This is a genomic window from Allobosea sp. TWI1241 (assembly GCF_039673065.1).
In the GTDB taxonomy this organism is placed as follows: domain Bacteria; phylum Pseudomonadota; class Alphaproteobacteria; order Rhizobiales; family Beijerinckiaceae; genus Allobosea.
On record NZ_JBDJKW010000001.1, the window covers coordinates 166,597 to 222,821 of the forward strand.

The following is a 56,225-nucleotide window of genomic DNA, read 5'->3' on the forward strand; positions in this document are numbered from 1 at the left end:
GGCCGCGGCCTCGGCGTCCAGCCCGACGCGCCGGAGCGGCTGGTGGCCGCGGTCGAGGCCGTCCTCTACGGCCGCCTCGTCGAACAGGACACCGTGACGCCGCGGCCGCGGCTGGTAGCGGCTGTCGAAGACCTCCTGGGCATCCCTGTCGGCGAGCGCGCGATCGCGCTCGCGGTCGAGGAAGGTGCCGCCTTCGAGGTGCCGGACGGCTACCAGCCCGCCGGCGCCCACATGATGGAAACCTACGTCGCCGACCGGATCGGAGACCTCCTGGCGGATCGGGGCGTCCGCGACCTCCTCACTTCACGCACCACGGACGAGCAGATCCGGACCTGGCTCGACGCGCGCGAGCGCGCTGGCGGGACCGTCCTCGATCCCGAGCAGCGCGACGCCGTCGTCATGGGCGTCCGGGCGCCGGTCGGAATCCTTGTGGGCGGGGCCGGCGTCGGAAAGACCACCGTGCTGAGGACGATCTGCGACGCCTGCGCGGCCTTCGGTCGCTCCGTCCATCTGGTCGCCCTGGCGGGGCGGGCCGCCGTCCGGATGAGCGAGGCCACCGGCAGGCCCGCCCACACGATCGCGGCGTTCCTCGCCGCGGAGCACACGGCGGCGAGCCTGGGCGCGAACGCGCTCGTCGTCGTCGACGAGAGCTCCATGGTCGACCTGCCGAACCTCTACCGCCTCATGATGCGGATGGGCGAAGGATGCCGGCTGCTGCTGGTCGGCGACAACGCCCAATTGCCGCCGATCGGGTTCGGGCTGGTCCTGCACCAATTGGTGGACGTGCCGGGCATCCCCCTCGTTCGGCTCGTCCGCATTCACCGACAGGCCGCCGAGACGGGCATCCCCGTCGTCGCCGGCGAGATCCGAGCCGGCAGGTTTCCGAAGATGGGCGAGGCGCTGGACGGCAAGGGCTCGGGCGTGGTCTTCCTGCCGGGCTCGGGGCCGAACCGCTCGCCGACGTTACAGGACGTCGTCGACGCCGTCTCCACCTGTGGGGGATGGTCCGAGGACATCCGCATCCTCTGCCCGACCAAGCGGAGCGAGGCCGGGACCGAGTCGGTGAACGCGCACTTCCATTCCTTGCTCCGGCACGGCCGCATGAGGATGAGCGATCCCGACTACGCGGTCGGCGAGCCGGTCATGTTCCTGCGCAACGACTACCGGATGGGACTCAGGAACGGCTCCCTGGGCACGGTGACCGACATCCTGGAGGACGGGCTGGAGGCCGAGTTCGACGGCGTCAGGCACGAACTCACCGGAGCCAAGCTCGAAGACCTGACGCTCGCCTACGGCATCACCGTCCACAAGGCGCAGGGGTCCGCGTTCTCGCGAGTCGTCATCCCCATCGCTCCAAGCCGACTTCTCGATCGGTCGCTGATCTACACCGCGGTGACGCGGGCTCGGGACCAAGTCGTGCTGATCGGGGACATCGAGGCCTTCGAGCGAGCGGTGACCTCGTCGGCGAACGCCCATCGCCGAATCGTCGGATTGAGAGCGGCGTTCGAGGCCTCTGCGTCGAGGCGCATGAGGCTAGCCTGAGCTTGACAGCTCGTGCGAACTGGATGCCCAGATCGGGCAGGCCCGATCAAAGGCTTCACACATCCGGGCAAACGCTCCGGGGGCACTTTCAATTAGCAGATCGCTTAATCACCCCCATAGGACTAATGGGCTCGAAACCACCGTCGCCGGACGTCGAAGTAGGACGTGATCGAGGCGCGCGTTTCAGGGGCGATCGTGTTGTCTCCCGCCTTCTGAGTCTAGCAGATAGATGGATGCAATGGGCGCCGGCATGCAGCTATAACGGGTGCCGTGGCCGCGACCGTTCCAGGTCGCGCGAGCGGGCGGGGGCGAAGTGTCGGAGAACAAGATTACGCACGTGGCCGTGCATGACCTGAATAAGACGCGCGAGGGTTTCAACGTTAAACTCGGCAAGGAGGGGCTGGCGGTCTCGAAGACGACCCAGCGCGTGATCGACGACCTCTACCAACTGTATCGCCGGCGAACCTCAAAATCCCACGGCAAGTTCTCCCTGGACGACGATTACTCGCCTACGCGCAAGCACATGCGAGCCTACCTCGACGGCGATTGCACCGAGTTCTACGCGATGACATCCAAGATGATGGAGACGCTCCGGCGACAGGCCAGCAACAAGGGCGCCGCGCAAGGCGGCCACGTCTTCTTTGCGCATTTCGCAAGGGATGGAGCCCAGTACCTGCTCGTCGCGATCATCAACGACAAGCTCGGCGCCAGACTGACGGGAGAGCTTGACGTGAGGGACGTAGAACATCTCGACATCGATGGCTTTCGCTTCGCTGGCCGCATCAACCTGACGGCATGGTCCGAGGACCAGGACCGCTACATCGGCTTCCTAAAGGGCAAGGGCAACGTCTCTGACTACTTCAAGCAGTTCCTGGGCTGCGATACCGCCGTCCAGGATCGCGAGGACACAGTCGGGCTCGTCAGGGCGCTGAAGTCGTTCGCCGACGCGCAAGAGATGGACCAGTCCGCCAAGAACCAGTTCCTGGCCCGTGCGAAGGACATCTGCGAGCGCGCCTCCAAGGCCCGCCTCGAACTCAGCTTTGACGCCTTCGCGAATGAGTTGATGCCTGCGGCGCCCGACGTTCTGCTCGAAGCGCTGACCGATCCGGAGTTGAAGCTGAACGATGGCTTCGTGCCCGATAGGGGGGGTCTCAGGATGCTCGTCCGCTTCAAGGCGCAGACCCAGGACTGGACCGTCGAGTTTGAGCGCGAGGCCATCACCGGCGGCAAGGTGGTGTTCAACGAGGCCGAGAATACCCTGACCTTGAAGGAGCTGCCCGCCGATCTCACCGCCAGGCTCCGCGAAGAATTCGCGCGCGATGGCTGAGACGACCTTCGATCGGCTGCTCGGCATCTACCGGAACACGACCTTCGCGGCGGGCGCACGCGAAGGCGAGGTAACCATCGTGTCCGAGGACGCCATCGCCCTGCTGCGCGAGGCCGACGAAAGCCAGGAAGTCGCGAACGACACGGGCCTCTTTCCGGACGTCGATCTCGCCGGCCTGAAGGTCGGAGATCGCGTCAAGGTGGAGTTCAGGCCACCGCGGACTGGCATCGGTCTTCTTGTCGAGAACTTCGACGCCCTCTTGATGACGCCCGAGGCACGGTCGAAAGAGCCGTCCGCCTATTTCGTCATCGCCGGCAAGCTTGAGCCGTCGACCGAGCCTGCCAGCGATTTTCAGACGCGCTACCGAAAGGCGATCGCCGTCGTGGGGCTCCTATCGGAGGCGGCCTCGTATCTCGACCGAACGAGACAGGAGCTCGTCTTCTTCCGCGAGGGCAAGTTCGTCGTTCCAATCCGCTATGACGCGGCAGATCTGCGGCGGTTCGAGGTAGCGGATGCCGAGCGGCTGCTCGCGCTCTTCGAGGACGTCGTCCATCACGACCAGAAGCTGTCGATCCTCACGGAGGCGGTCGCACACCTCACCGAGTCCCAGCCTGCCGCGGCGCGCTTCGCCTATCTGCTTACCAACGTAGGGACGGTGGCCGACGAGGTGCGCGATGGATATCGCCTGTTCGCTTCGAGCTTCTCCTACAATCGCATCCGCAGCGAGGTCGAAGCGGCGAAGCTCGAATTCGTGGCCAAGATCCACAAGACGTTCGTGGACATCCAGGGCCAGCTGCTCGGCATTCCCGTGGCTACGGTCATCGTCGCGTCCCAGCTCAAGGTCGCGAATGCATGTGGCTTGGACCTCTGGACCAACGTCGCCGTCCTAGCCGGCGCCTGGATCTTCGTTCTCCTGCTGCTCCTGGCCATCGTGAACCAGTGGCTGACGCTTACCGCGCTCAAGGACGAGATCGATAGGCAGAAGCGAAAGCTCGTTTCCGACTACGCCGCCATCAGCGACAAGTTCACACCCATCTTCTCGGGCCTTGCAGGCCGCATCGTCTGGCACAGGATCGGTCTGTTCGTCGTGGCGATCGTGGCGACGTTAGGCGTCGCCTTCGCCACGTTCGCCTATCTGCGACTGACGGGTGTCGATCCGCTGAAATGCCTTTCGTGATGGCGAGACTGACCCAAATGCTGCGCCTCACTGACTAAGATCCCCGAACGTTCGTCCGAGCCTCTCGCCAGCCCACCGCCGACGCCGCTTCCCTCAAGGGTCTCCCATGACCGAGAACGATAAGCAGGAACCCGAGAAGCCATCCGACTCGCCTAAGCCAGGTGAGCAAGGCAAGGACAAGAGGAAGCCCGCAGCGAAGCCGGCGCCTGGCGAGATCGATCACTTCCTCCTGAGCCGGCTCTACCCGGAACCCCATAACGTCTTCAACCCCACCGCCGCGGTGGATACGTCCTCCCCGGAAGTCGTTGTGGCACTCGATACCAACGCGCTGCTGCTGCCCTACCAGCTTGGCAAGAGCGATCTCGCAGGCATCGCCAAGGTCTACGCCAAGCTCGCCGGCGAGAGCCGCCTCTTCCTACCGGAGCAGGTCGCACGGGAGTTTATCAAGAACCGCGACGGCAAGCTCGCCGACATGGTCTACGCGTTCGACGAACGCATCTCCAAGCTAGCCGGCTGGGACGCACCTGTGAGCCCCCTGCTGATGGAGGGCTTCCCGGACAAGGAGGCGCTCGACAAGGCGGCAACGGCACATGGTGAGGCCGCGAAGGCCTATATCGCTCAGCTGAAGCTTCTCGCGCGCCAGATGAAATCCTGGCGGGGAGACGACCCCGTGACCGCTATCTATGCCGAGACCTTCCGGAAGGATCAGATGATCGGCCCCGGCGTGCCCGACGAGAAGGTCTTGGAGGAGCTCCAGTATGGCCTCACCCACAAGGTGCCCCCGGGCTACAAGGACGCATCGAAGGACGACCAAGGCATCGGCGACGTGATCGTCTGGCTATCCCTGCTTGATCTGGGCGCCCGCCTGAAGAAGGACCTGGTCTTCGTCACCGGCGAGCAGAAGGCGGATTGGTTTGTGAGGGCGAACAAGCAGCCGATCTACCCACGCCCCGAACTGGTCGACGCTTATCGCCGCGCATCCGATGGGCGATCCCTCCGGCTGTCGAGCCTGCATGACCTGCTTCGAGAGATGAAGGCGCCCGAAGACCTCGTCGCCGACGTGCAGATCGCGGAGGCGACCGCCAACAGCGCCATTCAGGCTATCTCAAGCGCGAACATGCCGTTTGCCGATACGATCCGGACATCGAGGCGATCGAGCGAGATGCGCTTCCACGGTGGCGGGCCCGCGGTGCCGGCGGGCGAGAAGGTCTTCGACTATTCGACCCACAACGGAATGATCCGTGTCGATCACGGAAGGTTCGGGTTCGACGTCGCCTTCTCGAAGGCCAGCGACACCTCCATACACCTGATGAAGCGTGGATCGACCCGGAGGATCGGAAGGGTCAAGAACGCTGACCTCGGACAGGTCGTGTCCATCGACACGATCGATACGACGTCCAGCCACTACACCATCCAGTTGAACGAAGCCTTCCTGGTCGAGAACGAGGAGGGTGCTGTCATGGGTGGGCGTATCGCTGGTATTCGTGACGACACCAGGGGCTCGGATCGAGATGAGGTGCGCTTCTACTATACGATCAACGCGCCGGGATCTCTGGTCGTCCTGCCTTAGGAGACGAGGAAACTCATTATCTTGAAAAAGCAGTCGCCCGGGCATCGGCGGGCAATCGCCTCGGTTGCCTCACCTGGGATTGAGTCGTGTTGATAGGAGATGATTTTGAGCAGCCGGTATCTCCGGCGACAAACTGCACATCGCCGAATCGCAGGGTGTAGGGGAAACTTCACTAGTTTGATAGCGAGACGCAGAAGAGAGACCCGAGTTTGACGACTGATGGCGGATCGACAAGAGGATTATCAAGGCCGATCAATGGCTTCACACACACAGTTGGCGAACCTTTCGGGGATAAATTCTACTGAGGCGCGCTGGCGCGGCTTCGCCGTGAGCTTCCTGCTGGCCGCGCTCGGGCTGGCGGGGGGGCTGATCGCGCTCGCGCTGCTGATCGACCCCTACGACACCGGCCGCAGCCCGCTGCCGCTGAAGGAGGGCATCAGCCCGCAGGGCCCGCGCACGGCGGCCGCCAGCCGCGGCCGCGATCCGCATTTCCGCGGCGCGATCTTCGGCAACTCGCATATCCAGCTGGTCTCGCCCGACGAGCTCAAGGCGAAGACCGGCATTCCCTTCGTCTCGCTGATCGCGCCGGCGACGGGGCCGCGCGAGACGCTGGTCCTGCTCGACTGGTTCCTGCGCCACAGGCGCGAGCCGGCCGAGGCGCTGGTGATCGGCGTCGATACGCGCTGGTGCACGCCCGATCCCGCCATGCCGGGCGACAAGCCCTTCCCCGACTGGCTATTTTCGGCCTCGCCGCTGGCCTATCTCGGCGGGCTGATGCGCTTCGACGTGCTGGAGGAGATGCCGCGCCGGCTCGGCTATCTCTTCGCCCGTCGGCCCGAGCGCGCCCGTCCGGACGGCTACTGGGATTACGAGGCCAATTACGAGCTGCAGGGCTTCCATGCCGACCCGGTGCGCCGCGCCAGATTGCAGGAGCCGATCGATATCTCCGGCGGCAACGCTTCGGGCCCCTTCCCCGCCGCCGAGAAGCTCTCGGCCCTGCTCGCCAGGCTCGCCCCCGAGGTCCCGGTGATCCTGCTGCGCCCGCCGAACTTCATCAGCGCCCAGCCGGTCCCGGGCAGCCCCGGTGCGCAGGCCGACGCCGCCTGCCGCGACGCCTTCGCCCGCCTCGCCGCCAGCCGTCCGCGCACCGCGCTGGTCGACTGGCGCGTCGACCGGCCGGAGAATCGCGAGCCGGACAACTATTTCGACCATACGCACTACCGGCAGGCGATCGCGCGGCGTGTCGAAAGCGACATTGCGGCAGAGATCGTCAAAATCAGACGCTGAATCAATACTTTGGTCGACCATCCTCGACTGGATGAAAGCGATTGTTCCGGCCGGGGCCAGCCGGTATAAGGGCGCCAAATCGGCGGCCTCCAGACGGCAAAGCCGGTTGGGGGTCATCGAGCAGACGTTCATTCAGAAAGCCTGCCCATGTCGAAGCAGACCACCCTCGACCCCGATTACCGCCCCTCCGACACCGAGCCCTTCATGAACGACCGGCAGCGCGAGTATTTCCGCGCCAAGCTGCTCGCCTGGAAGGAGGAGATCCTGAAGGAGGCCAAGGAAACCCTGGTCACGCTGCAGAGCGAGAGCGAGAACCATCCGGACATCGCCGACCGCGCCTCCTCCGAGACCGACCGCGCGATCGAGCTGCGCGCCCGCGACCGGCAGCGCAAGCTGATCTCCAAGATCGAGGCCGCCATGGCCCGGATCGACGACGGCACCTACGGCTATTGCGAGGAGACCGGCGAGCCGATCTCCCTGAAGCGGCTCGAGGCCCGTCCGATCGCCACCCTTTCGCTCGAGGCGCAGGAGCGTCACGAGCGCAACGAGCGGGTCTTCCGGGACGACTGATCCCGGCCGGCCGTTCAGGACTGCCTTCGACCTCCCGCAGCGATGCGGGAGGTTTTTTCATGCCGTGACAGATCGGCGAAGGAGGAAAGCCCCGCGCGGGAGGCGCGGGGCTTCGTGGCCGCCAGCCGTGGAAGCTTGGGGAGCGTGGCGGGCGGCCGGGAGGAGCGGCGGCCTCGGGAGAAGCCGCCTGCCGGCACGGACAGGCGCAAGACGTGGGGAGCGTCGCCATCTCCGTGCCGGATCTCGGGAACCGGGCTCAGAAGGGCAGGATAATGTCCATCACCTGCTGGCCGTAGCGCGGCTGCTGCACGTCGGTGATCTGGCCGCGGCCGCCATAGGCGATGCGGGCCTGGGCGATCTTGCTCGACTCGATCGTGTTGTCCGATTCGATGTCCTCGGGACGGATCACGCCGGCGACGATCAGCTCGCGCACCTCGAAGTTGACGCGGATCTCCTGCTTGCCCTCGATCACCAGATTGCCGTTCGGCAGGGTCTGGGTGACCACGGCGGCGACGTTGGTGGTCAGTTGCTCGGCGCGGCGGACCGAGCCGCTGCCCTCGCTGGAACCGTTCGAGTCGAGCTTCAGCAGCGAGCCGGGCTTGGCGCCGTCCGGCAGGAAGTTGTCGACCTTGTTCTCGAAGCCGAAGGCGTTGGTTGCCCCCAGCCCCTCGCCGTTCTTGCGGCTGCGCTTGGTGCTGTTGTCGAGCTGGGCGCGGTCGGTGACCTTGACCTTGACGGTGACGAGATCGCCGACGAGCCGGGCGCGCTGGTCCTTGAAGAAGGCGCGCGAGCCGGTGCGCCACAGCGAGTTCGGCGCGTAGGAGGCGTGCTCCATCGCCGGCATCGGCATCTGGACCGGCTTGTAGCCCTTCTGGGCCGTCGGGTCCTCGATCGGCGAGAGCGCAGGCGCCTTGCCGACATTGGCGAGGCGCTCGCCGGCGCCGCAGGCACCGAGCAGGAGGGAGAGCCCAAGGGCCGCCGGCAGGGAGAGGGTGGAGATGCGGGTCATGGGATTTCGTCCGGATCGATGACGGGGCCGGCGCTCAGCGCACGACGGCGACGTGGCCGCCGCCCGGAGGGCTGACGTTGACGCGGCCGGGGCCGGAGACGGTGGCGTGGAGGACACGCTTCGACTCGGGGTTGGTGACGGCGATGACGTCGCCCATGGCGCCCGCCTCATTGGCCCGGCCGCGCATGCTGATCAGCAGGCCGCGATGCTCGTAGACCAGGGTGACGATCTGGCCGCGGCCGACGATCTCCTCGCGCTGCACGTCGGCGCCGCGCAGCGGCACTCCGGCGAGCAGCGAGCGCTTGGCGACCTTGCCGACGGCGCCGCGCGCCTCGCCGATCAGGTCCTTGGCACCGGGCTCGCGCGGGCGGCGCTCGACGCCGAGATCGCCGGCAACCAGCGTCTCGCCGCGGGCGATGGTCCGCAGCGGCACCAGCACGTCGACGGTCTCGACGAGCTGGCCGCTGACGCGCACCGGCTTCAGCCGGGTCGCGGCGCTGCCGGGGACGCCGAAACGGCCGAGCACGCGGCCGGTGCGGATGTCGTGGGTGAGGTCGATGGCGACCGGCTCGGCGGTGAGCTCGGGCTCCACCGCGACGACGGGCGCGCCGCCGTCGAAGACGAAGGCGTAGCCGCGCGCATCGAAGCCGAAACGCTCCTGCAGCGCGGTCTTCACCGCGGCCTCGATGTCCTGGCCGGTGACCCGGCGGGCGGCGCGCGTCACCACAACCTGGGCGATGCCGCGCATGTCGAGGCGCTGCTCGTCGCGCAGCAGCCCGTTGCGCTGCGCGGCCTCGCGCACCCGCTCGGCCTGGATCGTGCCGGTCTCGCCGAGCGCGGGCGCCCGGAAGGCCGGCAGCGAGGCCTCGTGCGGGGACAGGCCGGCGATCAGCTCGCCGAAGGAGACGATATCGCGGTTGACCGTGAGATCGGGCTTCAGGCGCAGCGCCGTATCGGCCGGCACGGCCTGGGCCGGGACGTCCTGCCGGGCGGCTTCCTGCGCGGCGAGCGGCACCATGGCGGCGCCGAAGGCGGCGATGGCGAGGAGGGAGCGGATCATGGCCATGGCTCTCCTCAGCGCATGATCTGGGTGGTGGACTGCATCATCTGGTCCGCCGCCGAGATCACCTTGGAGTTCATTTCGTAGGCGCGCTGCGCCGCGATCAGCGAGGAGAGCTCGGTCACCGCCTGCACATTGCCTTCCTCGAGGTAGTACTGCTGCACCGTGCCGAAGCCTTCGCCGCCGGCGACGCCGTCGATCGCAGGGCCCGAGGCCGCGGTCTCCATGAACAGGTTGTCGCCCATCGATTCGAGGCCGACCTTGTTGACGAAGCGAGCGAGCTGGAGCTGGCCGAGCTGCTGCGGCGCGGTCTGGCCCGGCAGCGTGACCTCGACCGTGCCCTGCGAGCCGATGGTGACGCTCAGCGCGTTATTGGGGATCGTGATGCCCGGCTCGACCTGATAGCCGTCGCGGGTCACGAGCTGGCCCTGCGCGTCGAGGTCGAAGGAGCCGTCGCGGGTATAGGCGGTGCGACCGTCGGGCAGGCGGATGCGGAACAGCCCCTCGCCCCGGATGCCGACATCGTACTGCTTCTCGGTCGGCGTCATGTTGCCCTGGGTCATGACGCGGCCGGTCGAGACCGTCTTGACGCCGGAGCCGATCGAGATGCCGGCCGGGAGCATGGTGTTCTGGTCGGAGGTGGCCGAGCCGGCGCGCCGGTAGTGCTCGTAGAGCAGGTCCTGGAAATGCACGCGCTGGCGCTTGTAGCCGGTGGTGCGGACGTTCGCGATGTTGTTCGAGATGACCTGGACGTTGAGTTCCTGGGCCATCATGCCGGTGGCGGCGGTCTGAAGGGCGCGCATGTCGCTGGGCTCCTGTCCGCGTCAGCTCTGCTGGTCGGCCAGGCGGGTGATCGCCTTGGCCCGGAGCTCGTCGGTCCGCGCGAGCAGCGACGAGACGTTCTGATAGGCGCGCTGCACCTCGACCAGGCGGGTCATCTCGACCACCGCCTTGACGTTGGAGCGCTCGAAGGCGCCGGTCTCGAGCCGGGCCTGCGGGCCGGCCGGCTGGCCGGGGGCGGCCGCGCTGAAGACGTTCTCGCCCTCGCTGCGCAGCGAGGCCGGATCGGCGAAGCGCACCTGGCGGATGCGGCCGCGCTGGCCCTGGTCGGAGGAGACGGTGCCGTCGGGAGCGATGCGGGGGTTGCTCTCGGATTCGCCGAAGACGATCGGGCCGCCCTCGCCCAGCACCGGATGGCCGGACTGCGTCACCAGCTGGCCGCGGGCATTGATGCCGAGCGCGCCGGCGCGGGTATAGCGCTCGCCCTGCGGGGTCTGCACGGCGAGGTAGTTGCCGGCGTCGAGCGCGATGTCGAGCGGGTTGCCGGTGCGCTCCAGCGTACCCATGGAGAGATCGATCGGGGTGCCCTTGTCGATGACATAGGACAGCCGGCGGTCGCCGGTCGGGAAGGTATCGGCGCGGGCGCTCGGCGAGATGTACTCGGCGAAACGCGACGAACGGGCCTTGAAGCCGTTCGTGCCGACATTCGCGATGTTGTTGGCGATGACGTCGAGTTCCCGCACCAGAGCCATCTGGCGCGACAATCCGACGAGAAGCGCGTTTTCCACGGCCTCTGCTCCCGATCTGTCCCGCGACGGCCTCGACGCTCCCCAGCGCGGCCATCGCACCGAACAGGTTGGCAAGCGCCGTGCCAGCATGGTTAATTTAAATCAAGATACTGATATCGTTACGATTAATGACCGATAGTACGTAGCTTGAGCCCGGCACGGACCGCACCGACCGGCAGGAACGGCCCGGCAGAAATTGCCGACCTTAACGAGGCGTTAACCCTAATCCCCCAGGGTCTTCCTCAGGGAACCGGTGGCACGAACGGCCACCGATGCGGGTTGGGCGGGCATGGCCAAGAAGCCGAAGACGAGCAGCGAGACCGACCAGGCCGGCGCCGAGGCGCCGAAGGCCGGCAAGAAGAGGCTGATCGTCATCGGCGGCGCCGTGCTGTCCCTCGCCCTCGCCGGCGGCGGCGGTGCCTGGTTCTTCCTGAAGAAGCCGAGCCCCGAGCAGGTCGCCGCGAGCGAGGCCGCCGCCAAGAAGCCGATCTCCTTCGTCGAGATGAAGGACATGATGGTCGGCATCTCCGGCGGCCAGCAGGACCGCCAGCCCCTGGTCAAGATCAAGGTCGTGCTCGAGATCGCCGATCCGAAGACGGCCGAGCAGGTCAAGCCGCTGCTGCCGCGCGTCGAGGACGCCTTCCAGGTGTTCATGCGCGAGCTGCGCCCGGCCGACCTCGAAGGGTCTGCCGGTCTCTACCGGTTGAAGGAAGAGCTGCTGCGGCGGGTCAACGTGACCGTCCACCCGGCCAGGGTCGACGCCGTGCTCTTCAAGGAACTCCTGATCCAGTAACGCAGAAGCGACAAGACGCGCCCCGCCATGGCCAACGACGAACTCGCCCAGGACGCCGAAATCCCGGCCACGCCGCTCACGCCCGAGGGCATGGCGGCGGAATGGGCCACCATGCCCGAGGCGCCCGAGGACGAGCAGAGCGCCGAAGCCAATATCGATCGCCTGATGACCCAGGACGAGATCGATACCATGCTGGGCTTCTCGGCCGGGGACGACGGCAAGGGCGGCCGCAACGGCCTGCAGGCCATCGTCGACTCGGGCTCGGTGACCTATGAACGCCTGCCGATGCTCGAGATCATCTTCGAGCGTCTGGTCCGGCTGCTCTCGACCAGCCTGCGCAACCTGTTCAGCGACAATGTCGAGGTCACGCTCGAGAGCATCCGCTCGGTGCGCTTCGGCGACTACATCAACTCGATCTCGCTGCCGGCGATGCTCGCCGTGTTCAAGGCCGAGGAATGGGACAATTTCGGCCTCGTCACCATCGAGTCCGCCCTGACCTACTCGGTGCTCGACACCATGCTGGGCGGCAAGCGCGGCCAGGCCGCCGCCCGCGTCGACGGGCGCCCCTTCACCTCGATCGAGATGAGCCTGCTCCGCCGGGTGATCGGCGTGGTGCTCGGCGATGCCGAGGCTGCCTTCCGCCCGCTCTCGCCGGTCAACTTCAAGGTCGACCGCATCGAATCGAACCCGCGCTTCGTCTCGATCTCGCGGCCAGCCAACGCCGCCATCCGCATCGAGCTGCGCTTCGACATGGAGGGCCGCGGCGGCGCCCTCCATCTGCTGCTGCCCTACGCCACCATCGAGCCGATCCGCGAGCTGCTGCTCGAGAGCTTCATGGGCGAGAAGCTCGGCCGCGACCCGATCTGGGAGAACCATCTCGCCACCGAGGTCTGGCAGGCGGACGTCGCGGTGAAATGCGTGCTCCACGAATGCACCATGCCGCTGAAGCGCGTGATGAAGCTCGAGATCGGCGACACGCTGATGTTCGACGCGCGGCCCGAATCGGTCGCCTCCCTGCGCTGCGGCGACTTCATCGTCAGCGAGGGCCGCATCGGCCGGGTCGACGACAAGATCGCCGTGCAGGTGGTCAGCCCGCTGCGCCGCTCCAAGACCACGATGGCGGCTTTCGACACCAGCCATCTGCACCCCACCACCTGAGGCGCGAGGACCCGTCATGACCGTCACCCTGATCGCGGATGTCCTGGTCGGCTGCCTGCTGGTCGCGACGATCGTCACCTGCTACGTGCTGTCGAAGCGCATCGAGCGCCTGAAGACCGACGAGGCCGCGATGCGCCAGACGATCGGCGCGCTGGTCGCCGCCACCGACACTGCCGAGCGCGCCATCACCGGGCTGAAGAACACGCTGGGCGACTGCGACCGCACCCTGGCCGAGCGCCTGCTCACCGCCGAGCGCTATGCCGCCGACCTCGCCGCCCAGATCGAGGCTGGCCAGGGCGTGATGGAGCGCATCGGCCAGATCGTCGGCGCCGCGCAGCTCGTGGCGCCCAAGGCCGCGCCGGCCGCAGTCGCCGAAGCCGTGCCCGAGCCGACCGTCGCCACCCGCATGGCCACCGCCGCCGGCGCCGCGGCCGCGATCCGTGCCCGTGCCGCCCGCCGCCTGGGGAGCCAGGCCGCGTGATCCAGTCGCCACGGCTCATCCCCGCGGTCATCCTCGGCGCCATGAGTCTCCTGGCGCTGAAGCTGCTCGCGTGGACGAGCGAGCCTTATCCGGGGCGGGTGCCGGCGAGCGCCGGATTTCTGACGTCTTCAGCCCCGGCGAAGGCGGCCGGCAAGCCGGCCGACCGCGAGGGCGGCGGCCGCGCCCATGGCCCCGGCGTTCTGTTCGACCCCGAGACGACGGGTGCCATCGACGCGCCGAAGGGCAAGGCTTCGTCCGAGAGCAAGGTCTCGCCCGAGGAGCAGGCGAAGCGCGATGCCACGATGGCCGCCAACCCGGCCAACAAGGCCGAGCTGATGAACCGGCGTACCCAGCCCCCCTCGCCCTCCGAGCGCGCCCTGCTCGAGCGCCTCGGCGAGCGCCGCGACGAGATCGAGGCGCGCATGCGCGAGCTCGACATGCGCGAGAAGCTGCTCGACAACGCCGAGAAGCGGCTCGACGGCCGCGTCGACGACCTCAAGGCGCTGGAGCAGAAGGCCGACGGCCCGCAGCAGAAGAACGAGGAAGCCGCCAAGGCGCTCAAGAACCTCGTGATCATGTACGAGACCATGAAACCCAAGGACGCCGCCCGCGTCTTCGACCGGCTCTCGCTCGACGTGCTGGTGCCGGTGGTGCGACAGATGAACCCGCGCAAGATGTCCGACGTGCTCGCCGCCATGTCGTCCGAGGCGGCGGAGAAACTGACCGTGGCGCTGAGCCAGCCCGGACGCGCCAACCTCGTGGTCGAGCGGGTCGCGCCGGCCGGCCTCGGCGGCAACGAGCTGCCGGCGATCGAGCCCGCGGCGCGGCGCTGAGGCGCCAGAAGGCCGCTTGAAGCCCGCTTGCCGCTTTAACGCAGCGTTATCCTTGACGCCCTAGCCTTGCGCTCGCGCTCCGCCTGTCCGGAGCATCCGTATCGTGGCGTGAGTATCCGGCGTCTTGCGTAACCTGCGCTCCCTGAGCTTCGGCATCGGCCTGGCGGCACTGAGCCTCGCTGCCGGGCTCGACGCGTCGGCGCTGGCCGCGAGCGCGCAGCTGACCGGGCAGGCCATGCCCGGCGGCTTCGGACGCATCGCCTTCACCTTCGACGAACCGGTCGTCACGCGTGCGCGCGTCGCCAACGGCGTGCTGGTCGTCGGCTTCAGCCAGCCGGTCAAGATCGATCCCGCGCGCATCGCCCGCGAGCTGCCGGCCTATATCACCCTGGCCCGCGTCGATCCGGATGGCCGCGGCCTGCGCTTTGCGCTTGCCCGCAGCTACCGCGCCAACCTGCTGGAAGCCGGCGACCGGGCCTTCGTCGACCTGCTGCCGCCGAACTGGAGCGGCCAGTTGCCGGGCCTGCCGCCCGAGGTGGTGGCCGAGCTGACCGAGCGCCTGCGCCTCGCCGAGGCGCGCGCCCGCGAGATCGACCGCGCGCCGAAGCCGGAGGCGCCTGCGCTCGACCTGCGCGTCGCCAGCCTGCCGACGCTCGACCGGCTGATCTTCAAGACGGCGGACGGCATCGCGGCGACGCCGAAGCTCGAGGGCGACAAGCTCACCGTCGCCTTCGACCGCGAGATGACGCTGATGGCCGGGCGGATGCGCGCCCTGCTGCCCGAGGGCTTCACGCTCGACAGCGCCCGCAACGAGGCCGGCGGCGCCCGGCTGGTTTTCACCGTGCCGACGGGCCGCGAATTGCGCAGCTTCCGCGACGAGGGCGGCTGGACGGTCGATCTCGCCTCGCCGGCCGAGACCATCGCCGCGACGCTCGCCGGACTTGAGGCCGCCGAGGCCAAGAAGGCGGAGCCGGCGCCGAAGGCCGAGCCCGCCGCCGCACAGCCGCCCGCGACAGAGACCGCCGCCAGGCCGGCCAAGGCCGCGACGCCGACGCCCGCGCCGGCACAGGCGGTTTCCGCCGCTCCGCTCCCGCCGCAGGAGGTCTCGATCAGCGCCGAGACGGTGGCCGAGGGCGGGCGCATCGCCTTCCGCTTCCCGCGCCCGACCGGCGCCGCGGCCATCGCCGAGCCCGGCCTCGTCACCCTCGTCTTCCATACGATCGACACCATCGATCCGGGCCGGCTGAACGGCCTCCTGCCCGGCCTGCTGCGCGGCGTCACCGTGACGCGCGAGGCCAAGGTCACCGTGCTGCGGCTCGAAACCGCGCGGCGCCAGGTGACGCGGCTCTCCGACGACGGCAATGGCTGGACGCTGAGCTTCGGCGAAGGCCTCGGCAAGCCGGCACAGGCGATCGCGCCGGCGCGCGGCACCGACGAGCGCGGCCAGACCGTCGTCGACCTGCCGGTGCCGGGCATGACGGGCGTGCACTGGCTCGAAGGGCACGACGGCAACCTGCCGCTCGCCGTCGTGACCGCGCTCGGCCCGACCCGCGCCGTCACCAAGCCCTATCGCTTCGTCGAATTCGGCCTGCTGCAGACCGCCCATGGCGCCGCGATCCGCGCGCTGGCCGACGATCTCGTGGTGCGCGCCGCGACCGAGGAAGCCGTCATCGGCCGCAATGGCGGCCTCACCGTCAGCCTCGACCCGGCGACGAGCGAGCCGGCACGGCAGGCGAGCGACACCGGCGCCTCCGCGCCGCTGCTCGAGAGCGCGCTCTGGCGGGATCTGCACACCGACCAGGTGCGCGAGCGCGCCCGCTCGTTGCTGGAGGCCGCCGCCGGCGCCTCGCGCAGCCACAAGTCGCAGGCGCGGCTGGCGCTCGTCCGCTTCCTCCTCGCCAACCATCTGGCCTCCGAGGCCGCCGGCCCGCTCAAGGCGCTGCTCGCCGACGATGCCGGCATGCGCAGCAACCGCGAAGCGCTCTTCCTCAAGGGCGTGGTGGCGACGCTGATGCACCGCGACGAGGAGGCGCTGCGCGCCTTCGACGCCGCCCCCGTGCAGGAGGAAGCCGAGACCGGGCTGTGGCGGGCCCTGTCGCAGCAGCGCCTCGGCCGCAACGCCCCGGCACTGGCCGGCTTCCGCCGCGCCGAGGCCATTCTCGACGGCTATCCGGCCGATCTCCAGGCGCCGTTCCGCGCGGCCATGGTGCGCGCCTCGCTGGCGCAGAACGACACCACCGTCGCCGAGAAGCAGATCGCCCGGCTGGCCGACATGCCCGAGACGCTGGTGGCGCCCGAGGAGCTCGCATTGCTGCGCGCCATGCTCGACGACGCCTCGGGCCGGGCCGACGCGGCGCTGGAGGCCTATCGCGCGCTGTTCGAGGCGACGAGCCGGCCGGTCGCGGCGGAGGCGCAGCTGCGCGCCGTCCAGCTCGCCCGCGCCGAGAAGCGCGCCGATCTCTCGCTCGACGAGGCGGCGGCGCGGCTGGAGACCGTCTCGGCGATCTGGCGCGGCGGCGAGATCGAGATCCAGGCGCTGGTCGAACTCGGGCGCATCTATGCCGCGCAGCAGCGCTGGCGCGACGCCTTCATGACCGCGCGGCGCGCCAACGAGGTCTTCCCCGAGCATCCGGCCGTGCGCCTGCTGCACGACGAGACCGCCCAGCGCTTCGAGGCGCTATTCAGCGACCCCAAGCTCGACAAGCTGTCGCGCGTCGAGGCGCTCGCCCTCTTCTACGATTTCCGCGAGTTCCTGCCGATCGGCCGCCGCGGCGACGAGATCACCCGCCTGCTCGCCGACCGACTTGTCCAACTCGATCTGCTCGACCAGGCCGGCGACATCCTCAACTACCAGATGGACCGCCGGCTGAGCGGCGCGGCGAAGTCCACCGTCGCGGCCAAGCTCGCCATGATCCGCCTGATGGGCGGCAAGCCGGCCGAGGCGCTGCAGGCGCTGGCGGCGACCCGGCTCGCCGAGCTGCCCGGCGAGGTCAAGCGCGCCCGCCTGCTCCTGGAGGCCAAGGCGCTCTCCGACCTGTCGCGCACCGACCAGGCGCTCGACATGCTCGAAGGCGAGACCGGCGCCGAGGTCGACCGGCTCGTCGCCGACATCCTGTGGACCGGCAAGCGCTGGCGCGAGGCCGGCGAGGCTGCGGAACGCATCCTCGGCGAAAGCTGGCGCGGCGACGCCGCCCTCGGCGATGCGGAGCGCGGCGACGTCATGCGCGCGGCAATCGCCTATGCCATGTCGGGCGAGACCCTGTCGCTCGACCGGCTGCGCAGCAAGTTCGCCGCCAAAATGGCCCAGAGCGCCGATGCGCGCGTCTTCGCCTTCCTGACCGGCGCCAGCCGCGCCAGCGCCGCCGACATCCGCGAGGCCGCCCGCGCGGCGGCCGGCGCCGACAGCATGTCGGACTTCCTCAACGCCTATCGCAAGCGCTATCCGGCGCTGTCGGGCGCCGAGCGGGAGCGGCCCCAGCCGGAGCCGAAGCGGCAAGACGCGGCGACGCAGGGCGGCGGACAGGGCTGAGAAGCTACGGGCCAGCCTCGCCCGCTAGCTGCCGTAACTCTTGACCAGCGAGCCGGCGACCAGCCCCCAGCCATCGACCAGCACGAAGAAGATCAGCTTGAACGGCAGCGCCACCGTCACCGGCGGCAGCATCATCATGCCGACCGACATCAGCACCGAGGCGACGACGAGGTCGATGATCAGGAAGGGCACGAAGAGCAGGAAGCCGATCTCGAAGGCCCGCCGCAATTCGGAGATCATGAAGGCCGGGATCAGCACCTGCAGCTGGACCTGCTCCGGCGTCTCGGGCCGCGGCCCGGTCGCCATGTCCATGAAAAGCGCGAGGTCCTTCTCGCGGACATGGCGCAGCATGAAGGCCCGGAACGGCACCACGCCGCGCTCGAAGGCCTGCTGCGGCTGGATCTCGCCGGCGATCAGCGGCGCGCCCGCGACCCGGTAGGCCTCCTGGAAGGTCGGCGTCATCACGAAGGCGGTCAGGAACAGCGACAGCCCGATGATGACCGCATTCGGCGGGGCCGTCTGCGTGCCGAGCGCCGAGCGCAGCAGCGACAGGACCACGACGATCCGGGTGAACGAGGTCACCATGATCAGGATCGACGGCGCCAGCGACAGCACCGTGATCACCGCGATCAGCTGCAGCGCCCGCTCGCTGACGCCGCCGCCCTGCCCGAGATCGAGCGACAGCGTCTGCGCCAGAGCGGGCTGACCGAAGGCGGCCGCCAGCAGCACGAGGCCGAGCGGCAGCATGGCCAGGCAGGCCAGCCGGCAGGCTCTCCGAAAATGATGCGTCGCGTGCTGCATGCGCTGTCCCGCCCGAATCAAGGCGCGGGCCCCTGGACGCTATCGCAACGCTCCGGGCAGGGAAATTCGACCACAAGCGCCATCCAACGCCGAAATCGCGGCGCGAGACGGTTCGGAAAGCAGCTGCGACGCATCTGCGACGGACCGCTCGAAGAGGCGGCGGCAGCCTGCCCCAAACGAAAATCGCCCCGCTGGGGGCGATCTCCTGACGGCGTAGGCTCCGGGCGTCTCCCGCGCCGGTTCGGGGCTCAGCCCTTCGGCTTGAGATCACGGCCCAGCAGGCGGGCGAACTCCGCCTCGATGGCGTCGACGGAGAAGGGATCGACCTCGTCGGGCTTGGCGGGCGCGGCATCGGTCGGCTTGTCGGCGAGCTTGGCCGGCGCCTCGCCCTTCGGCTCGGCCGCAGCCTGAGCGTCGACGGGCTTGGCCTCCGCGGGCTTCGACTCGGAGGGCTTCGTGTCGAGAGGCTTGGCATCCGCCGGCTTCGGCTCGGGGGCCTTCTGCTCGGCCGGCTTGGAGTCGGCGGGCTTGGGCTCGGCAATCTTGGGCTCGACGATCTTCGGCGCGGTCTCGGCAGGCTTCGGCGCGGCTGCGGGCGCGGCCGGCTTGGCGGCGAAGCCATCGGTCTCGGGCTTGCGGGGCTCGCCCGGGCGCAGACCGTCGCGACGCAGGCCGGCGGCGAGTTCGGCTTCGAAGCCGGCAAGCGGATCGAAGGCTTGCGAGGCGGGCTCCGGCGCCTTGGCGGGCTCCGGCTTGGCCGTTTCAGGCTTGGCCGACTCCTGATTCACAGTGTCCGGCTTGGCCGGCTCGGGCTTGGCCGGGGGCTGGGGCTCAACGGCAGGTGGAACGGGGCGACGCTCGGGCGCGGCCACGACCGGCGGCACGAACACCGGCGCACCGGCGGGACGCGCCGGTGCCGGCTTCAGGCCGAGCGCCATTTCGAGCTCGGCTTCCATATCGAGCGGCTTGTCGGCGCCCGGCTGCGGCCGAACCGGCTTGGCCTGCACCGGCGCAGGTGCCACGGGCGCGGCGGGCGGCGCCTGCACCGGGGGAGCGACCGGGGCCGGCGGCACCGGCGCGTCGAACGAAGGCTCGCCGCGCGAGGCCGGGCGCACGGCAGAGAACGGGCGCTTCAGCGCTTCCTCCAACTGGCGGGCCATGTCGCCGAGTTCGCCGGTTTCGGACGCAGGCGGGGCCGAGGCGCGACCGCCGGCGATGGTCGCGGCCATGCCGGCCGCGGCGGCGACACCAGCGGTCTGCATCGGGCGAGCGGGCGAAGACGAAGGCGCGGGCTGCCGCGGCGGCGGCTGCACCGGCTCGGGGCGGCCCTGCATCGGGACCGGCGCCGGCGGGACGGGCGCCGCCGTCTGGGGTGGCAGCGGCACGGGCTGCGGCGGAACCGGCATCGTATCGGGAACCGGCGGCATCCGGCGCTGCTCGTCGAACGGCTCGGCGAGGCCGGCCGGATCGAAGGCGGCCGGGCGCTCGGCGTCGGTCGGTGCCGGCGCGGCGACGCGGGCGCCTCCGGCGCGCATGATATTGGTCTCGATCACGACGTCCGACGCCCCGCCGATCATGACGAGGTGTTCGACATTGTCGCGCCGCACCAGCACGAGCTGGCGCGTGCGGTCGAGGTCATGGATATCGACGACGCCGAGGCGCGGCTGGCGGGTGCGCCCGCCGCCCTGCCCCTTGAAGTTCAGCCCCCGGCCGGACATCCGGCGCAGGACGAAGAAGAACAGAGCGACGAGGGCGAGTACGATCGCGAGGGCGATGATCCAGCGCATGCCGGTCGAAAGTTCGAAGCCAAACAGGGTCTGCAAGGTTTGCCTCATGAAGCGTCGCGACAGCCACGACCACCTTCCTTGACGGAAGCCACCCGAGGTTGAACCCCATGGCTATATCATAACGCCCGCGCATTCGGGAAACATGGTTACCGGATGGTTAACTGCGTTTGTGCAACAGCCCGGTCTTAACCGGGCGTTAACCATGAGGCCGGCAAGATTTGCCCAGTCGGCGGGCTCTCGCAGCGCGCCGGCACGGCCCGCGAGGCGGCCTGTCCCGGGAGAATCGCAACGCCATGGCGTCGAACAGCGGCATGAACCTGATGAGCGCCCTGAAGACGCGGATGCACTGGCATCAGACGCGCCAGAAGCTGCTCGCGGAGAACGTCTCCAACGCCGACACCCCGCGCTTCAAGCCGCACGACCTGCGCGCGCCCGACCCTGCGGGCGGCGGCGGCCTCAGCCTCGCCCAGACCTCGCCGCTGCATCTCGGCCCGTCGGGCCAGCGCGGCGGCTTCGACCCGCGCGATCCCAAGCGCTTCGAGACCACACCGAGCGGCAACAGCGTCAATCTCGAGGACGAGATGCTGAAGGTCGCCCAGAACCAGGCCGATTTCCAGCTCGCCGCCTCGCTCTACAGCAAGGGGCTCGGCCTGATGAAGATCGCCATCGGCAAGGGCCGCTGAGCCCGCTTTGCGCTGAGGACATCGCATGGACCTGCTCAAGAGCATCGCCGTCGCCGCCTCGGGCCTGAAGGGCCAGGCCGGCCGCATGCGCGTCATCGCCGAGAACCTGGCCAACGCCGATTCGACGCCCGACCGCGCTGGCGTGGCACCCTATCGCCGCAAGATCGTGACCTTCCAGAACCGGCTCGATCGCGAGCTCGACGCCAAGGTGGTCGATCTCGGCCGCGTCGGCCGCGACGCCAGCCCGTTCCGCACCAAGTTCGACCCCGGCCATCCCGCCGCCGACGCCACCGGCCAGGTGCAGATGCCCAACGTCAATTCGCTGGTCGAATCGATGGACATGCGCGAGGCACAGCGCAGCTACGAGGCCAATCTGAACGTGATCTCCTCCACCCGCCGGATGATCCAGCGCACCATCGACATCCTCCGCGCCTGAGCGTCGCGAGCGGCCGCCACGGAGCCCATGCCATGACCACCTCCAGTTTCGCAGCAGGCGCCTACGCCTCGATGCAGGGCCTCGCCCGCGGCGGCCTGCCGACCAAGCCGGCGAGCACCGGCGGCGCGGCCGGCATGCCCGATTTCGGCTCGCTGCTCGGCAAGGCGCTGGAGACCACGGCGCAGTCGGCCCGCGCCGCCGACACCCAGGCCGCCAGCGTCGCCGCCGGCCGCGCCGACGTGGTCGACGTCGTCACCGCGGTCGCCGAGAGCGAGGCTGCGATCGAGACGCTCGTCGCGGTGCGCGACCGGGTGATCGCCGCCTATGAAGAGATCATGCGCATGCCGGTCTGACCGGCCGCCCGCGACGGACACAGCCCGATGACCTCAGCCGCCATCCTCGACATCGCCCGCGACGGCATCGTGGTCTTCCTCAAGGCCGGCGGGCCGCTGATGCTGATCGCGCTCGGCGTCGGCCTCACCGTCTCGCTGTTCCAGGCGCTGACCCAGATCCAGGAGCAGACGCTGGTCTTCGTGCCGAAGATCCTCGCCGTCTTCGGCGCCTTGCTGCTGTTTTTGCCGTTCATGGGCGATGCGCTGGCGGGGTATATGGGACGTGTCGCCGTCCGAATCGCCACGGGCGAATGACGTTCGCGCCGGCCTGCCCCGCCTGTCCGGCGCAGCGGGGGCTCGCCGAACCGCTCTGGCGCCGGAGTCGGCTCCGCCCGATGCAGATCGCCATCCTGCCCGAGCTCAGCGCCCTGTTCGTGCTGGTCTTCGCGCGCGTGGGCACGCTGGTGATGCTGATGCCGGGCATCGGCGAGCGCACCATCCTCTCGCGCGGCCGGCTGGCACTCGCCTTTTTCCTCGCCCTGCTGCTGCTGCCCATGGTGCGCGGCGTCATGATCATGCCCTCCGAGCCCGCGGGCATCGGCCTGCTGCTGGTCGGCGAGATCCTGACCGGGCTGGCGCTCGGCGGCTGCGTGCGCCTGCTGATGGGTGCGCTGCAGACCGCCGGCCTCATCGTCGCGCAGACCATGGGGCTCGGCTTCGCCATGACGGTCGATCCCTCGGGCGGGCTGCAGAACCCGTCGATCGGGAACTTCCTGACCATGCTCGGCATCACGCTGATCCTGGCCACCGACCTGCACCACCTCGCCATCGGCGCGATCCATGAGAGCTATCGCGTGCTGCCGCCCGGCGGCAGCGTCGAGACCGGCGACGTGCTGGCGCTCGCGGTCAAGGCGATGGGCCAGGGCTTCGCGCTCGCGGTGCAGATCTCGGCGCCCTTCATCGTCTTCGGCCTGCTGTTCAATCTCGGGCTCGGCGTGCTGGCCCGGCTGATGCCGCAGCTCCAGGTCTTCTTCCTGGCCATGCCGGCCTCGATCCTCGGCGGCATGCTGGTGCTGCTCGCGGCGGTCGGGGTGATGATGGCGGTGTTCCTCGAGGATCTCGGCGCGTTCCTGCGCCAGATCTCCGGCCTGTAGGGGGCGCGGCATGGCGGAGGAATCCGACAAGGAAGACCGCACAGAAGAACCGACACAGCGCAAGCTGGAAGAGGCGGTCAAGAAGGGCGACGTCGCCCGCTCGCAGGAGATCGGCACCTTCTTCGTGCTCTGCGGCTTCACGCTCGCCCTGCTGGTCGCGGGCGGCTCGGCCGCGAGCAATGCCGCGCTGTCGCTGCGCTCCTTCCTGATGAACGCCCACCAGGTGCCGGCGGAAGGCGCCGCCCTCTTCCACGTCACCGGCCAGGGCATTCTCACCGGCTTCGCCGCGCTGGGCCTGCCGCTCGCCTTCATCTTCGTGGCGGCGCTCGCCGGGGCGCTGATCCAGCACAAGCCGCTCTGGACCACCGAGCCGCTGATGCCGAAGCTGAACCGCATCTCGCCGATGAACGGCGCCAAGCGCGTCTTCGGCAAGGACGCCTGGGTCAACTTCCTCAAGGGCCTGGCCAAGATCACGCTGGTCGGCATCGGCGTCTGGCTGGTGCTCTGGGGCGAGCGCGACCGGCTGCAGGGCTTCGCCCGGATGGACGTGCACGCGCTGATGCCGGCCGTCCTCTCCCTCACCATCAAGCTGATGGGCAGCGTGCTGGCGATCTTCGCGATCATCGCCATCGGCGACTTCGCCTATCAGCGCTTCACCTGGTACCAGCGCCAGCGCATGACGAAGCAGGAGCTCAAGGAAGAGTTCAAGAACAGCGAGGGCAATCCCGAGGTCAAGGCGAAGCTCCGGCAGCTGCGCATGCAGAAGTCGCGCTCGCGCATGATGGCGCAGGTGCCCAAAGCGACCGTGATCATCACCAACCCGACCCACTATGCGGTGGCGCTGCAATACGAGAACGGCCAGGGCGCGCCGGTCTGCCTCGCCAAGGGCGTCGACGCCATCGCGCTGAAGATCCGCGAGGTCGCCGGTGCGCACGAGATCCCGATCGTCGAGAACCCGCCGCTGGCGCGGGCCCTTTACGCAACCGTCGAAATCGACGACGAGATTCCTGTCGAACACTACCAGGCTGTCGCGGAAGTCATCGGTTACGTCTTGCGCCTCAAGCGCCGGCGCGCCTAACTCGCTGGCTGGACGAACCCCGTCGACACGATGAGCAGACGCATGCCCGCCCCGCCGGGCCGCCCCAGGGAAACGGACCTGCCGCTATGAGCGCAAGCACGGCGACGACCGCGATCGACCGCTCCGACAGGCCCGGCCATGTCGGCATCATCCTGCTGGTGGCGGGGCTGCTGGTCGGCGCGGCCATCGCGCTCGGCTTCATCGCCAACGAATGGGCACAGCCGCTGATTCTCGGCCTGCTCGGCCTGCTCTCGGTGATCGGCGTGTTCAGCCTGTTCGCCTTCGCGATCGGCGTCGTGCAGTTCTCGGGCCGCGCCGCCCGCAACGACCTGACCAAGACGATCGTCGATGGCGCCGAGGACGGCCTCGTGGTCACCGAGGGCGACAACCGCATCCTCTACGCCAACGAGGCCTATCTCGCCCTGGCCGGCGCCCGCAACGCCAGCGAGATCGCCCCGGTGGAGCGGCTGTTCAAGGGCCGCGCCGAGGTCTCGGAGGCGATCTACCGCCTCGCCACCGCCGCCCGCGGCGGCCGCAGGCTCTCTGAGGAGGTCCGGCTCGAGCCCGCGCTCAGCGGCGGCGGCGCTGTCGGTTGGTACCGCATCCGCGTGACGCAGATCATGCGCGCCGGCCGCCCGGCGACGCTCTGGGCCGTCTCCGACATCACGCCCGAGCGCGAACGCCAGGAGAACGCCTTCCAGGAACTCCAGCACGCGATCGACTATCTCGACCACGCGCCCGCCGGCTTCCTGTCGATGAACGCCGACGGCGAAGTGCCCTATCTCAACGCCACGCTGGCCGGCTGGCTCGACTACGATCTCGCCCGCTTCGGCTCCGGCGGGCTGCATCTCGACGACATCGCCTCGCCGAGCGCCGCCGCGCTGATCCAGGCCATTCGCGGCCAGCCCGGCGACGTCCGCATCGAGGTGCTCGATGTCGACCTGCGCCGCCGCAACGGCGCCTCGCTGCCGGTCCGCCTGCACCATCAGGTCGCCTTCGACCAGGAGGGCCGTGCCGGCGCCTCGCGTACCCTCGTGCTCAACCGCGCCGCCGGCGAGGCCGGGGCCGACGAGCGCAGCGACGCTGAAGCCCGCTTCGCGCGCTTCTTCCACGCCACCCCGATGGCGATCGCCACCGTCGACCGCAGCGGCGCCATCCTGCGCTCCAACGCCGCCTTCACCCGCCTCGCCCCGCGCGACAGCCGCCCGGCGACGATCCGCGAGCTCTTCGCCGGCGCCGATCTCGACGCAGCCTTCGACGGCGTGCTGGCCGGTCGCGGCGATGTCGCCCCGCTCGACGTCAGCCTCTCGGCCGACGAGACGCGCTCGGCCCGGCTCTATCTCTCGCCCGTCGCGGCGGGGGAGGACGGCGACGGCGAGAGCGCCATCGTCTACGTGCTGGAGACCACCGCCGAGCGGAAGCTGCGCGACAACATGGACCAGGCCGGCAAGATGCAGGCCGTCGGCCAGCTCGCGGGCGGCATCGCGCACGATTTCAACAACGTGCTGCAGGTCATCATCAACGCCTCCGAGTTCCTGCTCGCCAGCCACAAGCCGACCGACCCGTCCTTCCCGGACATCATGCAGATCAAGCAGAACGCCTACCGCGCCGCGGCGCTGGTGCGGCAGCTGCTCGCCTTCTCGCGGCGCCAGACGCTGCGCCCGCAGGTGCTGGCGCTCGGCGACGTGCTCTCCGACCTCTCATTGATGCTGAAGCGCGTCGTCGCCGACAAGATCATGCTCGACGTGCGCCAGGGCCGCGACCTCTGGCCGGTCAAGGCCGATCTCGGCCAGCTCGAGCAGGTGGTGGTCAATCTCGCGGTCAACGCCCGCGACGCCATGCCGGATGGCGGCAAGCTGCAGGTGCGCACCCGCAATGTGCCGGCGGCGGAGGTGCCCGAGTTCCGCCTGACCGCCCTGCCCGAGGCCGACTATGTGCTGCTCGAGGTCGAGGACAGCGGCACCGGCATCCCGGCCGAGCATCTCGAGAAGATCTTCGAGCCCTTCTTCACCACCAAGGAGGTCGGCAAGGGCACCGGGCTGGGCCTCTCCATGGTCTACGGCATCGTCAAGCAGACCGGCGGCTTCGTCTTCTGCGACTCCGTCCTCGGCCGCGGCACGAATTTCCGCATCTTCCTGCCGCGCCATGTCCCGACCGATGAGGAGATCGCCTCCGAGAACGCCGTCCGCGAGGCGCCGAAGAAGGCGGCCGACCATACCGGCGCCGGCGTCATCCTGCTGGTCGAGGACGAGGACGCGGTGCGCGCGCTGAACGCCCGCATGCTGGTCTCGCGCGGCTACACCGTCCACGAGGCGGCCTCCGGCGTCGAGGCGCTCGACATCTTCACCCGCCATGACGGGCAGGTCGACCTCGTGATTTCCGACGTGGTCATGCCGGAGATGGACGGGCCGACGCTGCTCGGCGAGCTGCGCAAGCGCAACCCGCAGACCAAGGTGGTCTTCGTCTCCGGCTATGCCGAGGAGGCCTTCCGCAAGAACCTGCCGGAGGGCGAGGATTTCCACTTCCTGCCCAAGCCGTTCACGATGAAGCAGCTCGTCGAGACGGCCAAGGCGGCGATGGGCTGAAGGCCGAGGACCGGCAAAAAGGCCCGACGCTGGGAGAGGTTTCGGGCCGCCTCTCCATGCGAGAGCGATCCCGGCGGCGGCAGCCTCAGCGGCGCCGCGCCCACCAGATCCGCCCGCGCAGCAGCCAGTAGCGGGCCCGCTGGCGCAGCGCCGCCCCCAGCTCCGCCATGCGCTGGAAGGCCGCCGTCGCCTTGATGCGGTCGAGGATCGTGCGGCGGATGGTGTCCAGCCAGCCGATGCACCAGGCGAACCAGGGAATCGTCAGGAGCTGGGCGCGCCCGGCGTGATAGACGCGCTCGACCAGCAGGAAGCTGCCGAGATGGGCGATGCCCATGGTCACCAGCCCCGGCCAGAGCGCACCGCGCGCCAGCAGCACCAGCGAGAGCAGCTTCAGCGGCTCGGCGATGGCGAAGGGCACGGCCAAAGCCGCCAGCGCGCCATAGGGCGGCAGCGAGCCGATCCAGCGCTCGGCCCGCGCCACGATCTGCAGGCCTGAGAACCAGCTCAGCAGCGGCCGGTAGAGCGGCCGCACCATCTCGTCGAGCAGGATCACCAGCCCGACCACCAGGTCGAGCGGGATCAGCAGCAGCTGCAGGCCGCGCCGCGGGCGGCCCCGTCTGGTTCCGGCAGGCTCGTCACGCATCGTCCGACCTCCACAGGCGAGGCGCGACGCCCCGCTTCAGCCTGCCATCGCTTTCCTGGCAGGCACCGCCTCGCGGCCGACCAACGCCAGCGCCAGCGCCGTGATCAGCCCGGCCACCGCCAGATACAGGCCGACATAGCCCAGCCCCCAGTTCGTCGCCAGCCAGGTCGCGATATAGGGCGCGAGCGAGGCGCCGACGATGCCGCCGAAGTTGAAGGTGAGCGAGGCGCCGGTATAGCGCACCTCGGTCGGGAACAGCTCGGCCAGCGCCGTGCCGAGCGGGCCGTAGGTGAAGCCCATCAGCGCGAAGCCGAGGCCGAAGAACAGCAGGACCCCGATCATGCTGCCGGAGCCGAACAGCGGCGACAGCAGCGCGCCGAAACCGGCGATGGCGAGGCTGGTCCAGAACAGCGTGCGTCGCCGGCCATAGCGATCCGCCAGCAGCGCCGAGATCGGGATGGTCAGCCCGAAGAACACCACGCCGGCCATCTGCATCGGCAGGAACTGCACGCGGCTGTAGCCGAGCGCCACCGTGCCCCAGCTCAGCGAGAACACCGTCATCAGGTAGAACAGCACGAAGGTGGCGAGCGCCGCCAGCGTGCCGAGCACCAGCGTCCTTCCATGGCCGGAGACCACGGTCGCCAGCGGCAGGCGCACCCGCTCGCGCTTCTCGATCGTCGCCTGGAAGGCCGGCGTCTCGGTGATGCGCAGGCGGACATAGAGCCCCATGAACACCAGCAGCGCGCTGGCGATGAAGGGGATGCGCCAGCCGAAGGAGAAGAACTGCGCGTCGGTCAGCACCTCCGAGAGCAGCAGGAAGCTGCCCGTGGCGAAGATGAAGCCGATCGGCGCGCCGAGCTGCGGGAACATGCCGTACCAGGCCTCCTTGCCGCGCGGCGCGTTCTCGGTAGCGAGCAGCACCGCCCCGCCCCACTCGCCGCCGAGCCCGAGCCCCTGGCCGAGCCGGCACAGCGCCAGCAGGAGCGGCGCCAGCACGCCGACCTGCGCATAGGTCGGCAGCAGGCCGATCGCCACGGTCGACAGGCCCATCATCATCAGCGCCGCGACCAGCGTCGCCTTGCGGCCGACCCGGTCGCCGAAATGGCCGAACACCGCCGCGCCGATCGGCCTTGCGAAAAAGGCGATCGCAAAGGTGGCGAAGGATTGCAGCATGCCCGACGTCGCGTCGGCGCCCGGGAAGAACAGCTTCGGGAACACCAGCACAGCCGCCGTGGCGTAGATGTAGAAGTCGAAGAACTCGATCGTCGTGCCGACCAGGCTGGCGAACAGGACACGGCGCGGGGAGTTGCCGCCGCGGGCGGCGGGAGCGGAAGCGGCCACGGTATAATCCTTCAAAACAGGAGCTTGACGCGACAGGAGGCGCCTCTAGCAGCGCCCGATCCATTCGCCAAGCGCATGACGAAACGTCAATTCATAAGACGATGCGCCTATGATGCATGTGAAAAAGAGAACGAAAAAAGAACTTGCCAATGAGAACAAACCATGACCAGATATCCACAGGCGCGGATTTGAGATGTCGTCGCGCCCTGCCATAAGGAGCGGACGTCGTGAATCAGGCGAATCTCAAGCTCGTGGAAGGCTCCTCGATGGATAAGGCCAAGGCCCTGGACGCCGCGCTCTCTCAGATCGAGCGCGCCTTCGGCAAGGGCTCGATCATGCGTCTGGGCAAGAACCAGCAGGCGATCGAGATCGAGACCGTCTCGACCGGTTCGCTCGGGCTCGACATCGCGCTCGGCGTCGGCGGCCTGCCGCGCGGCCGCGTCATCGAGATCTACGGGCCGGAATCCTCAGGCAAGACCACGCTGGCGCTGCACACCATCGCCGAGGCGCAGAAGAAGGGCGGCGTCTGCGCCTTCGTCGACGCCGAGCACGCGCTCGACCCGGTCTATGCCCGCAAGCTCGGCGTCAATCTCGACGACCTGCTGATCTCCCAGCCCGACACCGGCGAGCAGGCGCTCGAGATCACCGACACGCTGGTCCGCTCCGGCGCGATCGACGTGCTCGTCATCGACTCGGTCGCGGCGCTGACCCCGCGTGCCGAGATCGAGGGCGAGATGGGCGATAGCCAGCCCGGCCTCCAGGCCCGCCTGATGAGCCAGGCCCTGCGCAAGCTCACCGCCTCGATCTCGCGGTCGAACTGCATGGTGATCTTCATCAACCAGATCCGCATGAAGATCGGCGTGATGTATGGCAGCCCGGAGACCACCACCGGCGGCAACGCGCTGAAGTTCTACGCCTCGGTGCGTCTCGACATCCGCCGCGTCTCGACCCTGAAGGACCGCGACGAGGCCACCGGCAACTCGGTGCGCGTCAAGGTCGTGAAGAACAAGGTCGCGCCGCCCTTCAAGCAGGTCGAGTTCGACATCATGTTCGGCGAGGGCATCTCCAAGGCCGGCGAGCTGATCGATCTCGGCGTCAAGGCCGGCATCGTCGAGAAGTCGGGCGCCTGGTTCTCATTCGACAGCCAGCGCCTCGGCCAGGGCCGCGAGAACGCCAAGACCTTCATGAAGGCCAATCCCGACGTCGCGGCGCGTATCGAGGCCACCATCCGCCAGAATTCCGGCCTCGTCGCCGAGCGTATCCTCGAGCAGGTCGACCCGACCGCCGAGGATCTCGACGAGGGCGAGGCCTGAGCCTTCGCCCCTTCCGGACAGGATCACGGGCGGCCTCGCGGCCGCCCGTTTCATTTGGCCGGGACGCGCTCATGCGCATGCCGGCCCTTGCGGGCGCTTTCTGGACACGTATGAGTGGGCCGCATAGAACCTTGCGGCCCGCCGGCCCCGCCGGCCCCTGCCCGAACCAGAGCCAAGATTGCGATGAGCGGCGTCAACGAGATCAGGTCCACCTTCCTCGACTATTTCAAGGCCAACGGCCACGAGATCGTCCCGTCGAGCCCGCTCGTTCCGCGCAACGATCCGACGCTGATGTTCGCCAATTCGGGCATGGTGCAGTTCAAGAACGTCTTCACCGGCCAGGAGAAGCGTCCCTATTCGCGCGCCACCACGGCACAGAAATGCGTGCGCGCCGGCGGCAAGCACAACGACCTCGACAATGTCGGCTACACCGCCCGCCACCACACCTTCTTCGAGATGCTCGGCAACTTCTCGTTCGGCGACTACTTCAAGGAACAGGCGATCCATCACGCCTGGACCCTGGTCACCCGCGAGTTCGGCCTGCCCAAGGAGAAGCTGACAGTCACCGTCTATTCCGAGGACGACGACGCCCACGCGCTCTGGAAGAAGATCGCCGGCCTGTCGGATTCCAAGATCATCCGCATCCCGACCTCCGACAATTTCTGGCGCATGGGCGACACCGGCCCCTGCGGCCCCTGCTCGGAGATCTTCTACGACCACGGCGACCACATCCCCGGCGGCCCTCCCGGCTCGCCCGACGAGGACGGCGACCGCTTCATCGAGATCTGGAATCTCGTCTTCATGCAGTACGAGGAAGCGGCCGGCGGCATCCGCACCGACCTGCCCCGCCCCTCGATCGACACCGGCATGGGGCTGGAGCGCATCGCCGCCGTGCTCCAGGGCACGCATGACAATTACGCGATCGACCTGTTCGCCACGCTGATCCGCACCATCGCCGACCTCACCAACGTCCCGCCCGACGGGCCGATGAGCGCCAGCCACCGCGTCATCGCCGACCATCTGCGCTGCTCCGCCTTCCTGATCGCCGACGGCGTGCTGCCCTCTAATGAGGGCCGCGGCTATGTGCTGCGCCGGATCATGCGCCGCGGCATGCGCCATGCGCAGTTGCTCGGCGCCAGGGATCCACTGATGCACCGGCTGGTGCCGGCGCTGGTGCGCGAGATGGGCCAGGCCTATCCGGAGCTCATCCGCGCCGAGGCGCTGATCGGCGAGACGCTGAAGCTGGAAGAGACCCGCTTCCGCACCACGCTGGCGCGCGGCCTCGCCATCCTCGACCAAGAGGCACAGGGGCTTGGCAGCGGCGACAAGCTCAAGGGCGACGTCGCCTTCACCCTCTACGACACCTACGGCTTCCCGCTCGACCTGACGCAGGACGCGCTGCGCGCCCGCGGCGTCGGCGTCGATCTCGACGGCTTCGACGCCGCCATGGCGCAGCAGAAGGCCAAGGCGCGCGCCGCCTGGGCCGGCACCGGCGAGGAAGCCACCGAAAAGCTCTGGTTCCCGCTGCGCGAGCGCATCGGCGCGACCGAGTTCCTCGGCTACGACACCGAGAGCGCGGAGGGCGTCGTCACCGCGCTGGTCAAGGACAATGCCGAGGTCGCCGCGCTGAAGCAGGGCGAGACCGGCTTGGTCATCCTCAACCAGACGCCGTTCTACGGCGAGTCCGGCGGCCAGGTCGGCGATACCGGCACGCTGACCGGCGCCGGCTTCCAGGCCCGCGTCACCGACGTCCAGAAGAAGCTGGGCGACGTCTTCGTGCATCATGTCGAGGTCGTCTCGGGCGAGATCACCGTCGGCAAGCCGGCCGAGCTGACGGTCGATCATGGCCGCCGCGGCACCATCCGCGCCAACCACTCCGCGACCCATCTGCTGCACGAGGCGCTGCGCCGCGTGCTCGGCGACCATGTCGCACAGAAGGGCTCGCTGGTGCAGCCGGAGCGCCTGCGCTTCGACTTCAGCCATCCCAAGCCGATCTCGCGCGAGGAGCTCGCCCGGGTCGAGCAGATGGCCAACAGGCTGGTGCTGCAGAACGAGCCGATCAGCACCAAGCTGATGTCGGTCGACGACGCCATCGCCTCGGGCGCCCGCGCGCTCTTCGGTGAGAAATACGGCGACGAGGTCCGCGTCGTCTCGATGGGCACCGATCGCGAGGCGAACCCGCCGAAGACCTTCTCGGTCGAGCTCTGCGGCGGCACCCATGCCGGCCGCACCGGCGATATCGGCCTGGTCGCAGTGCTGTCGGAGGCCGGCGTCGCGGCCGGCGTGCGGCGTCTCGAGGCGCTGACCGGCGAGGCAGCCCGCCGCCATCTGCGCGAGGAGAGCGTCGCGCTCGACGAGATGGCCGGCGTGCTGAAGGCGCCGATCGCCGAGCTGCCGGCTCGCGTCGCCAGCCTGGTCGAGGAGCGCCGCAGGCTCGAGCGCGAGCTGACCGAGGCCCGCAAGAAGCTCGCCATGGGCGGCGGCGGCGAGGCCGGCGACCCGATCCGCGAGGTCGGCGGCGCCAAGCTGCTCGCCCGCGCCGTCACCGGCATCGAGATGAAGGATCTCAAGAGCCTGGCCGACGAGGCCAAGAGCCGTGTCGGCTCAGGCGTGGTGGCGATCGTCAGCGTCGCCGAGGACGGCAAGGCCGGTATCGTCGTCGGCGTCACGCCCGATCTGACCGAGCGCTTCGACGCGGTGGCGCTGGTGCGCGCCGGCTCCGAGAAGCTCGGCGGCAAGGGCGGCGGTGGCCGCCGCGACATGGCCCAGGCCGGCGGCCCGGACGGGGCGCAGGCCCAGGCCGCGCTCGACGCCATCGCCGCCGCGATGGGCTGAACGGGATCGGCGTCGCCCGGCCCATGCCGTTCTCGCGCCGCGCCGTCATCTGCGGCCTCGCGTTCTGCGCGGGGCCAGCCCTGGCGCGCCAGCCCGCAAAGGCCCCGCCGCCGACCGCCCAGCCGGCTATCTCCGCACCCCGCAGCCTGATGGCGGGCGCGCCCGCGACGGCGCTCATCAGCCGCGTGCCGGCCGATGCGCGGCTCGCCATCGCCCGCGTCACCGATCCTGACGACAGGGCGATCGTCGTCGCCCCCGCCGGGGCCGCGGCCTCGGTCTCCCTGCCCTCGCCCGGCGTCGCCGGCCGCTGGGAGATCAGGCTGCTGCGCGATATCGACGGCCGCCCCGCCGTGCTGCTGCGCCAGCCCCTGGTCACCACGACGCCTGAAGCGACGCTCGCAGCCCCCGCCCGGATCGCACGCGGGAATGCCCTGCCGGTCCGCGGCATCGGCCCCAATGGCGAGCGCGACCGCGTCGTCTTGGTGCGGCCCGATGCGCCACCCGAAGGCGACGGCCCGTATTTCTACCCGGCCGAGAATGTCGAGAGCACCCTCGACGCGCCCGATGAGCCGGGCGCCTACGAGTTGCGCTATGTGATGGTGGCGCCGGTCAGCGGCAGGATCGTCCTGGCCCGCCGCGCCGTCGCGGTCGACTGAGGCGCGGCTCCGCCGCGAAACCTCCACGCCTCCGGACCGTACGGCTCGCTCGCATGGTGCTGGCGGTCACGCCTTGCCGAAGCCGATCCGCACCGGCCACGGCCTGTCATGAAAAAAGCCCGGCCAGAGCGGCCGGGCTTCGTGTCGTATCGTCGCTGGCGAGCGCTGCTCAGGCGGCCATGGCCTTGCGCAGGTTCTCGGAAACCTTGTCGAGGAAGCCGGTGGTCGAGAGGAACTTCTGGTCGGGGCCGACCAGCAGCGCGAGGTCCTTGGTCATGTCGCCGGCCTCGACGGTGTCGACCGTGACCTTCTCGAGCAGCGCGGCGAACTTGGCGAGCTCGGCGTTGTCGTCGAGCTTGGCACGGTGGGCGAGGCCACGCGTCCAGGCGAAGATCGAGGCGATCGAGTTGGTCGAGGTCTCCTTGCCCTTCTGGTGCTCGCGATAGTGGCGGGTCACCGTGCCGTGGGCGGCCTCGGCCTCGACGGTCTTGCCGTCCGGCGTCATCAGCACCGAGGTCATCAGGCCGAGCGAGCCGAAGCCCTGCGCCACCGTGTCGGACTGCACGTCGCCGTCATAGTTCTTGCAGGCCCAGACATAGCCGCCCGACCACTTCATCGCCGAAGCGACCATGTCGTCGATCAGGCGATGCTCGTAGGTGATGCCCAGCTTCTCGAACTCGGCCTTGAACTCGGCCTCGTAGATCTCCTGGAAGATGTCCTTGAAGCGCCCGTCATAGGTCTTGAGGATAGTGTTCTTGGTCGAGAGATAGACCGGGTACTTGCGGATCAGGCCGTAGTTGAGCGAGGCGCGGGCGAAGTCGCGGATCGACTCGTCGAGATTGTACATCGCCATGGCGACGCCGGCGTCGGGGGCCTTGAAGACCTCCTTCTCGATGACGTTGCCGTCCTCGCCGACGAACTTGATCGAGAGCGTCCCCTTGCCGGGGAACTTGAAGTCGGTGGCGCGGTACTGGTCGCCATAGGCATGGCGGCCGATCACGATCGGCTGGGTCCAGCCCGGCACCAGGCGCGGCACGTTCTTGCAGATGATCGGCTCGCGGAAGATCACACCGCCGAGGATGTTGCGGATCGTGCCGTTCGGCGACTTCCACATCTGCTTGAGGTTGAACTCCTTCACGCGCGCCTCGTCGGGCGTGATGGTGGCGCACTTCACGGCGACGCCATGCTTCTTGGTGGCGTTGGCCGCGTCGATGGTGACCTGGTCGTTGGTGGCGTCGCGGTTCTCGACCGAGAGATCGTAATAGTCCAGCTCGAGATCGAGATAGGGGAAGATCAGGGTGTCCTTGATCTTCTGCCAGATGATGCGGGTCATCTCGTCGCCGTCCATGTCGACGACGGGATTGGCGACCTTGATCTTGCTCATGCGATTGCGACCCCTGTTCTGGCCAGTCTGGAATCGTCCCGGGCTGCAGCGCGGAACGCCGCGGCGGGCTCGCGCGCTTCCTAGCGGGTTCCGCGCGAGGGGGAAAGCCGGCCTTTTGGGCAAGCGGCGCGCCATCGCCGCAGGGCGCCGCCGCGGCTCATGCTGCACTGCCGCATTCTCGGCACCTTCGGGTGGCACCCTGCGCCCTCGATTGTCTATGCCCGGCCTCCGTTCCCGTGACCAGCAGCACCGCTCGCCACGCCGCTCTCGCCCTTCTCGCGACCGGCTGCCTCCTCTCCTCCCCCGCCCCGGCGAGCCCGGCGCCCAATGGCGAGGAGGCGAAGCCGCAGGCAACGGCCGGCCGCTTCGAGCTGGCGGCCCTGCCCGACGCGCCCTTCTGGGAGACCGAAGACGAGCCTGAGCAGGCGATCCTCGCCATTCCGAGCTTCATCGCGCCCCATCTCGACAAGAGCGTCGCCTTCGGCGAGCGCGCCCGCCGCAACGGGCTGGCGCGCGCCGAGCTGGAGGCGGCGACGATCCGGCGCGGCTTCACCGCGCCGACTGACAGGCCCTATGCCGCCACCGAGCGCGCCGTCGGGGTGCGCCTCGGCCAGAACCCGCTCTCGCTCGAGACCTCGCTGGTCAGCGGCACCGGCACCTGGGAGGGCAAGGACACCCGTCTCAACTGGGCGCTGCGGCGCCGCGGCGGCGCCGAGAGCAACGGGCTGCGCTGGGGCTGGGGCACGGGCGGCGGGGTCGGCATGAGCGGCAGCACCAGCCAGAACGCCAGCGCCAGCCTCGGCTACAGCCATTCGCTGTTCGACATGGTGACGCTGACCTCGGAGATCGCGCTGGCCTCCTCCTACGCCTTCGCCAGCCACGCCCAGCCGGATGCGAGCCTGACCCCGCAGGTCCAGATCGTCACCGACCTCAGCAGCACGCTGTCGACACCGTGGAAGACGGTGCTCGACGTCAAGCTGAACCGGCAGCTGCCGCTGACCGGGGGCGACCCTCAGAGCAACGCCTCGGCGATGCTGCGCCTGCAGTTCCGCCCATAGGCGCCAGACGCATGCCGGCGTGCCGGCCGCGAAGGGCAAGGCGCTTCCCCACCGGCAGGGACAGCCTCTAGACTGCCGGCATGCAGAATACGCCTTCCGAACAATTCGCCCTCGTCACCGGCGGCACCCGCGGCATCGGCGCCGGCGTCGCGCTGTCCCTGGCCGAAGCCGGCTATGCCGTGCTCGCCACCGGCCTTACCGACGCGGAGGTCGCGGCCGCCCCGCCCCATCCCGCGATCCGGCATGCCCGGCTCGACGTGACCCGTGACGACGAGGTCGCCGCCATCGTCGCCGGCTGCCCGCGCCTCGATGCGCTGGTGAACTGCGCCGGCATGATCCAGCGCGGCGGCAAGGAATTCGAGATCGAGGCCTTCCGGCTCACCGTCGAGGTCAACCTGACCGGCACGATGCGCATGTGCCTGGCCGCCCGCGAGAAGCTCGCCGCGAACGGAGGCGCCATCGTCAACACCGCCTCGATGCTGACCTTCCAGGGCTCGCCCTTCGCGCCCGGCTATGCGGCGTCGAAGGGCGGCGTCGGGCAGCTCACAAAATCGCTCGCCGCGGCCTGGGCAGCGGAAGGCATCCGCGTCAACGCCGTGGCGCCCGGCTGGATCGCCACCGAGCTGACCCGGCCGCTGGTCGAGGACGCCGCGCGTTCGGCGCCGATCCTGGCCCGCACGCCGATGAACCGCTGGGGCGAGCCCGCCGATATCGGTGGTGCCGTGCTGTTCCTGCTCTCGGACGCGGCGCGCTTCGTCACCGGCTCGATCCTGCCGGTCGACGGCGGCTATCTCGCGGTCTGAGGCGGACGAAAGCCGGAGAGACCGGCAGGCGCCGCGGCTGCGCGGCCGCCGGTCGAGACAACCAAGAACAAATGGGAGGCGTCGCGATGAGCGAGCAGAAGCACATGCCGGTCCAGGCCACGACGGAGGAGCGCTGGACGCCCTACCGCCATCCCCAGCCGAAGGAATCCCCGCCCGAGCTCGTCGTCCCGAACGTCATTCCGACCGACGAGCGCGTCTGGGTACCGGTCGACGACAATGTCTGGTTCCGCCCGCTGCTGCTCTGCGTCTCGCGCGGCTACTGGATGAACCTGCTCAAGGTCCGCAAGGCCGGCGTGCTCTCGCGCCACCGCCATCCGCTGCCTGTGCACGGCTACGTGCTCAAGGGCACCTGGCGCTATCTCGAGCACGACTGGGTCGCGACCGAGGGCTCCTATGTCTACGAGGCGCCCGGCGAGACGCACACGCTGGTGGTCGACCCCGATGTCGAGGAGATGATCACCATGTTCCAGGTCAACGGCGCGATGATCTATGTCGACCCGGACGGCAAGTGCCTCGGCTATGACGATGTCTTCACCCGCATCGACAAGTGCCGCGCGCATTACGCGACGAACGGGCTGGGCGCCGACTACGTCGACCAGTTCATCCGCTGAAGCCAGGTAGCCGCGCGCTGCGGCGGCGGTTCAGCGGCCGAGCTTGGCCAGCTCGACAGCGGCGCGCAGCTCGATATGGGCGAGGATCTCGTCGAGGCGCGGATCGTCGCTGGCCTCGCGGCGGGCCGACAGCATCGCCTTGATCCGGTCGAGCTCGGCGATCTGCACGCGGCCCGACAGCAGCGCCGCCTTGAGCCGGTCGAGCCCGTCGAGCAGGTCCTGCCCGCGCCTGGCCTGGCGCCGGCGCCGCTCCTGCCCGTTCTCCTCGGCCTGCACGGCGAGCAGCCCGTCGAGGGAGCCGGCATGGCCGACAGCGCCCGCCTGGGTGCCCGCGGCACTTTCGCGCGACGAGGGCAGGCTGAAGCCGGCGCCGCTGCCGGCACGGCCGCGCTGGGTCGCCGATGTGGAGGTGATGGCCGCGCGCTGGTCGATACGGATCATGGCGCTCTCGAAAATGGGGCCGAAGGCGGCACGGGGACGTCACCCGCCCCGTCCTCGATAAGCCGCCATCATGGTTAAGGCCGGGTAAACGGCCCGGCAGGAATTGCCGCACCCGGCAGGTTTGGACATGGCGATGACGGCCCGGCCATCTGGCACGAAATCCGTAAAGCACTGATTCAGAACATCATTATCATTCTCGCTATCTGGCACGCGCTTCGCAGGGGACAGGTTCGAGTTCGCCTGTCCGCCCGGAGCCTTCATGCACCGTCTCCCGTCCCTCCGCCGCCTGCTGATCCTGGCCGCCGCCATGCTGCCGGTCGCGACGGCGTGGGCGGCGGACCTAGCTTCGCAGCCGCAGCCCCAGGCCCAGACCGGCGCCCGCGTCATCCAGCGCGGCGGCGCGGCGGCGGCCGGCGTCGCCCCCTCCTCCTTCGGCGGCAATGCCGGAGCGAGCGGAACGCCTGGCGCCGCACTGTCCCGCATCAAGGACCTCGCCTCGGTCGAGGGCGTCCGCAGCAACCAGATTCTCGGCTACGGCATCGTGGTCGGCCTGAACGGCACCGGCGACACGCTGAACAACGCCCCCTTCACCAAGCAGTCGCTGCAGGCGATGCTGGAACGGCTCGGCGTCAACACCCGCGGCGCCAACATGCGCACCGCCAATGTCGCCGCCGTGATGGTGACGGCGAACCTGCCGCCCTTCGCCACCCAGGGCACCCGGCTCGACGTCACGGTCTCCGCGCTCGGCGACGCCAAGTCGCTGCAGGGCGGAACGCTGCTGGCGACGCCGCTGCTCGGCGCCGACGGCGAGGTCTACGCCGTTTCGCAGGGCCCGGTCGCGATCGCCGGCTTCTCGGCCGAGGCCGATGCCGCCAAGATCACCCGCGGCGTTCCGACGGTCGGGCGTATTGCCAATGGCGGCCTGGTCGAGCGCGAGATCGACTTCGCACTGAACAAGCTCAAGACGCTGCGCCTTTCGCTGCGCAACCCGGACCTGACCACGGCGCGCCGCATCGCCGCCGCGATCAACGACTTCATCGGCGGCGATTCCGCCGAACCCACCGACCCGTCGACCATCGTCCTGCAGATCCCCCCGCGCTTCCAGGGCAACATGATCCGCCTGCTCACCGACATCGAGCAGTTGCGCGTCGAGCCCGACCAGACCGCGCGCGTTGTCATCGACGAGCGCTCCGGCATCATCGTGATGGGCCGCGACGTGCGCGTCTCCACCGTCGCGGTCGCCCAGGGCAACCTCACGGTCACGATCAGCGAGGAGCCGCAGGTCAGCCAGCCCGAAGGCTTCTCGGACGGGCGCACCGTCGTGGTGCCGCGCTCCACCGTGAAGGTCGACACCGAGGGCCGCAACAAGCTCGCCCTCGTCAAGGAGAGCGTCACCCTGCGCGAGCTCGTCGACGGCCTCAACGCGCTCGGCATCGGCCCGCGCGACCTGATCTCCATTCTCCAGGCCATCAAGACGGCCGGCGCCCTCCAGGCCGACATCGAGGTGATGTGATGAGTCCCACTCTCGCCATTCCCGCCGCCAAGCTCGCGGTCGGCGTCGCCGGCGGCCTGCTCGGCAAGCTGACCCAGGCCGCCGGCGACGAGCGCACCGCCAAGGCCCGCAAGGTCGCCGACGATTTCGAGACCGTCTTCCTCGAGAATTTCACCCAGAACGTGATGAGCACTTCCGGCACCGAAGGTCCGCTCGGCGAGAACGGCACCGGCGGCGAGGTCTGGCGCTCGATGCTGACCCAGGAATACGCCCGCAACCTGCAGAAGGCCGGCGGGCTCGGCCTGTCCGACCAGATTCTGCGCGACCTGATCCAGGTGCAGGCCAAGGCGTCCGGCACGGCCGCGACCGGGGCGGGTCATGCTGGCTAGGACACGCGTCATCGACGAACGCCCCCGCGTCGGCACCGCCGCGGAGGCGAACGGGCTGATCGAGGCCGTGCTGGAGACGCTGGGCGCGCTCTCGCATCTCGTCGGCGAGGAAACCGCGCTGGTGAAGGCCGGCCGCCTCGGCGAGGCGATGGAGCGCGAGCCGCGCAAGGCCGAGCTGGCGGGCGTCTATATGAAGGGCGTCGAGCAGATCAAGCTGAACGCGGTGGCGCTGGCGCGCTTCGTCCCGGAGAAGATCCGCCGCCTCAAGGAGGCGCATCTCGCCTTCCAGGGCCTGATCGAGATCAACCAGACCGTGCTCGCCACCGCCCGCGCCGTCTCGGAGACGATCGTGCGCGACCTCGCCGGCGAGGCCAACCGCCCGATGCGTGCCGCCGGCTACGGGCCCGCAGCCACCGTCGGTGCCGGCGTATTCGCGCGGCCGAACGCCGGCCCGCTGATGGTCTCCAAATCGCTCTGACGGCGCGCCGGCAGCAACGCGGCGGCGCTGTCGTTCCGGATCGTTAACATTCTAGCGATCGCTCTAACCTGGCTTTCAGGCCTCGTCCGGATCATGCTGCCTGCTCTCATGCGAGTCAGGAGGTGTCGGCATGGACGTCGGCGGAGTTGCCAGGCTGCCGGGGTCGGGTCCCGTCCAGGTCGCGCACAGGACCGATCTGTCGGTGCCTGCGGCCGCGACGCGCGTCGACCTGCCGGTCGAGAAGACGGTCCAGTCGCCGCCGGCGGGCCAGCCGCTGCAGCTCGATCTCGCGGCGCGGCGCAATGGCCGCCGCCATGAGGAGACCCGCGAGGCGGCTGCCCGCGCCCCGCAGTCGGAGGATCGCGAGCAGGCCAGCGCCCGCGAGGCGCTGCGCGAGGTGATCGAGCGGCGGCTCGACATCGACCCGCGTACCCGCAGCATCGTCATCCGCGAGACCAATCGCGAAACCGGCGAGACCGTCACCCAGATTCCCGACGAGACGATCCTCAAGCTGCGCGCCTTCTCGCGCGACCTGATGGAGCGCGCCCGGGAAAGCGAGACCGAGACGCGCCGGCATCTCGTCGAGCGCACCGCCTGATCCCGCGCCGCCCCGGCCACGACGACCCCGCTTTCGAAGCCCGCGCCCGCCCGGCGCGGGCTTTGCCGTCTCGACTGTGCCTATCGCGGTTGAGGCGGCGTTAACCACGCCCGAAAGCCGCCCGGATTGCGCGCAATTCGCGCTTCGAAATTTACGACTCGTTGGGGGATGGGCCGCGATGGTCGCACGGCCGGATCCAGAAGGGTCCGGCGCCAGAAGGCATCTTACCAGAAGGTAAAACCATGTCCGTCTCCATCTCCGCCGGCGTCCGTTCCGCGCTCTCCTCGCTCCAGTCCACGGCTGCCGCGGCTCAGGCCTCGCAGCTCAAGCTGGCCACCGGCAAGCGCGTCAACTCGGCCGTCGACAACCCGGTCAACTTCTTCACCGCCGCTTCGCTGAACAACCGCGCGAGCCAGCTCACCGGCCTGCTCGACGGCATCTCGAACGGCATCCAGACCATCCAGGCGGCCTCCAAGGGCATCGACGGCATCACCAAGCTGGTGAGCTCGCTGCAGTCGACCATCAAGCAGGCCCAGTCCGACGCCGCCCAGAACCGTCCGGCGATCTCCGGCACCGCTCTCGCCACCGCCGCCGAAGCCGGCGCGACCAGCAAGAGCCTGAAGGACATCGCCCTCGACAAGCGCATCGGCGCGGACGCGACCGAGAGCCCGACCACCCCGGGCACCTATGTCGCCAACACCGCGACCGCCGCGACGGCCGGCTCGGCCGGTGACCTCGGTTACGACACCCGTGGCACCGCCACGGATGCCAACACCGCCAACAAGATGGTCATCCACATCGGCAAGGGCGCCGGCACCGGCACCGACCTGACCAAGATCGAACTCGACATCGACACGAACACCACCGTTCGTGACGTCGTCAACGCGATCAACGGCTCGGGCGTGGCCACCGCCTTCGTCGACGAGAAGGGCCAGCTCAACGTCAAGGGCACGGGTTCCGAGAAGCTCAGCGTCGGCATCGGCATGGGCGGCGCGGCCGACGTCGCCGGTCCTCCGGCCGTGTCCGCCGAGGCCGGCGCTCTCGCCGCTGCCGAGGCCAAGGCTCTCGACGGCACGCAGAACGCGCTGTTCGGCCTCGCCACCACGGACCGCACCACCGGCAAGGACTCGTCGAACGTCACCTCCTCGACGCGTTCGAACCTGATCGACCAGTACAACGATCTGCGCAGCAAGATCGACGACCTGGCCAAGGATGCGGGCTTCAACGGCATCAACCTGCTCGGCGGCGACCGTCTCTCGATCGCCTTCAACGAGAAGGGTGGCAAGAACCAGACCAAGCTGGACATCCAGGGCAACTCGATCACCGCCGATAATCTCGGCCTGGTCAAGGCCGGCAACACCCAGCTCGTCGGGCAGGTCAACTTCCAGAACGATCTCGATCTGGAGAAGGCCGGCGAGTCGCTGACCAGCGCGCTCTCCTCGCTGAAGTCGTTCTCGTCGAGCCTGGGCGCCAACCTCTCGGTGGCCCAGACCCGTCAGGACTTCACCCGCGACATGGCCGATGTGCTGAACACGGGCGCCAGCAACCTGGTGAACGTCGACGCCAACGCCGAGGCGGCCAACCTGCTCGCTCTGCAGACCCGCCAGCAGCTCTCCCAGACCGCCCTGTCGCTCTCGAACCAGAGCGAGCAGGCCGTCCTGCGGATGTTCTGATCCTTCGTCCGCAGAATGCGGGCTGCCCACAGAATGTGGGCCGAAGACAAGGGAGGCGGGGCAATGGCCCCGCCTCTTTGCGTTTGCGGCCGGCAGCGCCCCCGATTTAACGGTTTGTTATCCCTAACGGCCCATGATCCCCCGGAAATGACCTAGCCAACGCCCGAGTCGCGCGTTCAGGGGACCTGAAGATGGCCAATACGATCCTTTCAAACGGCGTCCGCAACAACCTCCTGACGCTGCAGCAGACCACCGCCCAGCAGAGCGTCATCCAGAACCGTCTGGCGACCGGCAGGAAGGTCAACTCGGCGATCGACAACCCGGTGAACTACTTCACGGCGATGTCGCTCGGCGACCGCGCCGGCCAGCTCAACGGCCTGCTCGACGGCATCTCGAACGGCATCCAGACCATCCAGGCCGCCTCCAAGGGCATCGACGGCATCACCAAGCTGGTGAACTCGCTGCAGTCGACCATCAAGCAGGCCCAGGCCGACGCCGCCCAGAACCGCCCGACCATCACCGGAACCGGCACGACCCTGTCGTCCCCGGCCGAGGCGGCGGTGACCAGCAAGAGCCTCAAGGACATCGCGCTCGACAAGCGCATCGGCGAGAACGGCCAGGCCGGCCCTCCCTACGTCACGAACACCGCCACCGCCGCCACCCCGAGCTCGGCCGGTGACCTCGGCTTCGACCTGCTCGGCCCGGCCGGCACCAACACCGCCAACCAGATGGTGATCCAGATCGGCAAGGGCGCCGCCACCGGCACCGACCTGACCGAGATCACCCTGGCGATCGACGCCAACACCACCGTCCGCGACGTGGTCAACGCGATCAACAGCTCCGGCGTCGCCAGCGCCTTCGTCGACGAGAAGGGCCAGCTCAACGTCAAGGGCGCGGGTTCGGAGAAGCTGAGTGTCGGCATCGGCGTCGGTGGCGCCGCCGCCGTGGCCGGCCCTCCGGCCGTGAGCGCCGCCGACGGCGCGCTCGCCGCCGCCCGCACTGCCGCCACCAACGGCACCACGAACGCGCTGTTCGGCCTGGCGACGACCGACCGCACCGCCGGCAAGGATTCGTCGAACATCACCTCGGCGACCCGCTCGAACCTGATCGATCAGTTCAACGACCTGCGCAACAAGATCGACGATCTGGCCAAGGATGCCGGCTTCAACGGCATCAACCTGCTGGCCGGCGACCGTCTGACGATCCAGTTCAACGAGAAGACCGGCAAGAACCAGACCAAGTTGGACATTCAGGGCTCGAACCTGACCGCCGACAATCTCGGCATTCCGCGCGGGGTGAACACCCAGCTGACCGGCTTCATCAACTTCCAGAACGACATGGACCTCGACAAGGCGACGGAGTCGCTGACCAACGCGCTCACCTCGCTGAAGTCGCTGGCCTCGACCCTGGGCTCCAACCTCTCGGTCGCCCAGACCCGGCAGGACTTCACCAAGGAGATGGCCAACGTGCTGACCACCGGCGCCGGCAATCTCGTCCTGGCCGATCCCAACGAGGAGGGCGCGAGCCTGCTGGCGCTCAACACCCGCCAGCAGCTCTCGCAGACGGCCCTTTCGCTCGCCAACCAGGCCGACCAGGGCGTGCTGCGCCTGTTCGGTTGAGCCGGCGCGCACCTCCCTCCCCCACGCAGAAGGCGCGGCAGACATGGCCCTGAAGGTCGAGCTCAAGCCGAACGAGCGCATCATCATCGGCACGGTGGTGATCCGCAACGAGGAGCAGCGCACGCGCTTCTTCATCGAAGGGCAGGCGCCGATCCTGCGCGAGAAGGACATTCTCACGCCGGCCAGCGCCGACACGCCCGCCCGCAAGATCTACCTCGCCGTGCAGCTGATGTATCTGGCCGGCGACCCGACGACGCAGCACGGGGTCTATTTCGACCTCGTGCGCGACTTCCTGCAGGCAGCACCCAGCTCTCTGCCAATTGTTTCCGAAATCAATAACTTCATTTTAAGCTCGGAGCTCTACAAGGCTCTGAAGTCGGCCAAAAAGCTGATCGCGTACGAGGCGGAGCTCTTCGAGAATGCAAAGCGGGTTTAACGCCTACGCCGCGGCCGCACGGACCGCCCAGCACACCGCCTCCCCCCGCGAGCTCGAAGCCTCCCTGCTGCTGAAAGCCGGCACCCGCCTCCAGGCCATCATGGACGACTGGGCGGGCCGAGCGCCGGAGCTCGACGAGGCGCTCGCCTACAACCGCAAGCTCTGGACGCTGCTGGTCTCGGCGGTGATAGCCGAGGACAACCCGCTGCCGGTCGCCATCAAGCGCAACATCCTGTCGCTGGCGAACTTCATCTTCAACCACACCTTCCGCGTCGCGGCCGATCCCGGCCCGCAGTCGCTGGGCGTGCTGGTGCAGATCAACCGCGACATCGCCGCCGGCCTGCGCGGCCGCTGACCTCGCGTCCTATAGACGCCTCGTACGAAGCGAGGCCGCCCCGAGATCCGAACGCCGCCCGGCCCCGCCGTGGCGGCGTTCGCGTTTCCGGCGGCCCGCGCCGCAATGAAGAGCCCGCCACCGCGGATGCGATGGCGGGCGGGCGCGTGGCCGCGAGGGGCGGGGCGTCAGAGGAAGTTGGTGAGGTTCAGCCGGCCGAGGCTCGCCGTGGTCTGGTAGCTGGCCTGGAGCCTGGTCTGCAGTTCCAACAACTGCATCGCCACCTCCTCGGTGGTGACGTTCTCGACGCTCTCCAGCGTCTGGGTCAGGTAGCCCTGGGTCGCGACATGGCGTTCCTTGGCCTTGGCCATGGCGTTCTGCGCCGTGCCGAGCTCGACGATGATCTCGGACGGGTTCTGCACGCCGGGCGGAAAGCCGAGCTGGTCGCGCACCCGCTCCGTCATCGCCTCGTAGCGATCGCGCGAGGCCGCGTCGCCGGCCGGGAAGGTCTCGGCCGCGAGGACGGCGAACTGGGCGAGACCGGTACGGAAGGCCTGCTCGTTGGCGCGCGCGCCGGTCTGCGCCGTCTCGCTGCGGTCGATCTGCACGGTCGAGGTCGAACGCGCGGTGCCGGCCCCGTCGTCGCCCTTGTACCAGATCACCGTGTCGGCCTCGGTGCCGGCCACCGGCGCGGTCGCCGCATTGGCGAAATCGGGTCCGGGAACCCGCAGCGGCGGGCTGCCATTGCTACCGGCGAAGAAATCGCCCGCCGCCTTCTGGGCAGAGGCGGCGGAGAGCGCACGGTCGGCGTGATGCGTCAGCGCCTTGCCCAGCGCGGCGCGCAGGTTCGCGGCGGTGGCGTCGGCATCGGCCCCGATCGCGAAGGTCTCGTGCTCGGTCCCGCTCGCGCCTTCGGCCCGCGCGGTCAGCGTGATCTCCTGCGTGCTGCCGTCGGGCAGCGTCAGCGAGACGCGCAGCGTGTCGCCGACGGACGGCGTACCGGTGACGTCCACCGCGATGTCGGCCGGCGGGCCGGCGGTATAGGCGGTGGTCAACGCCGCCGAGGAGCTTGCAGCGCCCGAGAGCTTGAAGCCGTAGAAGGCGCTGGCCGCGCCCTCCGCCAGGGTCACCTGCGGGTCGGTGCCACCGAGCGTCAGCCGGCCGAGCCCGTCATCGCCGCGATCGGCGAGGCGGCGTTCGGCGATCAGCTGCTTCAGGCCGGCGCGGCCGGCACCGTCGCCGTCCATGATCAGCGAGAAGCTCTCGACCGGCTCCTTGTCGGCGGTGCGGCCGGAGAACAGATAGCGCCCGTTGATCTGGCTGTTGAGCAGGTCGAGCGTCTGCTTGAACTTCTCCTCCGCCAGTTCCTGCGGCGCGGTACGGCCCGAGGCGGTCTCGAGATAGGTGCCGGAGCGCACGTCCTTCAGCGTCTCGGCGGTGATCTTGGCGTAGGTGTCGACCGCGGTGCTTGCGATCTTGAGGTTGACCTGGCCGCGCTCGATGCCGGTCAGCCAGCCATCGAGCGCCGAGAGCTTGCCGTTGAGATCGAGGCTGACATTGCGGTCGAGCCCGAGCCCGGCATAGGTCTCGCTCTTCTTCTTGGTCGCGAGCTGGCGCTGCAGGTCGTCGAGCTGGGTGCGGCCGCTGACGAACTGGTGCGGGGTGGCGGTGCGGTAGGCGCCGCGTCCTGTGGCGGTGATGGTCATCGCTCGGTCCTCACAGCCTCATCAACACGTCGAGGAGGTCCTTCACGGTCGAGATCACCCGCGCATTGGCGGCATAGGCCGCCTGCAACTCGATCAGCGTCGACATCTCGCGGTCGACATTGACCTGGGCGTCCTCGAGAAAGCGGCTCTGCACGGCGGCGAACGCCACTTGCTGGCCCTCGTTCAGCTGCTGCGCCTGCTGGCTGGCCTGCCCCTGCCCCGCCACGACGCGCTGCACGAAGTTCGAGATCGTCATCGAAGAGCTGGTGCGCGAGCCGTCGAAGCCCACCGCATCGGTGAAGCTGCGCGGATCGGCGGTGAGCCGGTCGAGGAGGAATTGCGGCCGGGAGCTGTCGCCCTCGGCGGTCTGCGGCACGGTCTGCGAGACGACGAGGCGCGAGCGGTCGGCGAGCAAGTCCGGATTGACGACAATGCGCCCGGCATAGCCGAGCTGCTGCGAGACGCCGTCATACTTGCCGGTGAAGGCCTCGCCCGAGCCGCCGTCGATGAAAAAGGGCAGCTCTGCGGTGCCACCGGTCAGGCTGGTCTGCGTCGGCCGGGCGGTCAGCGCCGTGACGTCGCGGGTGCCGGCGACGCCGTCGTCGACGATGGTCAGCACCGAGCCGGCATTGCTCACGTCGAAGCCGGGCGCCAGCACGGCCTGCATCTGCGCCGCGACCGAGGCCGGCCCGCCCGAGAAGTCGATGCCGATGACGCGGTTGTTGGCGTCGCCAGAGGCCGAGGCCGGCAGCGGCAGCGCCGCGGCCGAGTCGACGCGCACGAAGGTGAAGCGCTGCAGCTGCCCGCCGGGCGTGACGCGATAGTCGAGCGTCAGGCTGTTGCCGGCTGCGAGACCGGCCATGTCGACCGAGAAGCCGGTCGCGGCGCCCACCGTCGCCGGCGTGCCGGCGATCTGCTGGTCCGACAGCGCGCGCGACATCTGCGCGGCGATCTGGTCGAGCTGGGCCTGCGCCTGCACCAGCGTCTTGTCGCGCAGCTCGAGCAGTGCGCCGATCTCGCCGGAGCGGAAGGTGCCGTTGCCGATCGCGTCGAAGCTGTTGCCGGAAATGTCGCGCGCCACGATGGTGCCGACGCCGCGCTGGGCCGGATCGTTGCTCCATTGGGAGGTCGCGTCGATCCCGGCATGCCGGTCGAAGGAGAACACCACCGCCGGCGCGCCGTCGAAGAGCTGCGTGCCCGAGGCGGTGGTGATGGTCAGTGCACCGGTCGGCTTCTCCTCGGTGCGGATGTCGACATATTGCGCCAGCTCGGAGACGATCCGGTCGCGCTCGTCGCGCAGATCGGCCGCGCCGGCGGTGCCGCCGCCGTTGACGATGCGGGCGTTGACGTTGGTCAGCGAGCCGAGCAGGTCGTTGACCCGCGAGACGGCGCTGCCGATCCCGGTCTCGGCCTGGTTGCGCATCGCCTGCACGCCGGAGGACAGCGTGTTGAGGCGATTGGCGAGCTGGCTGGCGGCATCCAGCACCGCCGTGCGCCCGGCATAGCTCGACGGGTCGTTGCGCAGCGCCTGCAGCGCGTTGGTGAAGGTGTTGAACACCGTGTCGAGCGCGGTCGCGGAGCCCGGCGCGCCATAGAGCCGGTCGAGCCCGGTGAAGGCCTCGGCGCGGGTCGCGGTATAGGCGGCGCCGGCCGTCTCCTGCCAGAGCTGGTGCTGGACGATCCGGTCGAGCAGGCGCTGGACCTGCGCGTTCTGCACCCCGACCGTGCGGCCCGTCTGCGTGTCGACGGTGGAGACGCCGCGCCGCACATAGCCGGCGGTGCCGGCATTGGCGACGTTCTGCGAGACGATCCCGAGCCCGACCTGCGTGCTGCGCAGGCCGGAAATGGCGGTATCGAGCGCGGTACCCAGGGCCATCCTTCAACTCCTGTCGTGCGGTCGCGGCCCTTCTGGGCCGTCAGACGGCGGCGCCCCTGCCTCAGCGGATGATGTTGAACACGTCGCGCAGCATCTCCTGCGCCGTGGTGATCACCTTGGTGTTGGCCGAGTAGGCCTGCTGGGTGATGATCATCTTCGAGAATTCGTCGGCGATATCGGTGTTCGACTGCTCGACATTGCCGCCGATCAGCGCCGAGGTACCGAGGCCGACGATCGGCGAGCCGGACTCGATGGTCTCCTCGAAGGCGCCGCCGTCGAGGCGCTTCAGCGCGTTTCCGGCATTGAAGCGGGCGATGGCGATCTGCGCCAGCGCGACCACCTGGCCGTTGCTGAACGTGCCGATGACCTGGCCTTCGCCCGAGATCGAGACGCGATCGAGTGTGCCGGCGGTGTAGCCGTTCTGGCCGATGCGGCGGGCATTGGTCTGGCCGCTGCTGTCGCCGTTCTGGGTCAGGCTGTTGTTGCCGGTCGTCATCGAGATCGTGCTGATGTCGACGCCGCCGATCGTCATGTTCGGCATCGGGATATTGCCGCCCGTAGGCGAGGTCATCAGGCCCTTCGAATCGAACTGCACCGCGACGCCGGCATTGCGGTAGGCGACCTCGCCGGCAGCCGCCGAGGTGTTCTGCGCGACGAAGAGGTTCCAGGTATCGACGGTCGCCGGCGGGCCGGCCGAGGCGTTGCTCACCTTGGCCCAGCGCAGCTCGACGCTGGCGGCGCGGCCGAGCTCGTCATAGACCGTGACCGAGCCGCCCGGGATCGAGCGGTTGAGGAACCGGGTGACGTCGGCGCCGTCGACGGTGCCGGTGCCGCCGGCGGCCACCGTGCGCGGGTCGGCGCCCGGGAAATCCGTGCCGGGGCCGAGCAGTTCGGAGCCGGGCGTGTTGATGTCGGCCGAATTGGTCTTCGGATAGGCCGGGATGTTGGCGCTGTACTCGATCGCCGTGGTCGCCTGCGCCGGGAACTGGTCCTTGGTGATGCGCAGCACCTCGGGCTGACTGCCGATGACCTGGCCGGTGACCGGGTCGATCTTCTGGCCCTTGAGGTAGTAGCCGGAGCCGTTGACCAGATAGCCGTCGGCGTCGAAGTCGAAATCGCCGCGGCGGGTGTAGAGGTCGCTGTTGGCGAAGAGCGTGTTGGACCCGACGCCGCGCTGGCGCTGGTCGACGACGAAGAAGCCGTCGCCATTGATCGCCGCGTTGGAATCGATGCGGGTCGCCAGCGGGTCGCCCTGGATGGTGTTGGTGGCGCGGCTGTAGGCGTTGACCGAGCCGGCGATCTGGCGGTTCAGCGCCGTGTCCGGCACGAGGTCGGAGAAGCTGGTGTCGACCCGCTTGAAGCCGGCGGTCCGCGAATTCGCGATGTTGCCGGAGATATTCTCCAGGGCGTAGGACTGGGCCTGCATGCCCGTCACCGCCGTGGTCAGCGCACTGAAAACACCCATCGCAACCTCACCTGAGACTGGCGCCCCCCGGGGCGGCCGATCGAATTCAGGCGTGACTTGCACGGCCCGTGCCACGGCACAGGCCGATGATTCTCAATGACTTAGCGGAACATGACAGGGCAGGAACGGCCCCAGGCCCCGGAAAATAAGGACGGGGCCGGCAATTCTTGCCGGGGGCGCCCGGCGGGCTCAGCCCTCCTTGGCGCCCCAGCCGGAGAGATCGCCGGCGACGTCGGACAGGCCCGGCGGGGTCGCCTCGACGAAGGGCAACGGCCGGCAGACCGCTATGGCGGCAAGGCCGATGCGCGCGGTCAGGAGCCCGTTCAGCACGCCCTCGCCCAGCTTGGCCGAGAGCCGCGCCGCCAGCCCCTGCCCCAGCACCTGCTGGATCACCGCATCGCCCGCCGCCACGCCGCCGGTGACCACGAGGTGCCCCAGCACCTGGCGCGCCAGCCGCAGCAGGCCGAGCGTGCCCGGCCGCCCGGCATAGATGGTGGCGATGCTGCGCAGCAGCCGCGCGCAGGCGATCAGTACGAAAGTGACGTCGATCAGGGCGCGCGGACTGACGGCCGTGACCAGCGAGACGCGCCGCGCGGCCTGCGCCACCTGCGCCTGCGCCAGCGCGTCGAGCGGCACCAGCAGGCCGCGCTCGGCGACGGTGAGCAGGTCGCGGGCCGCCAGCAGGTCGGGCTCGGCCTCCGCCAGCAAGGCCCGGCCCTTGGCGGTCTCGGGCCGGCCGGCATAAAGCGACGCCAGCTCTCCGGTCACGGCGCGGGCCTGGGCGAGATCGGCGGTCGCCAGCGCGTTGACCGCCCGCTCGCGCAGCGCCTCGACGCGCCGTTCGCGCAGGATGTCGAGCACGACGCGGGTCAACATCACGATCAGCGCCAGCGCCGCGGCTGCGGCAAAGACGAGCGCGGCGATGCCGACCGCCGGATGCAGCGCCATCAGCGAGGCGATGGTGCGCTCGGCCCAGACGCCGACCGACAGCGTGAGCAAGCCCGACAGGCCGGCGACGAACAGCGTGCCCCAGCCGAAGCCCGCGCGGCGCGGCACCGGCACGACCGCGGCCGGCTCGGGATCGATCGGCTCGATCTCCGGCAGGATCGCCACCTCGCCGCGCGACGGCGGCCTCAGCTCCTCATCCGAGGAGGCGGCGGCTCCGTCGAGGCGGAACGCACGCGGTGCCCGGCTCATGCTCGCCCTCCTCTCAGGCCAATCGGTCGCCGATCAGGAACTCCAGCACCCGATCGAGCCGGATATGCGGCGGCGGCGCCATGCGCCCGCCGGCATCCGGCTTCACCAGCGGCGGGCGGAAGCGCGGCGCCCGGATCTGCCAGTGGCCGGCCTGGGCGTGATCGAAGATCGCCTCCGGCCGCTCCGGCAATTCGCCCGGGAAGATCGCAGCCTCGGACCGACCGTCGAAGACCTCGCCGTCGACCACCTCGCCGGCCTCCGGCACGCCGGCGATCGCCGGCAGGTCGTCGCGGCCCTCGCGGATGCGGACCTCGCGCGTGGCGCGGATCGCGGCGAAAGCCATCGCCTCCACCGTGGCACCCGCCCCTTGCGCCTTCGCCATAGCGCGCTGCACCAGATGCGCCATCACCCGCGCCAGACGGTCATGGCTGGTGTGGTGGACATGGTCGGCCTTGGTCGCGGCGAAGAGCACGCGGTCGATGCGCGGCGAGAACAGGCTGGACAGCAGCGAATTGCGCCCGACCGAGAAGGCGGTCAGCGCCTGGCCGAGCGCGGTCTCGAGATCGGCCAGCGCCTCAGGCCCGGCATCGAGCGCCGCCAGCGCGTCGACCAGCACGATCTGCCGGTCCAGCCTGGCGAAATGCTCGCGGAAGAACGGCCCGACCACGACGCGCTTATAGGCCTCGAACCGCTCGCTCATCAGCCCCGCCAGCGTGCCGGCGCGCGGCACCGTGCCCGGCGCCAGGTCGAGCGGCGCGAAGGTCAGCGCCGGCGAACCCTCGAGATCGCCCGGCATCAGGAAGCGGCCGGGCGGCGTTACAGCCACCGCCTCGGGGTCGGCGCGCAGCGCCGCGAGATAGGCCTTGAAGCTGTCGCTGGCGGCTTCGGCCGCGAGTTCGTCCGGCGCGCCCTCGGGATCGCGCAGGGCGAGATCGGCGAGCCATGCGCCGGCGACGCCCAGCCGGTGCGCCTTGCGGGCGTCCGCCACGGCCTGCGCCGACCAGGCGGCATAGTCCTGGCCGATCAGGGCGAGATCGAGCAGCCATTCGCCGGGATAGTCGACGATGTCGAGCGTCAGCGTCGCCGGGCCCTTGAACCAGCCGGCGGCGCGCTCGTAGTCGATCTCGATGCGCAGCTCGGAGATGCGCCGCGTCGATTCCGGCCAGCGCCGGTCGGGGCCGGCGAGCGCGGCGCGATGCGCCTCATAGGGAAAGCGCGGCACCTCGGGATCCGGCTGCGGCACGAGCCGCACCCGCGAGATTCGCCCCTCGGCGGCGGCCTTGAGCACCGGCAGGCGCGCGCCCTCGACGAGGTTCTGGATCAGCGCCGTGGTGAAGACCGTCTTGCCGGAGCGTGACAGGCCGGTGACCCCGATGCGCAGCCGCGGCTTCGCCAGCCCGAGCAGGCTGTCGCCGAAGGCAAGCGCCGCGTTGCGGGCTTCGTCGAGATAGGAGCCGGAGGCCATTCGCGCCGCGCCTCAGTCGTCCGGGCCTTCGCCCAGCGAGGCGGGGGTAACGAAACGGTCGAGCCGGCCGGCACGCGAGGTCACGTCGCGCCAGTCCTCGACGTCGAAATCGAGCACGGCCAGCCCGCAGGTCGGATATTTCTGCGACAGCCGCGCCGCCGCATAGCGGTCGCCATGGCCGGCGAGACGCCCCGCCAGTTCCTCGAAGCCGGGGTTATGGCCGATCATCAGCAGGGTCTTCACCGTCGGCTCGACCGCCTGCACCACCTCCAGCAGCTGGCCGGACGGCGCCTCGTAGATGCGCGGCTCCGTCTGCGTCGGCGGCCGCTCGGGCAGCATCGGCCTGACCAGATCCCAGGTCTCCTGGGTGCGCCTGGCCGGCGAGATCAGCACCAGATCAGGAAAGAGCAGCTCATCGGCGAGATAGCGCCCCATCACCGGCGCGGCCTCGCGCCCGCGGGTCGCGAGCGGCCGGTCGCGATCGGCGGTGTCGGCGGGCCAGCTCGACTTGGCATGGCGGAGCAGCATGAGACGGCGCATGACCGCCATCTAACCACGCCGCGCCGGATTTGCGAGGGGTCAGCGCGTCTCGCGCCGCGCCATGAAGGCGAGCTTCTCGAACAGCGAGACGTCCTGCTCGTTCTTGAGCAGCGCGCCGTGCAGCGGCGGAATGACCTTGCGCGGGTCGCGCTCGCGCAGCACCTCGGGGCCGACATCCTCGGCGACCAGGAGCTTCAGCCAGTCCAGAAGCTCGGAGGTCGAGGGCTTCTTCTTGAGGCCGGGGACCTCGCGCACCTCGAAGAACAGACGCAGCGCCTCCTCCATCAGCCGGGCTTTGATGCCCGGAAAGTGCACCGCGACGATCGCCTTCATCGTCTCCGCGTCGGGGAAGCGGATATAGTGGAAGAAGCAGCGGCGCAGGAAGGCGTCCGGCAGCTCCTTCTCGTTGTTCGAGGTCACGACGATCAGCGGCCGTTGCACCGCGCGGATGGTCTCGCCGGTCTCGTAGACATGGAACTCCATGCGGTCGAGCTCGAGCAGCAGGTCGTTGGGGAACTCGATATCGGCCTTGTCGATCTCGTCGATCAGCAGCACCGGCCGCACCCGCGAGGCGAAAGCCTCCCAAAGCTTGCCGCGCCGGATGTAGTTGCCGATGTCGGAGACGCGCGGATCGCCGAGCTGGCTGTCGCGCAGGCGGCTGACCGCGTCGTATTCGTAGAGACCCTGCTGCGCCTTGGTGGTCGACTTGACGTGCCAGGTGATCAGCGGCGCACCGAGCGCGGCCGCGACCTCCTCCGCCAGCACCGTCTTGCCCGTGCCGGGCTCGCCCTTGACCAGCAGCGGCCGCTCCAGCGTCAGCGCCGCATTGACGGCGACGGTGAGATCCTCGGTGGCGACATAGGACGCGGTGCCGGTGAAGCGCATGCGGAGCCTTTCCCTCGCCGCCCTCGCGAGGGCTCGGCGGTGCCTGTGGAGCCGGAACGCGGCATGGCGCCGACCCGACGACCTATCTCATTGTTCCGGCGTCGTTTTCACCGCCCGGACAGGCGGCACCGACGGCGCTCCTGCTATAGAGGGCGGATTGGGTCCCCGCAAGTTTTCGCGCATCGGCGCGGGTTTTCGTTGCGCGGACGCCGGCCGGCCCACAACAATCGCCAAGATCATCGACATCGCGATTCGTCAGGAACCACGTGGCCGGGACCATCGACCCCTCCAGCTATCGTGACGCCATCGTCGTGCTTGGCACGGCGGGCGTCATCGTCCCGTTCGCCAAGCGCTTCCGGGTGAACTCCATCATCGCCTTCATGGCGTGCGGCGCGCTGCTCGGGCCGTTCGGCCTCGGCGGCCTCGTCGCGGAGGTGCCCTTTCTCAGCACGATCACGGTGTCGAGCCCGGACGCGCTGGCGGCACCGGCCGATATCGGCGTCGCCTTCCTGCTCTTCGTAATCGGCCTCGAACTTTCCTATGACCGTCTCGTCACCATGCGCCGGCTGGTCTTCGGCCTCGGCCTCGGCCAGATCGTGGTCTCGGCCTGCCTGCTGGCGCTGATCGCCTACGGCTTCGGCCAGCCGGCGGCGGCGGCGCTGATCATCGGCGCGGCGCTCGCCCTCTCCTCGACCGCGATGGCGATCGAGCTTCTCTCGGCCCACCGGCGCATGACGAGTTCGGCAGGGCGCGCCAGCTTCGCGATCCTGCTCTGCCAGGACCTCGCGGTCATCCCGCTGCTCTTCCTCGTCAGCGTGCTCGGCGCACAGGAGAACGGCTCGCTGCTGACCGGGCTGGTCCAGGCACTGCTGCAGGCAGTGGCGGCGATCGCCACCATCGTTGTCATCGGCCGCATCGCCATGCGCCCGCTGTTCCGGCTGGTCGCCTCCACCGATTCCTCCGAGAGCTTCATGGCCGCGACATTGCTGGTCGCGCTCGGCACGGGGCTGATCGCCGCGGCGGCCGGGCTCTCAATGGGGCTCGGTGCCTTCATCGCCGGCCTGCTGCTGGCCGAGACCGAATATCGCCGCGCCATCGAGGTGACGATCGAGCCGTTCAAGTCGCTGCTGATCGGCGTGTTCTTCCTGACGGTCGGCATGGGGGTCAGCCCGGCCATGCTCGCCGCCCGCCCGGGCAAGATCCTGGCGATCGCGCTCGGCATCCTGGCGGTCAAGACGGCCGTGACCATCGTCCTCGGCCTCCCCTTCCGCCTGTCGCTCGCCGCGGCGATCGAGGCGGCGATCATGGTCGGGCCCGGCGGGGAGTTCGCCTTCGTCCTTCTGCACGCCGCGGCCGCCGCGAGCCTCGTCGACCAGCAGGAGACGGCGCTCGTGCTGGCCGCAGTCTCGCTCAGCATGATCGCCCTGCCCTTCCTGGCGAAGCTGGCACGCGCCGCCGCCGCGCGCGTCGCCGCCCCCGTCGAGCTCCCGGCGGAAGCCGCCGCCCCGCCGCCCGACGACCATGCGCCGCGCGCGCTGATCGTCGGCTGCGGTCGCGTCGGACGCCTCGTCGCCGACATGGTCGAGCGCCACCAATTGCCCTATCTTGCCATCGACAAAGACGCGGCCGCTGTCGCGGCGCTGCGACGCGCCGGCAAGCCGGTCTTCTACGGCGACGCCAGCCAGCCGGCCTTCCTGCGCCTGTGCGGACTCCAGGAGGCGACCGCGCTGATCGTGACGATCGACAATCCCCGCGCCGTCGACGAGACGGTCATGGCGGCGCGCGCCATGCGGCCGGATCTGGTGATCGTCGCCCGCGCGCGCGACGCCAGGCACGCCCGCCATCTCTACGAGATCGGCGTCAACGACGTGGTGCCGGAGACGATCGAGGCCAGCCTCCAGCTTTCGGAGGCGACTCTGGTCGGCCTCGGCGTGCCGATGGGCCACGTCATCGCCTCGATCCACCAGCGCCGCGACGACTTCCGCAGCGAGCTCAGGCCGGCGAGCGCTCGCGGGCGGCGCCTTCCGCGCCACGAGAGGTCGCGAAGACTGTGAGCCGCGGACGTGGCTCCGGCAGCCGCCGCGCTGTGCCGCCCGCCTGAACCACCCGGCGCATATGGCCGTAGAACTGCTCGGCACTGGCCTGCCAGCTATGGCGGCGGGCGAGCTCCAGCCCCGCCTCGCGCGGCAGGCGCAGCGCCGACAGC

Annotated in this window: 51 protein-coding genes (2 of these 51 only partly in view); 33 read left to right on the forward strand and 18 right to left on the reverse strand. The window is 69.3% G+C overall.

Features of this window, described 5'->3' with window-relative positions; genetic code table 11:
* The 6 genes from ABE438_RS00850 to dksA all read left to right on the forward strand — a co-directional run.
* Positions 1–1,542 carry the 3' portion of an AAA family ATPase gene (locus ABE438_RS00850; RefSeq protein ID WP_346500291.1) on the forward strand. 363 nt of this gene lie to the left of the window's left edge, so only the last 1,542 of its 1,905 coding nucleotides appear in the window; its start codon lies beyond the left edge, outside the window; its stop codon occupies positions 1,540–1,542.
* A gap of 337 nt (positions 1,543–1,879) precedes the next feature.
* Positions 1,880–2,869, forward strand: coding sequence for a nucleoid-associated protein (locus ABE438_RS00855; RefSeq protein ID WP_346500293.1), 990 nt, complete (start codon positions 1,880–1,882; stop codon positions 2,867–2,869).
* Positions 2,862–4,046 carry a hypothetical protein gene (locus ABE438_RS00860; protein WP_346500294.1) on the forward strand — a complete coding sequence of 395 codons (1,185 nt, stop codon included), beginning with the start codon at positions 2,862–2,864 and terminating at the stop codon, positions 4,044–4,046. Before ABE438_RS00855 ends, ABE438_RS00860 begins: the two co-directional genes overlap by 8 nt.
* A 106-nt stretch (positions 4,047–4,152) precedes the next feature.
* Positions 4,153–5,616, forward strand: coding sequence for a PIN-like domain-containing protein (locus ABE438_RS00865; protein ID WP_346500296.1), 1,464 nt, complete (start codon positions 4,153–4,155; stop codon positions 5,614–5,616).
* A gap of 327 nt (positions 5,617–5,943) precedes the next feature.
* Positions 5,944–6,903: an SGNH/GDSL hydrolase family protein gene (locus ABE438_RS00870; RefSeq protein WP_346500298.1), complete on the forward strand. Its 960-nt coding sequence runs from the start codon at positions 5,944–5,946 to the stop codon at positions 6,901–6,903.
* Between the two features lie 147 nt (positions 6,904–7,050).
* Entirely contained in the window at positions 7,051–7,473 is a 423-nt protein-coding gene (gene dksA / locus ABE438_RS00875; protein ID WP_346500300.1) for an RNA polymerase-binding protein DksA, read from the forward strand.
* Positions 7,474–7,729: 256 nt separating this feature from the next.
* Here the strand turns inward: dksA and flgH are convergent, their stop codons facing one another.
* From flgH to flgF, 4 genes are read right to left on the reverse strand one after another with little or no spacing between them, the layout of a single operon-like run.
* Positions 7,730–8,482, reverse strand: a complete 753-nt coding sequence (gene flgH, locus ABE438_RS00880; RefSeq protein WP_346500302.1) for a flagellar basal body L-ring protein FlgH — start codon at positions 8,480–8,482, stop codon at positions 7,730–7,732.
* A 34-nt stretch (positions 8,483–8,516) separates the two neighbouring features.
* Positions 8,517–9,542: a flagellar basal body P-ring formation chaperone FlgA gene (gene flgA / locus ABE438_RS00885; RefSeq protein ID WP_346500304.1), complete on the reverse strand. Its 1,026-nt coding sequence runs from the start codon at positions 9,540–9,542 to the stop codon at positions 8,517–8,519.
* A 14-nt stretch (positions 9,543–9,556) separates the two neighbouring features.
* Positions 9,557–10,345, reverse strand: a complete 789-nt coding sequence (gene flgG, locus ABE438_RS00890; protein WP_346500306.1) for a flagellar basal-body rod protein FlgG — start codon at positions 10,343–10,345, stop codon at positions 9,557–9,559.
* A 21-nt stretch (positions 10,346–10,366) separates the two neighbouring features.
* Positions 10,367–11,110, reverse strand: coding sequence for a flagellar basal-body rod protein FlgF (flgF, locus tag ABE438_RS00895; RefSeq protein WP_346500308.1), 744 nt, complete (start codon positions 11,108–11,110; stop codon positions 10,367–10,369).
* 289 nt (positions 11,111–11,399) lie between these two features.
* On the opposite strand from flgF, the gene fliL reads away from it, so the two are divergent.
* From fliL to ABE438_RS00920, 5 genes are all read left to right on the forward strand, one after another.
* A complete protein-coding gene (fliL, locus tag ABE438_RS00900) occupies positions 11,400–11,903 on the forward strand; it encodes a flagellar basal body-associated protein FliL (protein WP_346500310.1) in 504 nt (167 codons plus the stop codon).
* 27 nt (positions 11,904–11,930) lie between these two features.
* A complete protein-coding gene (gene fliM, locus ABE438_RS00905; RefSeq protein ID WP_346500312.1) occupies positions 11,931–13,061 on the forward strand; it encodes a flagellar motor switch protein FliM in 1,131 nt (376 codons plus the stop codon).
* A 16-nt stretch (positions 13,062–13,077) separates the two neighbouring features.
* On the forward strand, positions 13,078–13,542 hold the full coding sequence (locus ABE438_RS00910) for a DUF6468 domain-containing protein (protein ID WP_346500314.1): 465 nt from the start codon (positions 13,078–13,080) through the stop codon (positions 13,540–13,542).
* Positions 13,539–14,375 carry a MotE family protein gene (locus ABE438_RS00915; RefSeq protein WP_346500316.1) on the forward strand — a complete coding sequence of 279 codons (837 nt, stop codon included), beginning with the start codon at positions 13,539–13,541 and terminating at the stop codon, positions 14,373–14,375. Before ABE438_RS00910 ends, ABE438_RS00915 begins: the two co-directional genes overlap by 4 nt.
* A gap of 124 nt (positions 14,376–14,499) precedes the next feature.
* Entirely contained in the window at positions 14,500–17,904 is a 3,405-nt protein-coding gene (locus ABE438_RS00920; protein ID WP_346500318.1) for a hypothetical protein, read from the forward strand.
* Between the two features lie 24 nt (positions 17,905–17,928).
* Here the strand turns inward: ABE438_RS00920 and fliP are convergent, their stop codons facing one another.
* Both fliP and ABE438_RS00930 read right to left on the reverse strand, forming a co-directional pair.
* On the reverse strand, positions 17,929–18,651 hold the full coding sequence (fliP, locus tag ABE438_RS00925) for a flagellar type III secretion system pore protein FliP (RefSeq protein ID WP_346501017.1): 723 nt from the start codon (positions 18,649–18,651) through the stop codon (positions 17,929–17,931).
* A gap of 302 nt (positions 18,652–18,953) precedes the next feature.
* Positions 18,954–20,528, reverse strand: coding sequence for a hypothetical protein (locus ABE438_RS00930; protein WP_346500319.1), 1,575 nt, complete (start codon positions 20,526–20,528; stop codon positions 18,954–18,956).
* A 257-nt stretch (positions 20,529–20,785) separates the two neighbouring features.
* Between ABE438_RS00930 and flgB the strand changes: the two genes are divergently transcribed.
* From flgB to cckA, 7 genes are all read left to right on the forward strand, one after another.
* Entirely contained in the window at positions 20,786–21,175 is a 390-nt protein-coding gene (flgB, locus tag ABE438_RS00935; RefSeq protein ID WP_346500321.1) for a flagellar basal body rod protein FlgB, read from the forward strand.
* A 25-nt stretch (positions 21,176–21,200) separates the two neighbouring features.
* Positions 21,201–21,611, forward strand: a complete 411-nt coding sequence (gene flgC / locus ABE438_RS00940; protein ID WP_346500323.1) for a flagellar basal body rod protein FlgC — start codon at positions 21,201–21,203, stop codon at positions 21,609–21,611.
* A 32-nt stretch (positions 21,612–21,643) separates the two neighbouring features.
* On the forward strand, positions 21,644–21,964 hold the full coding sequence (gene fliE / locus ABE438_RS00945) for a flagellar hook-basal body complex protein FliE (RefSeq protein ID WP_346500325.1): 321 nt from the start codon (positions 21,644–21,646) through the stop codon (positions 21,962–21,964).
* Positions 21,965–21,991: 27 nt separating this feature from the next.
* Positions 21,992–22,258: a flagellar biosynthesis protein FliQ gene (gene fliQ, locus ABE438_RS00950; RefSeq protein WP_346500327.1), complete on the forward strand. Its 267-nt coding sequence runs from the start codon at positions 21,992–21,994 to the stop codon at positions 22,256–22,258.
* 80 nt (positions 22,259–22,338) lie between these two features.
* Positions 22,339–23,097, forward strand: a complete 759-nt coding sequence (fliR, locus tag ABE438_RS00955; protein ID WP_346500328.1) for a flagellar biosynthetic protein FliR — start codon at positions 22,339–22,341, stop codon at positions 23,095–23,097.
* A 10-nt stretch (positions 23,098–23,107) separates the two neighbouring features.
* On the forward strand, positions 23,108–24,175 hold the full coding sequence (gene flhB / locus ABE438_RS00960; RefSeq protein WP_346500330.1) for a flagellar biosynthesis protein FlhB: 1,068 nt from the start codon (positions 23,108–23,110) through the stop codon (positions 24,173–24,175).
* Positions 24,176–24,261: 86 nt separating this feature from the next.
* Complete coding sequence (gene cckA, locus ABE438_RS00965; protein ID WP_346500332.1) at positions 24,262–26,760, forward strand: cell cycle histidine kinase CckA; 2,499 nt, start codon at positions 24,262–24,264, stop codon at positions 26,758–26,760.
* Between the two features lie 85 nt (positions 26,761–26,845).
* On the opposite strand, the gene ABE438_RS00970 is transcribed toward cckA, so the two are convergent.
* Complete coding sequence (locus ABE438_RS00970) at positions 26,846–27,403, reverse strand: hypothetical protein (RefSeq protein WP_346500334.1); 558 nt, start codon at positions 27,401–27,403, stop codon at positions 26,846–26,848.
* 36 nt (positions 27,404–27,439) lie between these two features.
* Positions 27,440–28,744 (reverse strand): MFS transporter, encoded by a 1,305-nt coding sequence (locus tag ABE438_RS00975; RefSeq protein ID WP_465248528.1) that lies wholly within the window; start codon positions 28,742–28,744, stop codon positions 27,440–27,442.
* Between the two features lie 266 nt (positions 28,745–29,010).
* On the opposite strand from ABE438_RS00975, the gene recA reads away from it, so the two are divergent.
* From recA to ABE438_RS00990, 3 genes are all read left to right on the forward strand, one after another.
* Complete coding sequence (recA, locus tag ABE438_RS00980) at positions 29,011–30,057, forward strand: recombinase RecA (protein WP_465248541.1); 1,047 nt, start codon at positions 29,011–29,013, stop codon at positions 30,055–30,057.
* Between the two features lie 183 nt (positions 30,058–30,240).
* Positions 30,241–32,892, forward strand: a complete 2,652-nt coding sequence (gene alaS / locus ABE438_RS00985) for an alanine--tRNA ligase (RefSeq protein WP_346500339.1) — start codon at positions 30,241–30,243, stop codon at positions 32,890–32,892.
* Between the two features lie 149 nt (positions 32,893–33,041).
* On the forward strand, positions 33,042–33,548 hold the full coding sequence (locus ABE438_RS00990) for a hypothetical protein (RefSeq protein ID WP_346500341.1): 507 nt from the start codon (positions 33,042–33,044) through the stop codon (positions 33,546–33,548).
* 169 nt (positions 33,549–33,717) lie between these two features.
* Here the strand turns inward: ABE438_RS00990 and ABE438_RS00995 are convergent, their stop codons facing one another.
* Entirely contained in the window at positions 33,718–34,932 is a 1,215-nt protein-coding gene (locus ABE438_RS00995) for an NADP-dependent isocitrate dehydrogenase (protein ID WP_346500343.1), read from the reverse strand.
* A 236-nt stretch (positions 34,933–35,168) separates the two neighbouring features.
* Here ABE438_RS00995 and ABE438_RS01000 point away from each other — a divergent pair, with 236 nt between their 5' ends.
* The 3 genes from ABE438_RS01000 (at position 35,169) to ABE438_RS01010 (ending at position 37,425) form a co-directional block, all read left to right on the forward strand.
* On the forward strand, positions 35,169–35,990 hold the full coding sequence (locus ABE438_RS01000) for a hypothetical protein (protein WP_346500345.1): 822 nt from the start codon (positions 35,169–35,171) through the stop codon (positions 35,988–35,990).
* Positions 35,991–36,070: 80 nt separating this feature from the next.
* Positions 36,071–36,793 (forward strand): SDR family NAD(P)-dependent oxidoreductase, encoded by a 723-nt coding sequence (locus ABE438_RS01005; RefSeq protein WP_346500347.1) that lies wholly within the window; start codon positions 36,071–36,073, stop codon positions 36,791–36,793.
* 86 nt (positions 36,794–36,879) lie between these two features.
* A complete protein-coding gene (locus ABE438_RS01010; protein WP_346500349.1) occupies positions 36,880–37,425 on the forward strand; it encodes a 2,4'-dihydroxyacetophenone dioxygenase family protein in 546 nt (181 codons plus the stop codon).
* Between the two features lie 30 nt (positions 37,426–37,455).
* On the opposite strand, the gene ABE438_RS01015 is transcribed toward ABE438_RS01010, so the two are convergent.
* The gene (locus ABE438_RS01015) at positions 37,456–37,866 is read right to left on the reverse strand and encodes a flagellar assembly protein FliX (protein WP_346500351.1); all 411 of its coding nucleotides are present in this window, start codon (positions 37,864–37,866) and stop codon (positions 37,456–37,458) included.
* A 259-nt stretch (positions 37,867–38,125) separates the two neighbouring features.
* On the opposite strand from ABE438_RS01015, the gene ABE438_RS01020 reads away from it, so the two are divergent.
* The 8 genes from ABE438_RS01020 to flaF all read left to right on the forward strand — a co-directional run bounded on the left by ABE438_RS01020 (position 38,126) and on the right by flaF (position 44,906).
* The gene (locus tag ABE438_RS01020) at positions 38,126–39,379 is read left to right on the forward strand and encodes a flagellar basal body P-ring protein FlgI (protein WP_346500353.1); all 1,254 of its coding nucleotides are present in this window, start codon (positions 38,126–38,128) and stop codon (positions 39,377–39,379) included.
* Positions 39,379–39,747 (forward strand): rod-binding protein, encoded by a 369-nt coding sequence (locus tag ABE438_RS01025; protein ID WP_346500355.1) that lies wholly within the window; start codon positions 39,379–39,381, stop codon positions 39,745–39,747. Before ABE438_RS01020 ends, ABE438_RS01025 begins: the two co-directional genes overlap by 1 nt.
* On the forward strand, positions 39,737–40,225 hold the full coding sequence (locus ABE438_RS01030) for a hypothetical protein (RefSeq protein ID WP_346500356.1): 489 nt from the start codon (positions 39,737–39,739) through the stop codon (positions 40,223–40,225). Before ABE438_RS01025 ends, ABE438_RS01030 begins: the two co-directional genes overlap by 11 nt.
* A 130-nt stretch (positions 40,226–40,355) precedes the next feature.
* Entirely contained in the window at positions 40,356–40,823 is a 468-nt protein-coding gene (locus tag ABE438_RS01035; RefSeq protein WP_346500358.1) for a hypothetical protein, read from the forward strand.
* Between the two features lie 242 nt (positions 40,824–41,065).
* On the forward strand, positions 41,066–42,496 hold the full coding sequence (locus tag ABE438_RS01040) for a flagellin N-terminal helical domain-containing protein (RefSeq protein ID WP_346500360.1): 1,431 nt from the start codon (positions 41,066–41,068) through the stop codon (positions 42,494–42,496).
* A gap of 191 nt (positions 42,497–42,687) precedes the next feature.
* Positions 42,688–44,115: a flagellin N-terminal helical domain-containing protein gene (locus ABE438_RS01045; protein WP_346500362.1), complete on the forward strand. Its 1,428-nt coding sequence runs from the start codon at positions 42,688–42,690 to the stop codon at positions 44,113–44,115.
* Between the two features lie 43 nt (positions 44,116–44,158).
* Complete coding sequence (gene flbT, locus ABE438_RS01050) at positions 44,159–44,551, forward strand: flagellar biosynthesis repressor FlbT (protein ID WP_346500364.1); 393 nt, start codon at positions 44,159–44,161, stop codon at positions 44,549–44,551.
* Positions 44,535–44,906 carry a flagellar biosynthesis regulator FlaF gene (gene flaF / locus ABE438_RS01055; protein ID WP_346500366.1) on the forward strand — a complete coding sequence of 124 codons (372 nt, stop codon included), beginning with the start codon at positions 44,535–44,537 and terminating at the stop codon, positions 44,904–44,906. Before flbT ends, flaF begins: the two co-directional genes overlap by 17 nt.
* Before the next feature lie 167 nt (positions 44,907–45,073).
* Here flaF and ABE438_RS01060 read toward each other — a convergent pair whose 3' ends face one another.
* The 7 genes from ABE438_RS01060 to ABE438_RS01090 form a co-directional block, all read right to left on the reverse strand.
* The gene (locus tag ABE438_RS01060; protein WP_346500367.1) at positions 45,074–46,591 is read right to left on the reverse strand and encodes a flagellar biosynthesis protein FlgL; all 1,518 of its coding nucleotides are present in this window, start codon (positions 46,589–46,591) and stop codon (positions 45,074–45,076) included.
* A gap of 10 nt (positions 46,592–46,601) precedes the next feature.
* The gene (gene flgK / locus ABE438_RS01065) at positions 46,602–48,467 is read right to left on the reverse strand and encodes a flagellar hook-associated protein FlgK (RefSeq protein WP_346500369.1); all 1,866 of its coding nucleotides are present in this window, start codon (positions 48,465–48,467) and stop codon (positions 46,602–46,604) included.
* A gap of 61 nt (positions 48,468–48,528) precedes the next feature.
* Positions 48,529–49,932, reverse strand: coding sequence for a flagellar hook protein FlgE (locus ABE438_RS01070; protein WP_346500371.1), 1,404 nt, complete (start codon positions 49,930–49,932; stop codon positions 48,529–48,531).
* A 189-nt stretch (positions 49,933–50,121) separates the two neighbouring features.
* On the reverse strand, positions 50,122–51,129 hold the full coding sequence (locus tag ABE438_RS01075) for a YcjF family protein (RefSeq protein ID WP_346500373.1): 1,008 nt from the start codon (positions 51,127–51,129) through the stop codon (positions 50,122–50,124).
* Positions 51,130–51,142: 13 nt separating this feature from the next.
* The gene (locus ABE438_RS01080; protein WP_346500374.1) at positions 51,143–52,594 is read right to left on the reverse strand and encodes a YcjX family GTP-binding protein; all 1,452 of its coding nucleotides are present in this window, start codon (positions 52,592–52,594) and stop codon (positions 51,143–51,145) included.
* 12 nt (positions 52,595–52,606) lie between these two features.
* On the reverse strand, positions 52,607–53,134 hold the full coding sequence (locus tag ABE438_RS01085; RefSeq protein ID WP_346500376.1) for a SixA phosphatase family protein: 528 nt from the start codon (positions 53,132–53,134) through the stop codon (positions 52,607–52,609).
* Between the two features lie 39 nt (positions 53,135–53,173).
* Entirely contained in the window at positions 53,174–54,019 is an 846-nt protein-coding gene (locus ABE438_RS01090) for an AAA family ATPase (RefSeq protein ID WP_346500378.1), read from the reverse strand.
* A gap of 266 nt (positions 54,020–54,285) precedes the next feature.
* Here ABE438_RS01090 and ABE438_RS01095 point away from each other — a divergent pair, with 266 nt between their 5' ends.
* On the forward strand, positions 54,286–56,073 hold the full coding sequence (locus tag ABE438_RS01095) for a cation:proton antiporter domain-containing protein (RefSeq protein WP_346500380.1): 1,788 nt from the start codon (positions 54,286–54,288) through the stop codon (positions 56,071–56,073).
* On the opposite strand, the gene ABE438_RS01100 is transcribed toward ABE438_RS01095, so the two are convergent.
* Positions 56,012–56,225 carry the 3' portion of a glycosyltransferase family 4 protein gene (locus ABE438_RS01100; RefSeq protein ID WP_346500382.1) on the reverse strand. The gene runs 890 nt beyond the window's last position, so only the last 214 of its 1,104 coding nucleotides appear in the window; its start codon lies beyond the right edge, outside the window; it ends in the stop codon at positions 56,012–56,014. The genes ABE438_RS01095 and ABE438_RS01100 overlap by 62 nt on opposite strands.

What these genes read in the sequence shown, in the direction of transcription:
- ABE438_RS00860 (WP_346500294.1), top strand. Translation starts at nt 2,862, where the DNA reads ATGGCTGAGACGACCTTCGATCGGCTGCTCGGCATCTACCGGAACACG.
- ABE438_RS00865 (WP_346500296.1), top strand. Translation starts at nt 4,153, where the DNA reads ATGACCGAGAACGATAAGCAGGAACCCGAGAAGCCATCCGACTCGCCT.
- dksA (WP_346500300.1), top strand. Translation starts at nt 7,051, where the DNA reads ATGTCGAAGCAGACCACCCTCGACCCCGATTACCGCCCCTCCGACACC.
- flgH (WP_346500302.1), bottom strand. Translation starts at nt 8,482, where the DNA reads ATGACCCGCATCTCCACCCTCTCCCTGCCGGCGGCCCTTGGGCTCTCC.
- flgA (WP_346500304.1), bottom strand. Translation starts at nt 9,542, where the DNA reads ATGATCCGCTCCCTCCTCGCCATCGCCGCCTTCGGCGCCGCCATGGTG.
- flgG (WP_346500306.1), bottom strand. Translation starts at nt 10,345, where the DNA reads ATGCGCGCCCTTCAGACCGCCGCCACCGGCATGATGGCCCAGGAACTC.
- fliL (WP_346500310.1), top strand. Translation starts at nt 11,400, where the DNA reads ATGGCCAAGAAGCCGAAGACGAGCAGCGAGACCGACCAGGCCGGCGCC.
- fliM (WP_346500312.1), top strand. Translation starts at nt 11,931, where the DNA reads ATGGCCAACGACGAACTCGCCCAGGACGCCGAAATCCCGGCCACGCCG.
- ABE438_RS00910 (WP_346500314.1), top strand. Translation starts at nt 13,078, where the DNA reads ATGACCGTCACCCTGATCGCGGATGTCCTGGTCGGCTGCCTGCTGGTC.
- fliP (WP_346501017.1), bottom strand. Translation starts at nt 18,651, where the DNA reads ATGCTGCCGCTCGGCCTCGTGCTGCTGGCGGCCGCCTTCGGTCAGCCC.
- flgB (WP_346500321.1), top strand. Translation starts at nt 20,786, where the DNA reads ATGGCGTCGAACAGCGGCATGAACCTGATGAGCGCCCTGAAGACGCGG.
- flgC (WP_346500323.1), top strand. Translation starts at nt 21,201, where the DNA reads ATGGACCTGCTCAAGAGCATCGCCGTCGCCGCCTCGGGCCTGAAGGGC.
- fliE (WP_346500325.1), top strand. Translation starts at nt 21,644, where the DNA reads ATGACCACCTCCAGTTTCGCAGCAGGCGCCTACGCCTCGATGCAGGGC.
- fliQ (WP_346500327.1), top strand. Translation starts at nt 21,992, where the DNA reads ATGACCTCAGCCGCCATCCTCGACATCGCCCGCGACGGCATCGTGGTC.
- fliR (WP_346500328.1), top strand. Translation starts at nt 22,339, where the DNA reads ATGCAGATCGCCATCCTGCCCGAGCTCAGCGCCCTGTTCGTGCTGGTC.
- flhB (WP_346500330.1), top strand. Translation starts at nt 23,108, where the DNA reads ATGGCGGAGGAATCCGACAAGGAAGACCGCACAGAAGAACCGACACAG.
- cckA (WP_346500332.1), top strand. Translation starts at nt 24,262, where the DNA reads ATGAGCGCAAGCACGGCGACGACCGCGATCGACCGCTCCGACAGGCCC.
- ABE438_RS00970 (WP_346500334.1), bottom strand. Translation starts at nt 27,403, where the DNA reads ATGCGTGACGAGCCTGCCGGAACCAGACGGGGCCGCCCGCGGCGCGGC.
- recA (WP_465248541.1), top strand. Translation starts at nt 29,011, where the DNA reads ATGGATAAGGCCAAGGCCCTGGACGCCGCGCTCTCTCAGATCGAGCGC.
- alaS (WP_346500339.1), top strand. Translation starts at nt 30,241, where the DNA reads ATGAGCGGCGTCAACGAGATCAGGTCCACCTTCCTCGACTATTTCAAG.
- ABE438_RS00990 (WP_346500341.1), top strand. Translation starts at nt 33,042, where the DNA reads ATGGCGGGCGCGCCCGCGACGGCGCTCATCAGCCGCGTGCCGGCCGAT.
- ABE438_RS00995 (WP_346500343.1), bottom strand. Translation starts at nt 34,932, where the DNA reads ATGAGCAAGATCAAGGTCGCCAATCCCGTCGTCGACATGGACGGCGAC.
- ABE438_RS01005 (WP_346500347.1), top strand. Translation starts at nt 36,071, where the DNA reads ATGCAGAATACGCCTTCCGAACAATTCGCCCTCGTCACCGGCGGCACC.
- ABE438_RS01010 (WP_346500349.1), top strand. Translation starts at nt 36,880, where the DNA reads ATGAGCGAGCAGAAGCACATGCCGGTCCAGGCCACGACGGAGGAGCGC.
- ABE438_RS01015 (WP_346500351.1), bottom strand. Translation starts at nt 37,866, where the DNA reads ATGATCCGTATCGACCAGCGCGCGGCCATCACCTCCACATCGGCGACC.
- ABE438_RS01020 (WP_346500353.1), top strand. Translation starts at nt 38,126, where the DNA reads ATGCACCGTCTCCCGTCCCTCCGCCGCCTGCTGATCCTGGCCGCCGCC.
- ABE438_RS01025 (WP_346500355.1), top strand. Translation starts at nt 39,379, where the DNA reads ATGAGTCCCACTCTCGCCATTCCCGCCGCCAAGCTCGCGGTCGGCGTC.
- ABE438_RS01030 (WP_346500356.1), top strand. Translation starts at nt 39,737, where the DNA reads ATGCTGGCTAGGACACGCGTCATCGACGAACGCCCCCGCGTCGGCACC.
- ABE438_RS01035 (WP_346500358.1), top strand. Translation starts at nt 40,356, where the DNA reads ATGGACGTCGGCGGAGTTGCCAGGCTGCCGGGGTCGGGTCCCGTCCAG.
- ABE438_RS01040 (WP_346500360.1), top strand. Translation starts at nt 41,066, where the DNA reads ATGTCCGTCTCCATCTCCGCCGGCGTCCGTTCCGCGCTCTCCTCGCTC.
- ABE438_RS01045 (WP_346500362.1), top strand. Translation starts at nt 42,688, where the DNA reads ATGGCCAATACGATCCTTTCAAACGGCGTCCGCAACAACCTCCTGACG.
- flbT (WP_346500364.1), top strand. Translation starts at nt 44,159, where the DNA reads ATGGCCCTGAAGGTCGAGCTCAAGCCGAACGAGCGCATCATCATCGGC.
- flaF (WP_346500366.1), top strand. Translation starts at nt 44,535, where the DNA reads ATGCAAAGCGGGTTTAACGCCTACGCCGCGGCCGCACGGACCGCCCAG.
- ABE438_RS01060 (WP_346500367.1), bottom strand. Translation starts at nt 46,591, where the DNA reads ATGACCATCACCGCCACAGGACGCGGCGCCTACCGCACCGCCACCCCG.
- flgK (WP_346500369.1), bottom strand. Translation starts at nt 48,467, where the DNA reads ATGGCCCTGGGTACCGCGCTCGATACCGCCATTTCCGGCCTGCGCAGC.
- ABE438_RS01070 (WP_346500371.1), bottom strand. Translation starts at nt 49,932, where the DNA reads ATGGGTGTTTTCAGTGCGCTGACCACGGCGGTGACGGGCATGCAGGCC.
- ABE438_RS01075 (WP_346500373.1), bottom strand. Translation starts at nt 51,129, where the DNA reads ATGAGCCGGGCACCGCGTGCGTTCCGCCTCGACGGAGCCGCCGCCTCC.
- ABE438_RS01080 (WP_346500374.1), bottom strand. Translation starts at nt 52,594, where the DNA reads ATGGCCTCCGGCTCCTATCTCGACGAAGCCCGCAACGCGGCGCTTGCC.
- ABE438_RS01085 (WP_346500376.1), bottom strand. Translation starts at nt 53,134, where the DNA reads ATGCGCCGTCTCATGCTGCTCCGCCATGCCAAGTCGAGCTGGCCCGCC.
- ABE438_RS01090 (WP_346500378.1), bottom strand. Translation starts at nt 54,019, where the DNA reads ATGCGCTTCACCGGCACCGCGTCCTATGTCGCCACCGAGGATCTCACC.